This window comes from Polaribacter sp. SA4-12 (assembly GCF_002163675.1).
Taxonomy (GTDB): Bacteria; Bacteroidota; Bacteroidia; order Flavobacteriales; family Flavobacteriaceae; genus Polaribacter.
Genome location: NZ_CP019334.1, coordinates 3,353,941 through 3,411,611, shown reverse-complemented (window position 1 = coordinate 3,411,611; position 57,671 = coordinate 3,353,941). Strand labels below are relative to the sequence as shown.

General features: G+C 30.2%; 40 protein-coding genes and 1 riboswitch (1 of these 41 running past the window's edge). Of the genes, 21 read left to right on the top strand and 19 right to left on the bottom strand.

The features are described 5' to 3' along the window. From cysM to BTO07_RS14745, 15 genes are all read right to left on the bottom strand, one after another. On the bottom strand, positions 1-830 hold the 5' portion of the coding sequence (cysM, locus tag BTO07_RS14815; protein WP_087522671.1) for a cysteine synthase CysM. 64 nt of this gene lie to the left of the window's left edge; the window shows 830 of its 894 coding nt (coding positions 1-830); its start codon is at positions 828-830; the stop codon falls past the left edge of the window. 4 nt (positions 831-834) lie between these two features. Then, on the bottom strand, positions 835-1,593 hold the full coding sequence (gene epsC / locus BTO07_RS14810; RefSeq protein ID WP_087521967.1) for a serine O-acetyltransferase EpsC: 759 nt from the start codon (positions 1,591-1,593) through the stop codon (positions 835-837). Positions 1,594-1,601: 8 nt separating this feature from the next. Continuing rightward, on the bottom strand, positions 1,602-1,931 hold the full coding sequence (locus BTO07_RS14805) for a 2Fe-2S iron-sulfur cluster-binding protein (RefSeq protein ID WP_087521966.1): 330 nt from the start codon (positions 1,929-1,931) through the stop codon (positions 1,602-1,604). Between the two features lie 57 nt (positions 1,932-1,988). Beyond that, the gene (locus tag BTO07_RS14800) at positions 1,989-3,044 is read right to left on the bottom strand and encodes an NAD(P)/FAD-dependent oxidoreductase (protein ID WP_087522670.1); all 1,056 of its coding nucleotides are present in this window, start codon (positions 3,042-3,044) and stop codon (positions 1,989-1,991) included. A 160-nt stretch (positions 3,045-3,204) separates the two neighbouring features. Continuing rightward, complete coding sequence (locus BTO07_RS14795) at positions 3,205-3,783, bottom strand: precorrin-2 dehydrogenase/sirohydrochlorin ferrochelatase family protein (protein ID WP_087521965.1); 579 nt, start codon at positions 3,781-3,783, stop codon at positions 3,205-3,207. A 4-nt stretch (positions 3,784-3,787) separates the two neighbouring features. Next, positions 3,788-4,558 (bottom strand): uroporphyrinogen-III C-methyltransferase, encoded by a 771-nt coding sequence (cobA, locus tag BTO07_RS14790; protein ID WP_087521964.1) that lies wholly within the window; start codon positions 4,556-4,558, stop codon positions 3,788-3,790. Between the two features lie 15 nt (positions 4,559-4,573). Beyond that, positions 4,574-6,667 carry a HEPN domain-containing protein gene (locus BTO07_RS14785; protein WP_087521963.1) on the bottom strand — a complete coding sequence of 698 codons (2,094 nt, stop codon included), beginning with the start codon at positions 6,665-6,667 and terminating at the stop codon, positions 4,574-4,576. Positions 6,668-6,713: 46 nt separating this feature from the next. Then, positions 6,714-7,961: a sulfate adenylyltransferase subunit 1 gene (locus BTO07_RS14780; protein ID WP_087521962.1), complete on the bottom strand. Its 1,248-nt coding sequence runs from the start codon at positions 7,959-7,961 to the stop codon at positions 6,714-6,716. Between the two features lie 188 nt (positions 7,962-8,149). Beyond that, on the bottom strand, positions 8,150-9,055 hold the full coding sequence (cysD, locus tag BTO07_RS14775; protein ID WP_087521961.1) for a sulfate adenylyltransferase subunit CysD: 906 nt from the start codon (positions 9,053-9,055) through the stop codon (positions 8,150-8,152). 13 nt (positions 9,056-9,068) lie between these two features. After that, on the bottom strand, positions 9,069-9,683 hold the full coding sequence (locus BTO07_RS14770; RefSeq protein ID WP_087521960.1) for a phosphoadenosine phosphosulfate reductase domain-containing protein: 615 nt from the start codon (positions 9,681-9,683) through the stop codon (positions 9,069-9,071). Then, on the bottom strand, positions 9,683-9,946 hold the full coding sequence (locus BTO07_RS14765) for a DUF2061 domain-containing protein (protein WP_087521959.1): 264 nt from the start codon (positions 9,944-9,946) through the stop codon (positions 9,683-9,685). The genes BTO07_RS14770 and BTO07_RS14765 overlap by 1 nt, the downstream gene beginning before the upstream one ends. Positions 9,947-10,159: 213 nt before the next feature. Further along, positions 10,160-10,573: an RrF2 family transcriptional regulator gene (locus BTO07_RS14760; RefSeq protein WP_087521958.1), complete on the bottom strand. Its 414-nt coding sequence runs from the start codon at positions 10,571-10,573 to the stop codon at positions 10,160-10,162. A gap of 130 nt (positions 10,574-10,703) precedes the next feature. Then, on the bottom strand, positions 10,704-11,870 hold the full coding sequence (locus BTO07_RS14755; protein WP_087522669.1) for a trans-sulfuration enzyme family protein: 1,167 nt from the start codon (positions 11,868-11,870) through the stop codon (positions 10,704-10,706). Positions 11,871-12,040: 170 nt separating this feature from the next. Then, positions 12,041-15,442 (bottom strand): bifunctional aspartate kinase/homoserine dehydrogenase I, encoded by a 3,402-nt coding sequence (thrA, locus tag BTO07_RS14750; protein ID WP_087521957.1) that lies wholly within the window; start codon positions 15,440-15,442, stop codon positions 12,041-12,043. An 89-nt stretch (positions 15,443-15,531) separates the two neighbouring features. Then, the gene (locus BTO07_RS14745) at positions 15,532-16,806 is read right to left on the bottom strand and encodes an O-acetylhomoserine aminocarboxypropyltransferase/cysteine synthase family protein (RefSeq protein ID WP_087521956.1); all 1,275 of its coding nucleotides are present in this window, start codon (positions 16,804-16,806) and stop codon (positions 15,532-15,534) included. Between the two features lie 191 nt (positions 16,807-16,997). Then, positions 16,998-17,122: riboswitch (SAM riboswitch) on the bottom strand. Positions 17,123-17,568: 446 nt separating this feature from the next. Between BTO07_RS14745 and metK the strand changes: the two genes are divergently transcribed. The 9 genes from metK (at position 17,569) to BTO07_RS14700 (ending at position 29,229) form a co-directional block, all read left to right on the top strand. Then, the gene (gene metK, locus BTO07_RS14740; RefSeq protein ID WP_087521955.1) at positions 17,569-18,825 is read left to right on the top strand and encodes a methionine adenosyltransferase; all 1,257 of its coding nucleotides are present in this window, start codon (positions 17,569-17,571) and stop codon (positions 18,823-18,825) included. A 229-nt stretch (positions 18,826-19,054) separates the two neighbouring features. After that, the gene (locus tag BTO07_RS14735; RefSeq protein ID WP_087521954.1) at positions 19,055-21,436 is read left to right on the top strand and encodes a polysaccharide lyase 6 family protein; all 2,382 of its coding nucleotides are present in this window, start codon (positions 19,055-19,057) and stop codon (positions 21,434-21,436) included. Positions 21,437-21,748: 312 nt separating this feature from the next. Next, positions 21,749-23,611: an NADP-dependent phosphogluconate dehydrogenase gene (gene gndA, locus BTO07_RS14730; protein ID WP_087521953.1), complete on the top strand. Its 1,863-nt coding sequence runs from the start codon at positions 21,749-21,751 to the stop codon at positions 23,609-23,611. Positions 23,612-23,642: 31 nt separating this feature from the next. Beyond that, the gene (locus BTO07_RS14725; protein ID WP_087521952.1) at positions 23,643-24,917 is read left to right on the top strand and encodes an Nramp family divalent metal transporter; all 1,275 of its coding nucleotides are present in this window, start codon (positions 23,643-23,645) and stop codon (positions 24,915-24,917) included. Between the two features lie 49 nt (positions 24,918-24,966). After that, entirely contained in the window at positions 24,967-25,665 is a 699-nt protein-coding gene (locus BTO07_RS14720; RefSeq protein ID WP_087521951.1) for a FadR/GntR family transcriptional regulator, read from the top strand. A 17-nt stretch (positions 25,666-25,682) separates the two neighbouring features. After that, positions 25,683-26,777, top strand: a complete 1,095-nt coding sequence (locus BTO07_RS14715; protein ID WP_087521950.1) for a polysaccharide lyase family 7 protein — start codon at positions 25,683-25,685, stop codon at positions 26,775-26,777. Positions 26,778-26,786: 9 nt separating this feature from the next. After that, positions 26,787-27,554: an SDR family NAD(P)-dependent oxidoreductase gene (locus BTO07_RS14710; RefSeq protein ID WP_087521949.1), complete on the top strand. Its 768-nt coding sequence runs from the start codon at positions 26,787-26,789 to the stop codon at positions 27,552-27,554. A gap of 121 nt (positions 27,555-27,675) precedes the next feature. Continuing rightward, positions 27,676-28,110: an RbsD/FucU domain-containing protein gene (locus BTO07_RS14705; protein WP_087521948.1), complete on the top strand. Its 435-nt coding sequence runs from the start codon at positions 27,676-27,678 to the stop codon at positions 28,108-28,110. A 51-nt stretch (positions 28,111-28,161) separates the two neighbouring features. Continuing rightward, positions 28,162-29,229, top strand: coding sequence for a polysaccharide lyase family 7 protein (locus BTO07_RS14700; RefSeq protein WP_087521947.1), 1,068 nt, complete (start codon positions 28,162-28,164; stop codon positions 29,227-29,229). A 573-nt stretch (positions 29,230-29,802) separates the two neighbouring features. On the opposite strand, the gene BTO07_RS14695 is transcribed toward BTO07_RS14700, so the two are convergent. Next, a complete protein-coding gene (locus BTO07_RS14695) occupies positions 29,803-31,131 on the bottom strand; it encodes a RagB/SusD family nutrient uptake outer membrane protein (protein ID WP_087521946.1) in 1,329 nt (442 codons plus the stop codon). 11 nt (positions 31,132-31,142) lie between these two features. Continuing rightward, the gene (locus BTO07_RS14690; RefSeq protein WP_087521945.1) at positions 31,143-34,343 is read right to left on the bottom strand and encodes a SusC/RagA family TonB-linked outer membrane protein; all 3,201 of its coding nucleotides are present in this window, start codon (positions 34,341-34,343) and stop codon (positions 31,143-31,145) included. An 886-nt stretch (positions 34,344-35,229) separates the two neighbouring features. Between BTO07_RS14690 and BTO07_RS14685 the strand changes: the two genes are divergently transcribed. After that, positions 35,230-36,303 (top strand): T9SS type A sorting domain-containing protein, encoded by a 1,074-nt coding sequence (locus BTO07_RS14685; RefSeq protein WP_087522668.1) that lies wholly within the window; start codon positions 35,230-35,232, stop codon positions 36,301-36,303. A gap of 7 nt (positions 36,304-36,310) precedes the next feature. Here BTO07_RS14685 and BTO07_RS14680 read toward each other — a convergent pair whose 3' ends face one another. After that, entirely contained in the window at positions 36,311-37,276 is a 966-nt protein-coding gene (locus BTO07_RS14680; RefSeq protein ID WP_087521944.1) for a Gfo/Idh/MocA family protein, read from the bottom strand. An 11-nt stretch (positions 37,277-37,287) separates the two neighbouring features. Further along, on the bottom strand, positions 37,288-38,691 hold the full coding sequence (gene uxaC / locus BTO07_RS14675) for a glucuronate isomerase (protein WP_087521943.1): 1,404 nt from the start codon (positions 38,689-38,691) through the stop codon (positions 37,288-37,290). A gap of 261 nt (positions 38,692-38,952) precedes the next feature. Between uxaC and BTO07_RS14670 the strand changes: the two genes are divergently transcribed. The 11 genes from BTO07_RS14670 to BTO07_RS14620 all read left to right on the top strand — a co-directional run bounded on the left by BTO07_RS14670 (position 38,953) and on the right by BTO07_RS14620 (position 57,222). Beyond that, positions 38,953-41,262 carry a chondroitinase-B domain-containing protein gene (locus tag BTO07_RS14670; protein ID WP_087521942.1) on the top strand — a complete coding sequence of 770 codons (2,310 nt, stop codon included), beginning with the start codon at positions 38,953-38,955 and terminating at the stop codon, positions 41,260-41,262. 108 nt (positions 41,263-41,370) lie between these two features. Then, positions 41,371-43,584, top strand: coding sequence for a heparinase II/III family protein (locus BTO07_RS14665; RefSeq protein ID WP_087521941.1), 2,214 nt, complete (start codon positions 41,371-41,373; stop codon positions 43,582-43,584). Between the two features lie 144 nt (positions 43,585-43,728). Continuing rightward, positions 43,729-44,652, top strand: coding sequence for a T9SS type A sorting domain-containing protein (locus BTO07_RS14660; RefSeq protein ID WP_087521940.1), 924 nt, complete (start codon positions 43,729-43,731; stop codon positions 44,650-44,652). Between the two features lie 240 nt (positions 44,653-44,892). Continuing rightward, the gene (locus tag BTO07_RS14655; RefSeq protein WP_087521939.1) at positions 44,893-47,169 is read left to right on the top strand and encodes a heparinase II/III domain-containing protein; all 2,277 of its coding nucleotides are present in this window, start codon (positions 44,893-44,895) and stop codon (positions 47,167-47,169) included. 24 nt (positions 47,170-47,193) lie between these two features. Next, positions 47,194-47,568, top strand: coding sequence for a cupin domain-containing protein (locus tag BTO07_RS14650; RefSeq protein ID WP_087521938.1), 375 nt, complete (start codon positions 47,194-47,196; stop codon positions 47,566-47,568). 260 nt (positions 47,569-47,828) lie between these two features. Beyond that, positions 47,829-51,059 (top strand): SusC/RagA family TonB-linked outer membrane protein, encoded by a 3,231-nt coding sequence (locus tag BTO07_RS14645; RefSeq protein WP_232457045.1) that lies wholly within the window; start codon positions 47,829-47,831, stop codon positions 51,057-51,059. A gap of 6 nt (positions 51,060-51,065) precedes the next feature. Then, positions 51,066-52,661 carry a RagB/SusD family nutrient uptake outer membrane protein gene (locus BTO07_RS14640; protein ID WP_087521937.1) on the top strand — a complete coding sequence of 532 codons (1,596 nt, stop codon included), beginning with the start codon at positions 51,066-51,068 and terminating at the stop codon, positions 52,659-52,661. A gap of 12 nt (positions 52,662-52,673) precedes the next feature. Continuing rightward, entirely contained in the window at positions 52,674-53,846 is a 1,173-nt protein-coding gene (locus tag BTO07_RS14635) for a PKD domain-containing protein (RefSeq protein WP_087521936.1), read from the top strand. 22 nt (positions 53,847-53,868) lie between these two features. Further along, on the top strand, positions 53,869-55,314 hold the full coding sequence (locus tag BTO07_RS14630; protein WP_087521935.1) for a PKD domain-containing protein: 1,446 nt from the start codon (positions 53,869-53,871) through the stop codon (positions 55,312-55,314). A gap of 102 nt (positions 55,315-55,416) precedes the next feature. Then, positions 55,417-56,298 carry an NAD(P)-dependent oxidoreductase gene (locus BTO07_RS14625; RefSeq protein WP_087521934.1) on the top strand — a complete coding sequence of 294 codons (882 nt, stop codon included), beginning with the start codon at positions 55,417-55,419 and terminating at the stop codon, positions 56,296-56,298. 222 nt (positions 56,299-56,520) lie between these two features. Beyond that, positions 56,521-57,222, top strand: coding sequence for a FadR/GntR family transcriptional regulator (locus BTO07_RS14620; RefSeq protein WP_087521933.1), 702 nt, complete (start codon positions 56,521-56,523; stop codon positions 57,220-57,222). Positions 57,223-57,671 lie beyond the last annotated feature (449 nt).

Here is a 57,671-nt window from a genome sequence, read left to right as displayed (position 1 = left end):
ACTACTCCTTTATCTATAGAATTTGCTACTTTTAATGCAGTTGCTACAGAACCTCCACTACTCATTCCTGCAAAGATACCTTCTTCAGCAGCCAACCTTTGTGTCATAGCTTTAGCTTCTTCTTCACTAACTTCTAATACTTCATCAACTTTATTTCTATTAAAAATTGCTGGTAAATATTCTTCTGGCCATTTTCTAATACCCGGTATTTTAGCACCATCTTTAGGTTGAGCTCCAACAATTTTAATGTCTTTATTTTGTTCTTTTAAATAATCTGAAACTCCCATTATAGTTCCTGTTGTTCCCATTGCCGAAACAAAATGAGTAACAGTTCCTTCAGTATCTCTCCAAATTTCTGGTCCAGTCGTTTTATAATGTGCTTTAGAATTATCTGTATTATCAAATTGATTCAATCTAAAATATCCTTTCTTATATTTTAATTTTAAAGCATAATCGATAGAACCTTCTATACCTTTATCTGCAGGAGTTAAAATTACTTCAGCACCATAAGCACGCATTGTTTTTACTCTTTCAATCGTTGAGTTTTCTGGCATTGTAAGTACCATATTCACACCCAACACTTTTGCCATTAAAGCTAATGCAATACCAGTGTTTCCACTAGTTGCTTCAACTAAAGTATCTCCTTTTCTAATATTTTTTCTTTTTAAAGCTTCAGAAATCATATTATAAGCTGCTCTATCTTTAACACTTCCTCCAGGATTATTCCCTTCTAGTTTTAACAATAAGGTAACTCCTTCTTTTTGAAAAATATTTTGAGCTTCCACCAAAGGTGTGTTTCCTACAAAATCTATGATACTTTTAGTTTTCATATTTCTAATTTCTTTTTTGAAAAATATTATTTTCTGATTGAACTGTAACAATCGAATTTTCTGGAACCGATTCAGTAATACAGACATTAGCTCCTATTACAGAGTTTTTTCCTATAACAACATCACCTCCTAAAATGGTTGCATTTGCATAAATAACAACACCACTTTCAATTGTTGGATGTCTTTTTGTTGATGCTAAACTCTTTTTTACTTGAATACCTCCTAAAGTTACTCCTTGAAAAATTTGCACATTATATTTTATAATGGCAGATTCTCCAATAACAATTCCTGTTGCGTGATCTATATGAAATGAATCTCCTATTTCTGCTCCAGGATGAATGTCTGTACCTGTAGAACTGTGAGCAAATTCACTCATCATTCTGGGTAAAACAGGAACTTCTAATTGTAATAATTGATGACTTAAACGATGTACAGCAATTGCATAAAAACCAGGATACGCTAAATAAACTTCTTCCAAACTTTTTGCAGCAGGATCATTTTTTTCAGCAGCAGCTGCATCTAAATCTAATTTTGTTCTAATAGTAACAAAAGAATCTTCAAAATCATTCCACAAACCTTCTCCGTTTTCAACAGATAATCTTTCTAAAATTCTTAAAAATTTAAGTCTTGTTTCTGGGCCACTTTCAGACAAATGATTTACATCAAACAAATTATTAATTAATTGTTTGGTAAAATTACCTACAGCATCCCTTAAACACATACTGTAGTTTTTAAACGCTACTATTTGTTCTGTTTCTTTCATTCTAGCCCTTACGATTCTGGTGCTAATATTACTTCTAATCCTTCCATTGCAGGTGTCATTTGTATTTGACAACCTAATCTACTATTATCTTCTACATTGAAAGCTTCTGCTAACATTGCATCTTCATCATCAGACATTTCTGGTAATTCAGTTTCTGAAGTCACATAACATTGACAAGAAGCACACATTGCCATTCCTCCACAAACACCAATTGTTCCTTCTTCTGCTAATTCGTATGAACGAACAACTTCCATAAGATTCATTGCCATATCTGTAGGCGCTACAACTTCGTGAGTTTCACCGTTTCTGTCTGTGATTTTAATATTTATGTCTTGCACTATTCCTTCTTTTATTAATATTGTCTGCAAAGTTACGTAAACCTAACAAAAAACTTACTATTGAATTGCTTTTACAACTGCTTTTGGTGCTTCCTTCTTTGTACCATCAAAACCCTCTACACCACCAACTGTAGTATATTTCATTACATATTTTTTATCCGGGAAGATTCTTTTATATGCACTTTGACACATTAAAGTAGCTTCGTGGAAACCACAAAGAATCAATTTTAATTTCCCTGGATATGTATTAACATCACCAATAGCGTAAATTCCTGGAATATTTGTTTGATAATCTAAAGCGTTATTTACCTTAATCGCATTTTTCTCAATTTCTAATCCCCAATTTGCAATTGGACCTAATTTTGGAGATAATCCAAACAAAGGAATAAAGTGATCTGTATCAACAACAAAAGCATCTTCGCCTTTTTTCTCAACAGAAACACCTGTTACTTTATCAGTACCAATAATTCCTTTTACTTCTGCTGGAGTAATCATTCTGATTTTTCCTAAATCCTTTAACTCTTGTACTTTTTCAACTGAATCTAAAGCTCCTCTAAATTCGTTTCTTCTGTGAATTAAAGTTACTTCAGAAGCAACATTAGATAAAAATACAGCCCAATCTAAAGCAGAATCTCCACCTCCAGAAATTACAACTCTTTTATTTCTATAAAATTCTGGCTCTTTAATAATATACTCAACACCTTTATCTTCAAAATCTAAAATATTTGGAATTACTGGTTTTCTTGGTTCAAAAGAACCTAAACCTCCAGCAATCGCAACAATTTTAGCATGGTGTTTTGTTCCTTTATTAGTTGTAACAATAAAAGTACCATCTTCTTGTTTATCTATCGTTTCAGCTCTTTCTCCTAATGTAAAACCAGGTTCAAATTGCTTTGTTTGCTCTATTAATTTATGCGTTAAATCTCCTGCTAAAATTTCTGGATATGCAGGAATATCATAAATAGGTTTCTTTGGATAAATTTCAGAACATTGCCCTCCAGGTTGTGGTAATGCATCAATTAAATGACATTTTAATTTTAATAAACCAGCTTCAAAAATTGTAAATAATCCTGTTGGTCCTGCTCCAATAATTAGTATATCTGTTGTAATCATCTTGTTTGTAATTCTTATTTTCTTAAATTTTTGCTGAGATTTCTCAACTACGCTAAAGCTTCGTTCGAAATGACAGTTTGGTGTCATTTTGAGCGAAATAAAATGAAGTCGAAAGATCTAAATTAAAATTATAGATTGCTTCACTCTATTTGCAATGACATTATTTTTTCTCTATTAATCCTTTGGTGAATTCGTTTAATGTTTCTACTTTTTGTTCGAAATCTCCTTTTATTGTTTTTCTAAACTCGTTTAAATTCTTTACCAAATCATCTACATTTTCAGGAATAACATCCTCAAAAAATTGACGTAATCTTTTAGCTGTTGTTGGCGATTTTCCGTTTGTAGAAATTGCCACTTTTACGTTTCCTTTGGTTACAATACCTCCCATATAAAAATCGCAATAAGGTGGATTATCAGCAACATTTACCAATTTTGCTTCTGCTCTACAATCTTTCCAAACTTGTACATTTACTTCTGGAATATCTGTAGTTGCAACCACAATATGTCTTCCTTGTAAATATTTTTTCTGATATACATCTTCAACTAAAGTAACACACCCTTTTTTTGCCAATTCAATAGTTCCTTCTCTAAACAAAGGTGAAACCATTAAAACTTTAGCATCTGGACTTGATTTTAATAAGAAAGTTAATTTTTCTTCAGCAACAAAACCTCCTCCAACTATTAAAACATTTAGATTTTTGGTTTTTAAAAAAATAGGATATAAATTATTTCTTTCCATAAAATTATCCGTTTAACTCGTTTGCATATTGCAGCTTAATATCTAAAATTGCTTGACGATGTTTTACAACTTCTCCCAACACAATAATTGCAGGATTTTTCAATTCCTTTTCAGCAACAATACTCTCTATAGTATCTACAGTTCCGATTCCTAGTTTTTCTCTAGAAGTTGTTCCTCTTTGAATAATTGCTACAGGTAAATTATTTTTTCCTTCAGCCTGAAACAATTTTACAATTTGTGGCAACTTACTCATTCCCATTAAAACAACTACAGTCGCATTTGACTTTGCAGCCAATTCAATATCATTCGATATTTTATGATCTTTAGTAGTTCCTGTAATTACCCAAAAACTCTCTGCACTTCCACGTTTTGTTAATGGTATATTTTGATAAGCAGCTACTGCTAATGATGATGAAATTCCTGGAACAACATCAACCTCTAAACCAAAACTTGCGGCATACTCCATTTCTTCAGCACCTCTACCAAAAATAAATGGATCTCCACCTTTTAAACGAACTACATGTCCACTCGATTTTGCTCGAGCAACAATCAATTCGTTTATTTGTTCTTGTTGATATTTATAACACCCTCTTCGTTTTCCTACAAAAACTTGTTCGGCTTCTGGATTGATATACTCTAATAACTCTTCATTTACCAAAGCATCATACAAAACTACATCTGCAGTTTTTAAAACTTTAATAGCTTTTACAGTGATTAAATCTATATCTCCAGGTCCAGCTCCTACAACTGTTAACTTTGGTGTTTTAATACTCATCTTTTTCTTTTATTACTATTGTGCAACAGAAGTTTCTGCTTCTCTATAAGCTCTTACTTCTTGTAAAAACCTACCTGCATCTTTAATATATTTCTCAGCAAATTCTGCAGTTGGCGCAAATTTATTGATTTGATAAATTAAATCAGCAAAAGAAGTGCCTAAATCTATTTTTCCTGATGAAATAAATTCTTCATCGAATTGAGAAATAATACTTGCGTGTGTATTTGTTTTCTTTTCTGCTGCTAATAAAGATGCTTTTGCAGAATTAACAATAGATTGATATGCATAATAAATAGCGCCAGAATACACTCCGTTACCGAAAGCTTCATTTGCATTTTCAATCTTTTCATCACTTTCTAAAAACAAAGTGGCAATTAAATCGATAACAACACCTGCACATTCTCCAATTCCTATTTCTTTTAAATACTTTTCTTCTTCTCCCCAATCGATAAAATCTTCTTGAGTTAAATTAGTAACATCTTGTAAATCATTTAAGAAATCGTAAAAATATTTTTCACCTTTTTCTTTATAGTATTCAACAAATTGCTGTCCGTTTCCATTCGCTTCAAAATCATTAAAAATTCTTCGCAAAGCTTCAGGACCTCTTTTACTTGGTACTTTTACTACTTTATCCGCAAAAGCTCCGTTTCCGTTTCCTAAATTACCTCCGCCTAACAAAACTTGTAATGCTGGTGCAACTAATTTATCTGGAGTTCTAACAGTCATTCCTTGAAAACCAATGTTTGCCATATTGTGTTGTCCACAAGCATTCATACAACCACTGATTTTTATAACTAAATCTTCATTTTTCAAATACTGAGGATATTCTGCAGCAATCACTTTTTCTAATTCTTCTGCAATTCCTGTACTACTTGAAATTCCTAAATTACAAGTATCAGTACCTGGACAAGCTGTAATATCTACCGCTTTATTGTAACCTGCTTCTACAAATTCTAATTTCTTTAATTCTTGATAGAAAAGTGGCACTAAATCTTCCTTCACAAAAGGAATTACAATATTTTGACGTAATGTTAAACGGATTTCTCCTGCTGCATACTTATCAACTAAACCTGCTAATAAACGTGCCTTATCAGTATAAAAATCTCCTAATAAAACTTTAATTCCGATTGCAACATATCCTTCTTGCTTTTGAGGAATCAAGTTTGTTGATTTCCACAAATCGAAAGCTGCTTGGTCTTTAATTTCTACTTCTGGAGCTTCAATTGAAACTGGTGTTGATGCTACATAAGATTCAGCATCAATAGCAACCGTTTTAAATTCAATTGCATTTTGTTCTTCTTCAATTAAGTTTCTAAAAGCCTCTAAACCGATATCTTTTAACAAGAATTTCATTCTTGCTTTGGCTCTACTTTTACGTTCTCCAAAACGATCAAAAACTCTTAAAACCCCTTCCATTACAGGAATAATTTTATCCGAAGGTAAAAACTCATACAACGTTTCAGCATGTCTTGGCTGAGAACCTAATCCTCCTGCAACCATCACTTTAAAACCTCTAACTCCGTTTTCAATTTTAGCAATAAATCCTAAATCATGTAAATAAGATAAACCAGTATCTTCATCCGTAGAAGAAAAAGAAACCTTGAATTTACGTCCCATTTCTTGACAAATTGGGTTACGTAAAAAGAACTTAAATAATGCGTCTGCATAAGGAGAAACATCAAAAGGTTCATCAACATCAATTCCAGCAGTTTCAGATGCAGTAACATTTCTTACAACGTTTCCACAAGCTTCTCTTAACGTAACATCATCACGTTCTAATTCTGCCCACAATTCTGGAGTTCTATTTAAATCCACATAATGAATCTGAATATCTTGACGTGTAGTAATATGTAATCTTCCTCTTGAATATTCGTCTGAAACTTCAGATATTCTTCGTAATTGATTACTCATTACTTTACCATAAGGAAGTTTAATACGAATCATTTGTACGCCTTCTTGACGCTGACCGTAAACTCCTCTTGCTAAACGTAAACTTCTAAATTTTTCTTCATCTATTTGTAGATTATTAAATGCAGCAATTTTATCTGCCAATTCAATAATATCTCTCTCCACAATTGGATTTTCTATTTCTGTTCTAAAGGTTTGCATGGTTTAATATTGGTGGTTGGTTGTGGTGGCTAGTTTGTTAGTTGATTTATTTTATAAAACCGACTCCTACTGTATTGTTCGTTTTTGGATTGATTAAAATAAAAGATCCATTAGATTTATTGTCTTTATAAGAATCTACTAATAGTGGTTTACTTAATTTTAATTGTATATCTCCTATTTGATTTAATACTAATTCTGATGGATTTTCTTCTATTCCAGAAAAATCAGTTTTAATGATACTTGATAATTGCGTAATTTTTGCCTGTGCATCATTTACCCCATGTTTGATGTAATATTTTTGTGATGCTTGTAAAGGTTCTTTATCCATCCAACAGATAGTTGCTTCTAATTGTTTTGCAATTGTTGGCTCTTCATTCACTTTCACTAACATATCTCCTCTACTTACATTTACATTATCTTCTAAAGTAATTGTAACAGAACTTCCTCTTTTTGCAGTTTCAAACTCTTTATCGAAGAAATTAATCGTCTTAATTTTCGATTTTGTTTGAGAAGGTAAAACAGCAATTTCATCTCCTACGGATAAATCTCCTCCATAAATTTTACCTGCATACCCTCTAAAATCGTGGTATTCTTCGGTTTTTGGTCTGATAACTGTTTGCACAGGAAAACGAGTTTGAGAAGCATCATTAATATCTTCTACATCTAATTTCTCTAAGTGATCCATTAATGTATCACCGTTATACCAAGGAGTATTTTCTGATTTATTTACAACATTATCTCCTTGTAAAGCAGACATTGGAATAAATGTTAAATTCTGACCTTTATATTCACTTTTACTTGCTATGTATTCAATTTCTGCTTTAATCGCATTGTATTTTTCCTCAGAAAAATCAACTAAATCCATTTTATTTATGGCAATTACAACATCTTTAATTCTCAATAAATTATTGATAAAAAAGTGTCTGTAAGTTTGTTCTATAACCCCGTTTCTTGCATCAATTAAAACAATAGAAGCTTGTGCAGTTGAAGCACCAGTTACCATATTTCTTGTATACTCAATATGACCTGGAGTATCTGCAATAATGAAACTTTTTGATGGAGTTGAAAAATAAATATGTGCTACATCAATTGTAATTCCTTGTTCACGCTCTGCAACTAAACCATCAGTTGCTAAAGAAAAATCTAGATAATCGAAACCACGTTGTCTACTTTTTTCTTCAATTGCTTCTAATTTATCGTCAGTCAATGATTTTGTATCATATAAAATACGACCAATCAAGGTACTTTTACCATCATCTACACTTCCTGCTGTTGCTATTTTTAGTACTTTCATTTTTTATCAGCTGTTCGCTATTGGCCTTTGGCTTTTAGCTTAATTTGTATTCTTTTTTAATACTTACAAAAGCGTTTAAATTCTGTAAGGTGTTTGCAAATAGTTGCGTTAGGGATTGAAACGACATCCTTTTTTTGTTTTTTCAAAAAAAGATATAGTGGAAAGCCCGTTAAAACGCCCAAAGTATTTTAGAAATAACCTTGTTGTTTTCTTTTTTCCATTGCAGCTTCAGAACGCTTATCATCAATTCTTGCTCCTCTTTCTGAAATTGAAGAATCTCTAATTTCTTCAACAACTTTTGCAATGTCAACTGCCTCAGATAAAACTGCTGCTGTACAACTCATATCTCCTACAGTTCTAAAACGAACCATTCTTTCTTCTACTTCTTCTTCTTTATCTCTAAAAACAACGGCATCATCTGCAGACCAAATCATTCCATCACGAACAAATATTTTTCTTTTGTGTGCAAAATAGATTGAAGGGATTTCGATATTTTCTTGTTCGATATAAGACCAAACATCTAATTCTGTCCAATTTGAAATTGGAAAAACACGTACATTCTGACCTAAATCAATACGTCCGTTTAACATATCAAATACTTCTGGACGTTGGTTTTTCTCATCCCATTGTCCGAAATCATCTCTTACAGAAAAAATTCTTTCTTTAGCTCTCGCTTTTTCTTCATCTCTTCTTGCTCCTCCAATACACGCATCAAAACCAAACTCTTCAATAGCATCTAATAAAGTTTCTGTTTGCAACATATTTCTACTTGCATATCTACCAGTTTCTTCTTTTACACGACCACTATCAATATTGTCTTGTACATCTCTTACAATTAACTCAACACCTAATTCCTTTGCTAAACGATCTCTAAATTCAATCGTTTCAGGAAAATTATGTCCAGTATCAATATGCATTAATGGAAAAGGAATTTTTGCAGGATAAAATGCTTTTTGTGCTAAACGCACTAAAGTTATACTGTCTTTTCCTCCAGAAAACAACAACACAGGTTTTTCAAACTGCGCTACTACTTCTCTAAAAATATAAATTGCTTCACTTTCTAAAGCATCTACTTGTATTATTTTTTGACTCATAATTATATGTCTTTTAGATATGTAAACCACATTCGCGGTTACTTTCTACTTTTGTTGGATCGAAATATGTAAACTCATTTGGTAAATCTTTTTCGACTAAATAAGTATCTAACTCTTCATCTGTCCAATTATAAAATGGACTTACTTTTACTATTCCGTCTTTACTTTGAGAAACAATATCGATACTGTTTCTAAATGCAGTTTGACCTTTTCTTAGATTAGTAAACCAAACATCTGGTTGATGCTCTTTCATTGCTCTTGAAAAAGGTTCTAACTTTACTTGCTCTGTAAAAAGGACGTGTTTTGGGTCCTCTACCGACGGAACTCCTAAAACAACATTTCTATGAGAAGCTGTTTGTTTAGGTGTATATAAATGAATGTTTAAATTCAGTTTTTTAATAATTTCTTCTGCGTGCTTATAAGTTTGTACAGTATTATAACCTGTATCGCACCAAATCACTTTTATATCTTTTTGCACATCAGTAACTGCTTTTAAAATAGCAACTTCATAAGGTCTGAAGTTTGTTGTAATTACTGGATTTTTTGCAAAAGAAACTGCCCAAGCAATAATTTCTGCCGGACTTTTACCTTTTAATTCTTCGTTAATTTGCTCTAAGTTTAAGCTCATTACTTACCCCATTTTATTTTATTCCATATTCTTTCGTGAAAGAAATACAAAACTAATTTTGTTAAAAAATCTACCGATGCTATAGATGTCGCTAAGGCAATTTCACCTGTTAAAAGATAAGACACTATTAAAGTATCTATCGTTCCTACTACTCTCCAGCTTAAAGCTTTCAATACACTTCGTAAAGGTTTTTCAGAAGTTTTATCGTCTTCAAAACCTTTACTAGATGCTTTTTTGCTAAAAATGATTTGGTCTAAAATCATAAAAAAAATTAATTCAAATAATTATCCTACTGCTTTAGTAGGGTAAGCAAAAATACATTATTTATAGAAAAGTAGACGAAATAAAAACTTAAAAATTACTTAATTCCTATAGAATTAGTAGATTAATAAAAAAAAGGCGAAAAAATTAGGAATACGCAATTACTACAAGGATTTAGTATTGAATACAATTTAATAAGATAAGAAGATCGGTTTTTAGCAATTACACAAATCTGAAAGCGTAGTGTTTCTAAAGATTTTTAATGAACTATCTCGTAATTGAGCCATTAATTTATGAACAGCACAAGCGTTTTCATCTGGGCAATCATCACATTTTTCATAAAAATTTAAACTCACACAAGGAATCATAGAAATTGGACCTTCTAGGATTCTCATTACTGCAGTCATTTGAATGTCACTAGGTTCTTTTAAAAGATAGTAACCACCACCTTTTCCTTTTTTTGATCCTAATAAACCATTTTTACGAAGTGTTAATAGAATACTTTCTAAAAATTTTAAAGAAATATTTTCACTTTTAGATATAGTAGCAATAGAAACAGGAGTTCTGTTCTCTTGTCTTGCTAAATATGTAAGCGCTTTAATACCGTATTTTGTTTTCTTTGAAAGCATGAAACAAAATTACATAATTAAAAGTAATTACCATAGTAAAATAGTAGGATAAACTTTTATAATTAAAAAAGCATGAATCACAGATATTTAAAAATCTATAATTCACGCTTTTATATTTTTGAAGTATTTATTACAACTCTAAAGCTTGCTGAATATCTGCTATAATATCATCTGCATGTTCTAATCCTACAGAAACTCTTACTAAACCATCTGTAATACCAACCTCTAAACGATCTTCTACAGATAATCGACCATGTGTTGTAGATGAAGGATGCGTTACAATTGTTCTTGTATCTCCTAAATTAGCAGATAATGAACACATTTTTATTTTATCTAAAAATTTTCTTCCAGCTTCAATTCCTCCTTTAATCTCGAAAGCAACAATGTTCCCTCCTAATTTCATTTGGTTTTTAGCTACTTTATATTGAGGATGTGATTTTAAAAACGGGTATTTTACAAATTCTACATTTTTATTCTCTTCTAAGAAAGTGGCAACTTTTAAAGCATTTTCACAATGTTTTTCAACTCTAATTGATAAAGTTTCTAAACTTTTAGACAATACCCAAGCGTTAAATGGTGACATTGCAGGACCAGTATTTCTTGCAAAAAGATAAATTTCTCTCAATAAATCTGCTCTACCAACTGTTACTCCTCCTAAAACTCTTCCTTGTCCATCAATTAATTTTGTTGCAGAATGAATTACTAAATCTGCTCCGAATTTAATTGGCTGCTGAATGTATGGTGTTGCAAAGCAATTATCGACAATAAATATAAGATTGTGTTTTTTGGCGATTTTTCCAATCAACTCTAAATCTAAAATATCTACAGCAGGATTCGTTGGAGTTTCTATATAAAGAACCTTTGTATTTTCTTGGATTAAACTTTCAATTAAATCTACCTCATCAACCTTAAAATAAGAAGTCTCAATATTCCACTTTGGTAAATAATTTGTAAACATTCCATGCGTTGATCCAAATACAGATCTACAAGAAACAATATGATCTCCAGCACTCAATAAAGCTGCAAAAGATGAAAAAATAGCTGCCATTCCTGTTGCAAAAGCATAACCTGCCTCTGCTCCTTCCATAGCTACAATTTTATCTACAAATTCAGTTGTATTTGGGTTTGTAAATCGGCTATATAAATTACGCTCTTTTTCTTCTGCGAAGGATGAACGCATGTCTTCTGCATCATCAAAAACAAAACTCGATGTTAAATATAATGGTGTAGAATGTTCTGAAAACTGACTTCTTTCTGTTTGACTTCTTATTGCTTCTGTTTCGAAATGTTTTTTCATTATTTTGTTATTTAGAATCAAGACCGCTATCGCTTTTAGAAACAGGAATCAAGACTAAAACCTTATTCTTTTCTCTTGATTCTTGCCTCTTTTCTCTTGTTTCTTTATCTTTTATCAATCAGTTTTTTTTCTTGACTGAATTACTGCCAACTAAAAACTGCATACTTTGTTTAATTGTTATGTTTTGCTAATCTTAAAATATCTCCAAAAACTCCTCTTGCGGTTACACTTGCTCCTGCTCCTGCTCCTTGAATTACAATTGGTTGTTCTCCATAAGATTCTGTATAAATTTCAAATATTGCATCAGAACCTTTTAAAGATCCTAATGGCGTACTTTCTGGTGTGGAAACTAATTTTACTTCTAACTTCCCTTTATTTTGTGATAAATCTCCACTTAATTCGCCAATATAACGTAAAACGTGATTTGGCTTTTGATTGTCTTTTAAAGTTTGATATTCATCATTTAACAATTCTAATCTACCTAGAAATTCATCCGCAGAACCATTTCTTAGGTTTTCCGGAATTAGATTTTTAATCTCAACTTCTGATAATTCATTTTCTAAATCTAATTCTCTTGCTAAAATTAGTAATTTTCTAGCAACATCATTTCCACCTAAATCCTCTCTCGGATCTGGTTCTGTAAAACCTTTATCAATTGCTTCTTGTAATGTTTTAGAAAAAGGAACATTCTCAGCAGAAAATGTATTAAAAAGGTAACTTAAACTCCCTGAAAAAACACCTCTAATTTTAGTGATATTTTCTCCAGATTCATGTAATAAACGAATGGTATCAATTAAAGGTAAACCTGCACCAACATTCGTTTCATACAGATATTGCTTTTTGTATTCTTTTAATTTTGATCTTACTTCTTTGTAAAAATCAAAAGATAACGTATTTGCAATTTTATTACAAGAAACCAAATCGAAACCAGCTTCTATAAAAGGAATATAATTACTGACAAATTTGACACTTGCAGTATTATCTACCACAATTAAATTTTCAAAATGATGTTCTTTTGCAAATGATATTATATCATTAACAGTAGTAGTTGAATCTCCATTTTCTAAAAGATTTTCTTTCCAGTCTTTAGAAACTCCGTTTTTATTTAGTAATACTTTTTTAGAATTTGCAACTGCAAAAACATTTAATTGAAGCTTTCTTCTCTCTAAAACAGATTGTGTGTTTTCAATAATCTGATCAATTAACGTTCCGCCAACTAAACCTTTTCCAAAAATGGCAATATTAATTTTTTTAGTAACACCAAAAACCTGACCGTGAATTACATTCACAGCTTTGTGTAATTGGTCTTTCTTGACCACCAAACTCACGTTTTTTCCAGTAACCGTATTATTGAATAAAACAGGTACAATTTGGTTTTTAATCAATGCATTATAAGGATGATGAAACTCACTTAAATCTTGACCAATGATAGAAATTACTGCAACATTATTTACAATTGAGATCTGATTAACATCTTGTGAATAAAAATCATTTTCAAACTCTTTTTCAAGAGCAGCTACTGCTTCTTGTGCTTTATCTGCATCAATAATTAACCCAATTCCTCTTTCTGAAGAACCCTGAGCAATAATACTTATACTAATATTTCGATCACTTAAGGTTTTAAAAATACGAGCATCAACACCAACTTTGCCTAACAAACCTCTACCTTCAAAATTCAGTAAAGCAACATTATCAATCGTAGAAATAGATTTAATTCCTTTTGTTGATGATTCTGCGGTTATTAAAGTTCCTCTATCTTCTTTATTAAACGTGTTTAAAATTCGAAGATTTATATTCTTTTCTAATAAAGGAATAATTGTTTTTGCGTGTAAAATAGTTGCTCCAAAATTTGCCAATTCATTCGCTTCTGAAAATGATAATTGTTCAATTTTTTTTGCATCTGCAACTAAATCTGGGTTTGCAGTAAAAATGCCACTTACATGTGTATAATTTTGCAACTCATCAGCATCTAAATAATTCGCCAATAAAGCTGCTGTATAATTACTACCATTTCTACCTAAAGTAGTTGTTTCTCCTTTTTTGTTTGATGCAATAAAACCAGAAACAATATGTATAGTATTCTTATTTTTCTTAAAATAACTAATTACATTTTCTTTAGAAACTGCAGTAATAGGTTGTGCATTTCCAAAATTTTCATCAGTAATAATTAAAGATCTTGAATCTACAGAATTTGCAGAAATATGTTGCTTTTCTAGTAAACTAGCTATTAACTTTACAGATAGTAATTCGCCTTGAGCTAAAACTTTATCTTTAATCTTCTGACTATAATCTCCTAATAAAGAAACACCTTCAAAAATAGTTTCTAGTTTTGAAAATTCTTTAGAGAAATCAACTGAATTATTAGGTTCTAGTTGATATTCTTTAAATTTTTCAAATTCTGATTTATATTCTTTTTTTGATGCTGCCTTTTCTAAAATTGCTTCTAGTTCGTTTGTAGAATTCCCTCTTGCAGAGGCAACAACCGTAATTTCTATTCCGTCTTTATATTTACTTGCAATAATTTCTATTGCATTTTCCAATCCTTTACCATTGGCCAAAGATTTTCCTCCAAATTTTAAAACTTTCATCTTCTTTTCTCTGTAATCTTTATTAAAAATAGGTTCAATAATTTTCTGCAATTGATCATATTCCATCAAAAAAGCATCATGTCCATGAACCGAATTTATCTCATTATAAGTAACGTTATCTTTTGTTAACGCTAACTTTTTATGCGTTTCTCTATTTTCTTCCGCAGTAAAAAACAAATCAGAATCAACACCAATAATGTGAATATTAGCATCAATCTTATCTAAGTTTTCAATATCTTTTTTTCCACCTATAGTAACATCAATCGTTTTTAACAATTGATTCATTAATTTATAAGAAGATAATTGATACCGTTCTTGCAAAGATTTACCATGATGCAACAACCAACTTTCTACGTCAAAAATATCTGAATCGTCTTTTTTAGATCGATGAAAACGTTCTTTAAAAGATTCTGGAGTTCTGTAACACAACATGGCATGCATACGTGCATCATGCACTGGATTACTAGAATTTACCAAAAACTGTTCTTGAATTTGACAATTAGCAATTAACCAATCTGTAGATTTCCAATCGGTTGCAATTGGTAAAAAATGCTTTGTCAATTTATTATTTAAAACAACCATTTCCCAAGCAATTCCTCCACCTAAAGAACCTCCAATTAATGCAAATAATTTATCAATATTTAATGTTGATAATCCTTCTAAAAAAATTCTTGCAACGTCTCTTGCAATAAAATCTTTATAATTATCAATTAGAAAACCATCAAAACCATTACCTGGAATATTAAAAGATAAAATGGTGTAAACTTCCGTATTTATTGCTTTTTTATCACCAACAATATCTTGCCACCAACCTTCTTTACCAGCAACATTACTGTGACCAGTTAGAGCATGATTGATTAATACCACAGGAGCTGTACCTAATTTTTTTCCAAAAACATGATAACTCAAATTCATTTCAGAAATTAAAGCACCAGCTTCTGTCGTAAAATCATTTATCTTAATATGTTGTAATAAATCTTTCAATTTCTATTTATTTCGTAAATGTCTCCTTGAGCGCAGTCGAAAGGTTTTTAGTTCTCGACTGCGCTCGAACTGACATTATCATTCTATTTTTATATTTCTGAAAAAGCCGCTTTTAAATCTGCTTTTAAATCTTCTAAATCTTCAATACCAACAGATAAACGAATTAAATCTTGGCTCACACCCGCACTTGCTTGTTGTGCTTCATCTAATTGTTGGTGCGTTGTACTTGCTGGGTGAATAATCAATGATTTTGTATCTCCAATATTTGCTAATAAAGAAAATACTTTTGTTTTATCTGCAATTGTTTTTGCAGCTTCAAAACCACCTTTTGCTCCAAAAGTTACAATTCCACTTTGTCCTTTAGGTAAATATTTTTTTGCTAATGCATTGTATTTACTACTTTCTAAACCAGGATAATTTACCCAAGTTACTTCTTCTTGCGCTTCTAACCAAGTTGCTAATGCCAAAGCATTTTCTGAATGTTGTTTAATTCTAACTGGTAAAGTCTCTAATCCTTGAATAATATTAAATGCATTTGTTGGACTTAAAGCGCCACCAAAATCACGTAATCCTTCTAAAATCAATTTAAAAGTAAATGCTGCTGCACCTAAGGCATCATGATATTTTAAACCATGGTAACCTGCAGAAGGCTCTGTAAATTCAGGGAATTTTCCATTTGCCCAATTAAAAGTACCAGCATCAACAATTGCGCCTCCTAAAGAAGTTCCTTGTCCACCAATATATTTTGTTAATGAATGAATTACAATATCCGCTCCATGTTTTATAGGATTCAATAAAACGGGTGTTGCAACCGTATTATCAACAATAAAAGGAACTTCTGCCGCTTTAGAATGTACAGAAATTGCTTCTAAATCTAAAACATCTAATTTAGGATTTCCTAAAGATTCTACAAAAAATGCTCTTGTATTGTCTTGAACTGCAGCTGCAAAATTATCAGGATTTGAAGCATCTACAAACGTAGTTGTAATTCCGAATCTTGGTAAAGTAACACTTAACAAATTGTAAGTACCACCATATAAACTACTAGAAGCTACAATATGATCTCCTGCTTTTAATAACGTTAATAAACCTGTTGAAATTGCTGCTGTACCAGAAGCAAAAACTACAGCTCCAATTCCGCCTTCTACAGATGCTAAACGATCTTGTAAAATTTGGTTTGTTGGGTTGTTTAAACGTGTGTAAATAAAACCTAATTCTTTTAATGAAAAAAGATTTGCTGCATGTTCTGAATTGTTAAAAACATACGATGATGTTTGGTAAATAGGAACTGCTCTTGTTCCTCCATTTTTTGTTACATCATGCCCTGCATGTAATGCGTTTGTTGCTAATTTTAATGTACTCATTTTTCTATTTTTTTTGAGTTAATTTAGATTCCTGTTTTCACATGAATGACATTTTCAAAAGAAACACAATATTGCATATTGTGAATCAATTTGCGATTAAACCAAAAGTCGAATGCATCAAGTTTATTGATGTACTTACTAGAAAAATGTTATTAAGAATTATACAAGTACACGGATGTGTAATTGCTTTTGGGTTATCTATCCAATTTCTGATAAATGAATCTGAAATTAAGTAGAATTTAGCACCTTCTTTTCCTCACGAAAAGGGTTGCTAAGGCTTCAACGGGTCTAATCCCTCCACCTTTCTTGATAACATTTCAATAAGTTATTGAACTTTGTGAGTGCAAATATATGTTCATAAAAACTTAATATCCAAACAAAAGTAAAATTATTTTTTAAGAAATAGTAATATCACATTAAAAGCATATCTTTTATAATTATCACTTAATTTACAAACAGTCAACATTGTTTTATTGATGATACCATAATTAAATATTATTACGAAAAGTTATGATATTTAGATTTATAGTGTAACTTTGCACAGAATTTTAGAGGAAAAATTTGAACTGATTGCAACCTCTGACGCTGATTTATCAGCCGAAACAAAAAATGCTAAAGCAGTAATTATCTACTACTTTTAGCGACCAATGCAATCTCTTTTCATTTTTCTCGATTCCTGTTTACACAGGAAAGACAAATTTTAAGGAAACCTTTATGTATTTCATAAAGGAATCATTTTTAATATTATAAAAGAAGATTTATATGTCATATTTATTTACCTCAGAAAGTGTTTCTGAAGGACACCCAGACAAAGTTGCAGATCAAATTTCTGATGCTTTAATCGATAATTTTTTAGCTTTCGATAAAACAAGTAAAGTTGCTTGTGAAACTTTAGTTACCACTGGTCAAGTATTTTTAGCCGGAGAAGTAAAGTCTAAAACATATTTAGATGTTCAAAAAATTGCTAGAGATGTAATTAACAAAATTGGTTACACAAAAGGAGAATACATGTTTGATGGAAACTCTTGTGGAGTTTTATCAGCAATTCATGAACAATCTCCAGATATTAATCAAGGAGTTGATAGAGCAAACCCAGAAGATCAAGGTGCAGGAGATCAAGGAATGATGTTTGGTTATGCAACAGATGAAACTGAGAACTATATGCCTTTGGCTTTAGAATTATCTCACAGATTGTTAATTGAATTAGCAGCTTTAAGAAGAGAGAATACTGATATTCCTTACTTAAGACCAGATGCAAAAAGTCAAGTTACAATTGAATATTCTGATGATAATGTGCCACAAAGAATTGATGCGATTGTTATTTCTACTCAGCATGATGATTTTGACAAGTCTGACGAAGTAATGTTAGCGAAGATTAAAAAAGACATTGTAGAAATTTTGATTCCAAGAGTTGTAGCAAAATTACCCGCTCACATTCAAAAATTATTTACAAACGACATTACATATCATATTAATCCAACAGGAGTTTTTGTAATTGGAGGACCTCATGGAGACACAGGTTTAACAGGAAGAAAAATTATTGTTGATACTTATGGTGGAAAAGGTGCTCATGGTGGAGGAGCTTTTTCTGGAAAAGATCCTTCTAAAGTAGATAGATCTGGCGCATATGCAACAAGACATATTGCGAAGAATTTAGTTGCTGCAGGACTTTGTAAAGAAGTTTTAGTTCAGGTTTCTTATGCAATTGGTGTTGCAAAACCAACAAGTATTAATGTTGAAACGTACAATACTTCTAAAGTAGATTTATCTGATGGAGAAATTAGTAAAATAGTAGAATCTATTTTTGATATGCGTCCTTACTTTATTGAAAAACGCTTAAAATTAAGAACTCCTATTTATTCTGAAACTGCTGCTTATGGTCACATGGGAAGAACTCCAGAAATAAAAACAGTTACATTTACAAACCCTATGGGAGAAACTGTTTCTGAAGAAGTAGAAACTTTTACTTGGGAAAAATTAGATTATGTAAACACAATAAAAGAAGCTTTTAAATTGTAAAAGAATCTTTTTTATACTTTCAAAAAACCTTTAGAAATTTAATTCTAAAGGTTTTTTTTTGCATCAAATATTCTCAAAAAAATAAAGGCTTTTTCACCTTCAAAATACTCCACTATTTTTTTATTAAATAAATATCCGTACATTTGGTTAACCAAATTGGTTAACCAATTAAATTTTGGTTTTCTTTTTGATTAAGTATTAAATAAAAAACAATATTACATTCTCTTTTATGAAAAAAATAGTATTAACACTTGTAGCAATTTTAGCTTTTACAATATCTAAAACAAATGCTCAAGAGATTTTAGTCTCAAACATTACAGAGTATAATAACGCAATTAAATCTGCAAAAGCTGGTGCTGTTATTGTACTAAAAAATGGCGTTTGGAAAGATGTTAAATTAAACGCTTATGGAAAAGGAGAAGAAGGAAATCCTATTTTAATTAAGGCAGAAACTGCTGGTAAAGTAATTATTTCGGGTAATTCTACTTTAAATATTTATGGAGAGTATATAATTGTAGGAGGTCTTTGGTTTAAAGACGGAAATACAGAATATAAATCTGTTGTACAATTTAGAAAAGACTCAAAAACATTTGCAAACAATTGTCGTTTTACCAATTCAACTATATCCTATTATAATACAGAAACAGAATTAAAAGACCATTGGGTAGATCTTTGGGGTAAAAACAACAGAGTAGATCACAATAATTTCACAGGTAAAATAAGCGAAGGAACAACTTTAGTCGTTTGGTTAAAAGGAGAAGAACATTTAGAAAACAATCATAGAATAGACAATAACCTTTTTGGGCCAAGACCAGATTTAGGTAAAAATGGTGGAGAAACAATTAGAATTGGTACAAGTGCCAACTCAAAGAAATCATCTAAAACATTAGTAGAAAGAAATGTTTTTGCAAATTGTGATGGAGAAATAGAAATTGTATCAAACAAATCTTGTGATAATATTTTTAGAGACAATTTATTTGTTGAAAGTAAAGGGACTTTAACACTTAGACATGGAAATAATGCATTAGTAGAACGAAATGTTTTTATAGGAAATGGAGTTTCTAAAACAGGAGGAATTAGAGTTATAAACCAAGGTCATATTGTAAGAAATAACTTTTTAATAGGATTAACTGGAGATGGTTACAGAGGATCAATTGTTGTTATGAATGGAGTGCCAAATTCACCTTTAAACAGATACGACCAAGTAAAAAACGTAGACATTCAAAATAATACAATTATTAATTCTGGACCAATTTCTTTTGGAGAAGGAAAAGATGATGAAAAAACATTAGCACCTAAAAATGTTAATTTTTCTAATAACTTAATCTATAACAACAAGAATTCAAAAAATATTATTTTTGTTGATGATACTTCTGGAATTACTTTTAATAATAATTATATAGATACTCCTATTCCTGAAGCTTTAAAAGGTTTTTCACCTACAAAAATAGATTTTAAAGAAATAGCTTCATTCCTTATTCCTACAGCAAATAATAGCGATTTATTAGCTGTTACCAAGAATGATAAGAGTTACGAGAAAGACATTACTAATACAGCAAGACAAGTATTTAATGCTGGGGCTTTTAACTTAGATTCGAAAAAACTACCAAAAGCATTAAAACTAAGAGCTGGTCCAGGTTGGAAAGTAGATATTATTGCTCCTATCATAAAACCAGCAAATATTACTGTAGAACCAGGTTTAGAAACTTTAAGAAAAGCAATCGATAAAGCTTCTCCAGGATCTGTATTAAATTTAAAAACTGGAGAATATCTTTTAGAAAAGAAAATTAAAGTCGGTAAAAACATTACTATTATTGGAGACAAAGGTGGTGCAACAATAATAATGGCTAAGAAAGGTTTAGAGAAGCCAATTGATTATCTGTTTAGAGTAAATGAAGGAATCACATTAAATATTAGTAATGCTATTTTAGATGGGGTTAATTCTAATTTAAAGTATGCAATTGTATCTCCAGACAAAAAAGAAGCTGGACTTTATAACTTATTTGTAGACAATATTACTTTTCAAAACTTTACAAATAAAAATGGTGGTAGTGTTTTTAAAGCCTATAACGGTACAAAGGCAGATACATTAAGTTTCATAAACTCTAGATTTGAAGACAATTACAGAGGTTTAAATTTATCTTATGATAAAGATTTAATGGGGGAATATAATGCTAATACTATTATTTTAGAAAACACCGTTTTTAAGAATATTGAAGAAGCTGCTGTAAATTATTTTAGAAAAGTAATTACCCCAGAAATACCAGGAGGAAATTTAATTGTAAAGAATTGTGTTTTTAGTAATGTCTATAATCAAGAAAAAGGAAAAATTATTAGAACAGAAGGAATTCATAATGTTGAGATAACAAATACAGTTTTTGAAAATAGTTATAAAGTAAAAGCTCCTGTAGATTTAAAAGGTAAAAATAACTTTATCTCAAATTGCTTAATATATAACAATGGTTTTGTTAAAATTAGCAAAAACGCCAAAAAAGAAAACATCTTCTACAAGAATCCAAAATGGGAAGATAAAACACTTTTTATTCCAAGTAAGAAATCAATCTTATTAAAAGAAAATAATGAAATTGAAAATATTGGCTTGAATCAATAAAACGAAATTTTAAAAAAAATAAAAACCCATTACTTTAAAAGTAATGGGTTTTTTCTTTTAGTTATTTTAAATCATCAATCAGGCTATTTACTAAAGATCTCATTGTTAAAACCTTATCCTTTTTAAACGAAAATTATTTAAAACCTCTCGTTTTTCAAGAGTAAACTTAAATTTATTAACATTTTTTATAAAATTAAAATATTCTCTAGTAATATTTTAATTTAAAAAACCTATATTTGGGTACCCAATCTGGTTACCCAATTTGGGTACCCAATAAAATCAAACAAAATCGAAGCACAAGTTATATATATTATGGGAGTTTCTGGTTGTGGAAAAAGCACTATCGGAAAACTACTTGCACAAGAATTGAACATTCCTTTTTTTGACGGAGACGATTTTCATCCTGAAGAAAATATTGCAAAAATGTCTAGCGGACAAGCATTAAATGATGATGATAGATTAGGGTGGTTACAAACATTAAATAAATTAGCTATAATACAATTATCTAATAAAGGTTGTGTAATCGTTTGTTCGGCATTAAAGGAAAGTTATCGTGGTATTTTAAACACGAATATAAAATGTAGTTCAAAATGGGTTTTCCTTAATGGTTCTTTTGAACAAATTAAAGAAAGAATTAATGCTCGTAAAGGGCATTTTATGAGTTCTGAATTATTAAAATCTCAATTTGATATTCTGGAAGAACCTAAAAAATGTATTGAAATTGATATTAGTTTATCACCTAAAAAAATTATAAAAATTATAAAAAAAGAAGTAATGAATACCTCAGAATTTGGATTATTTGGACTAGGAGTTATGGGAAAAAGTTTATGTAGAAATTTAGCCAATAATGGGTTTAAAATTTCTATGTTTAATAGACATGTTGATGGTGTAGAAGAAAATATAGCCAAAAACTTTAAAGCAGAACACAAAGAGTTATCAAATTCAGAAGCTTTTGATGATATTTCATCTTTTGTAAACTCATTGCAACAACCAAGAAGAATTATGCTTATGGTTAACGCAGGAAAAACCATAGATTATGTTATTGAAGACTTGCTGCCTCATTTATCTGAAAACGATATCTTAATAGATGGAGGAAATTCTAACTATAAGAAAACCAAAGAACGTTTCGAATATTTAAAAACAAAAAACATTCATTTTATAGGAACAGGAGTTTCTGGTGGTGAAGAAGGCGCATTAAAAGGACCGTCTATAATGCCAAGTGGAGATATTGAAGCTTATAAAAGTGTACAACCATTTCTTGAAACTATTTCAGCTAAAGACAAAAATGGTTTGCCTTGTTGCACTTATGTTGGTCCTGAAGGAAGTGGTCAATTTATAAAAATGGTACACAATGGTGTTGAGTATGTAGAAATGCAATTATTAGCAGAAGTAGCAACTATTTTAGAAAACTTAGGACAAAACCCAGATGAAATTGCAAACACTTTAGAATCTTGGAAAGAATCTGCAAACAGTTATTTGTTAGAAATAACAACTTCTATTTTTAGAAAGAAAGAAGGTAACGATTGGTTGGTAAATAAAATATTAGATAAAGCTGGTAATAAAGGTACAGGAAATTGGACAGCAATTGCTTCTGCGGAATTAGGTGTACCAAGTACATTAATTACTTCTGCATTATTTTCACGTTATATTTCTTTTTACAAGGAAGAACGTATTCTATTAAATAAAAGTTTTAAAGAAGTAAATAATTCGAAAGCAAACATAACTACAAATGACGTTTTAGAGGCTTATCAGTTTGCTAGAATTATAAATCATTATCAAGGATTTAAATTAATTTCTGAAGCTTCTATTAAGTCTTCATGGAATTTGAATTTAAGTAAAATTGCTAGAATTTGGACAAACGGCTGTATTATTAGATCTACTTTAATGGAAGATTTAGTAGAAGTATTTAAAAATACAACCAACATTTTAACGAATCCAAAATTAATCGCTATTGTTAATCAATACAAACCATCAGCAAAAAAGGTGATCTCAGAATGTGTTCTTAATGATATAACGACACCTGCTTTGGCAGAAGCACTTCAATTTTTAAACGGAATTACAACTGCATATGCTTCCGCAAATATCATACAAGCACAACGAGATTATTTTGGAGCTCACACCTATCAAAGACTAGATGATACTTCTGGAAAAAGTCATCATACCAACTGGAACTAAAAATTAACTAAACCATCAACTAACTGATATTATGGATACATCAACACAGAAAAAATCATTTCTCAAAAAAATCATTGCCTTAATTTTAGGCTTTGGGCCAGGTATTTTTGCTATTGGTTATACCATAGGTACAGGTAGTGTAACGTCTATGATTGTTGCAGGAAGCAAATTTAATATGCAACTATTATGGGTGCTATTATTAAGTTGCACTTTCTCTGGAATTTTAATGTTTGCTTACGGAAATTATGCCCTATTAACAGGTGAAACTGCGCTTTACGGATTTAAAAAACATTTAAAATACGGTAAAATTTTAGCAATTTTAATTATTGTTGGAATCACGTTTGGACAATGGAATTCACTAATGGGTATTTTAGGAATTTCATCAAATATAATTTTTGAAATACTAGCAGTAAATTTTGAAGGATTAAGTGCATATAAATATGAAACCGTTTTAATAACGGCAATAATAATAATTGTTACTTTTTACTTATTAATGTTGGTAGGTAAATATACTTTCTTCGAAAAAATACTAGTTATTTTTGTAACCTTAATGGGGTTTTCATTTTTATTATCATTATGCTTTGTACAACCATTGCCATTAGATGTAGTGAAAGGATTAATACCAACTATTCCAGATATTCCTGGTGGTAAAATGTTGGTTGCTGCTTTCGTTGGTACAACCATGGCATCTGCTACATTCTTGTCAAGACCATTATTTGTAAAAGGAAAAGGATGGACGATTAAAAATTTAGATCAACAGAAAAAAGATTCTATTACAGCTGCAGTTTTAATTTTTGTAATTAGTGGAGTTATAATGGCAGTAGCTGCTGGTGCTTTGTTTTATGACGGTAAAGAAGTTACGCAAGTATTAGATATGGCAAATACTTTAGAACCAGTTGCAGGAAAATGGGCCGTTTCTATTTTCTTTTTTGGAGCATTAAGTGCTGGTTTATCCTCTATATTCCCTTGTTTATTAATTGCTCCTTTATTGATTGCAGATTATCAATCTGGTGAGTTAGACACTAATTCGCGTCAGTTTAGAGTCATAACCGCTATTGCTTGTTTGGTTGCTTTAATTGGACCTGCATTTGGCGCAAATCCTATTGAAATTCAGATTTTATCACAAGTATTTAATGTATTTGTATTACCAATAGTAATCCTTGGAATTATATTAATGTTAAGCAGTAAAAAAGTAATGAAAGATTTCAAAACAAGTCTTGGTGTTTATATTGGTCTGTATGCTGCTTTGTTCTTTTCTTTAGTGATTTCGTATAATGGCATCATAGCACTTTTAGAATATTTTTAAACAAAACTTAGACACACAAATTCTGTAATAACATAGAATAATCAATTGCATGAAAATAAGCTTAATAGATACAAATTCAAATAAAATAGTACAGAATGATGTAATTTGTAAGATTCGTGATTTAATTAACGCTAAAAACTTAGAGCGTGGAGATAAATTACCATCTGAGAGAATTATGTCAGAAAAATTTGATGTAAAAAGGAACCATATTAGAGAAGCCATCAGAAAGCTAGAATTTTATGGTGTTGTAAAATCAATGTCTCAAAGTGGAACTTTATTAGCAATAGGATTGACTGGATTTAATGGTATGGTTGATGAAATTATTTCTCTTGACACTCCATCTTTTGATGAATTGGTGGAAACAAGAATATCATTAGAATTAAAAACAGTTTGTCTTGCTTCAGAAAGAAGATCAGAAGAAGATTTAAAACGAATAAAAGAAGCTTTAAATGCCTTTAAAGATAGAATTACTGATGGTAAAGATTATTTAGAAGAAGATCTGTTATTTCATTTAGCCATCGCTAAGGCAAGTAAGAATACCACTCTGATAACATTAATGCTTTTAATTACACCACCAATTCTAGCCAATTACGATAGAGATAAAGTTTGTGAAGGTGATGGAGTTAATTCTGAAATAAAAAAGCACGAAGATATTTATTTTGCAATAGCCTCTAAAGACCCTGAACTTGCAACAAAAATGATGCATGAACACTTCTTTAAATTATCAAAACATATAGAAAAACAATAAAATAAATCAAAAATAAAATGAATAAAAAAATAATAAAATCGGCATCAACACTCTTAATCATCTGTATTTTTCTGATCATTAATAGCTGTAACAAAACTGTAAAAAAATCGGATAAAACAGAAACAAAAAAGACAGTTTACGCAAGTGATGTTATTCCGTTTTTTGATCACTGGAAATTAGTTTTAGGAAACGGTGAAAATGCAGGAATTGCTAATAATTTTGAAAATAAAGATTTCTTTTATACCGAAAGTGATACCAATGGAGAATGGGTTGTTTTTAAAGCACCAAATGCAGGTAGTACACATGGAACTTCAAACAATACAAGAACAGAATTAGGGCAAATTAAAAAATGGTATCCTGAAACTGCAAATGATAAATTAACCGCAACACTTAAAGTAATGAATGTTTCTTCAACTGGTGATAAAACTGTTGCAGCGTCTCATGCTGTGGTTGTAGGTCAGATTCATAGTGCGGATAAACACGAAAACGAACCACTAAAAATATTCTACAAAATATATCCTGGTCATACCAAAGGATCTGTTTTTTGGCATTACGAAATTAATACTGCCGGCGATGATAATTCTGGTAGATGGGATTATTCTTTGGCCGTTTGGGGTAATGATTTTTCTGTAGTTGGACCTGATGCAAATACACCTCCGAGCGAACCAAAAGACGGAATTGAATTAGGCGAAGAATTTAGTTATGAAATTGAGGTGAAAGATGGTATTATGAACTTAAAGTTTACAAGTAAAGGTCATGAAACCAAAACATTCACAAAAAACTTAATCGAATCAGAATTTTCTACAAAAGCAGATATTCCTGAACAAACCCAAAAGTTATTTGTGCCAATTGGTCAAGATGGTGTAGAACGAAAAGAAGCATATACTGGCGAAGGTTGTTTCTTTAAATTGGGTTGTTACAACCAAACAAATGGAAAATCTCCTGAAGTAAATAAAAATTGGTGTTCTGGTGCTGAAATGCATGGCGGAGATATTCAAAAACAATATGCAGACGGAAATTATGCAGAAGTTTGGTTTAAAAAAGCTAGTATTTCGATAAGTAAAGCTGCAGTTTCTAATCAAGGTTATTTCAATAAAAACGATCATAAATAACATACTAATATGAATCATAATAAATTAAAAGGTAAAAACGTACTTATAACGGCAGGAGCTCAAGGAATTGGTGAATCTATCACGAAACATTTTATAGACAACGGAGCTAATGTTGCCATCCACTATTTTTCAAGTGCAGATACCGCAAAGCAATTGGTTGAATACGCAATTACCAAAGGACAAAAAGCAGTTGCTATTAGTGGAGATTTAACAAAAGAAGCTGATGCAAATGCAATGGTAGAGAAAACTATAGCAGAACTTGGTGGCATAGACATACTAATCAACAACGCAGGTTCACTTGTAGCTCGTAGAATGTTAAACGAAATGGAAGCAGAATTCTGGCATAAAGTAATGGATATCAATATGACTTCTATGATGTTTGTGACAAAAGCTGCTGCTCCTTATTTAGCAAAAAATGAAAACAGTAGTATTGTTAATTTAGCATCACTTGCAGGGCGTAAAGGAGGTCATCCAGGATCTCTAGTTTATGCTACTAGTAAAGGAGCTATTTTAACATTTACACGTGCATTATCTACAGAACTAGGACCTCAAGGAACAAGAGTTAATGCTGTTGCTCCAGGTCTAATACTTGGTACTTCTTTTCACAATACACATACAACAAAAGAATCAGCGAATGAAACAATAGCAGGTATTCCAATTCAACGAGCTGGTAATGCTGCTGATGTAGCACGTGCTGTATTATACTTAGCATCAGAATATGATGGTTTTATAACTGGTGCTACTTTAGACATCAATGGTGGCGTTTACAATATGTAATAAATTCCATTTGAATTTACATTGAGCTAAATAAAATTAACCCCTAGTAAGTTAAGAAACACTAGAAGATAAATAACTTCTAGTGTTTTATTTTAAATCAACTATTTTAAAGGACATTCTTATGTTAAAAACTAAAGTAATACACCCAACAATTATGGAAGCTCTTGGCCGTTCTGGTCATTTTGCACAAGTTGTTATTGCTGACGGAAATTTACCCGTTGGCGCAATGAATGGCCCTAACTCAACAACAGTCCACCTCAACTTTAGACCAGGACTTTTAGATGCTCTCACAGTATTAGAAGGCATACTAGAAGTTTGCCCCATTCAAGGTGCTATTGTTATGGAAAAGCCCGCTGAAGCAAACGCAGAAATACACGATGCTTATAAAAAATTACTGGGAGACGTAACATGGGATACTATGGAACGTTGGTCTTTTTACGATAAAATAAGAAACCCCAATACAACATTAATTATTCAAACAGGTGAACAGCGTCGATTCGCTAATTTAATATTAACTGTCGGTGTAGTAAAAATGGCTGAAGAAAGTGCCTTTTAAAAAATTAAATACAACTTTTTAATAATAAGTAATTTAAATATAAAAAACAAAATGAAGCTAAAAATCACAAAATCATTATTGCTGCATGTTTTATTTGCTAGTATTGTTTTATTACTATCCGGTTGTTCAAACTCAACTAAAAAGGCTACTAGTAAAGAATCAAAATCTACTATAACGTACCCAAGTCAAGTTATTCCATTTATGAACGAATGGAGTATCCTGTGTGGAGATGGAACTAGTTATAAAGAATTAGCCAACACAGAACATAAAGATTTCTTTTATACTACAAATGATGGTAAAACAGATTGGGTAGTATACAAAACGCCTAATTCTGGTATTACATCTAGAACTTCTAGTAACACAAGAACTGAGTTAGGACAAAAAAAACATTGGATACCTGAAGTTGGTGGTAAATTAACGGGTACACTAAAAGTAATGCAAGTTTCAACTTCTGGTGATGCAAGAGTTGCAGCTTCCTATTCTGTTGTTGTTGGACAAATCCATAGTGATGAAGGACATGAAAACGAACCTATAAAAATATTTTATAAAAAGTTTCCTGGACATAAAAAAGGATCCATTTTTTGGAATTATGAAATTAATACAGCAAGTGATGACAACTCTGGAAGATGGGATTATTCAACAGCAGTTTGGGGAAATGATATGTCAGTTGTTGGGTCTAGTCCAACTACATTCCCTAAAGAACCAGAAAACGGTATTGAATTAGGTGAGGAATTTAGTTATGAAATTAACGTATTTAAAGGAATAATGTACCTAACCTTCACAAGTAAAGGTCATGAGACTATTAAATTCACAAAAGACTTATTGAAATCTGAATTTGCAAAAAAATCAGATATTCCTCAACAAATATTAACATTATATGCTGCAATAGGTCGTGATGGTGTAGAAAGAGAAAATGGGTATGCTGGGGAAATGAATTATTTTAAACAAGGAGCATACAATCAAACTAATGGAAAAAAACCAGAAGATAATATCGTTTGGTATACTGGGGCTGAAACATATAATGGAGATATCAAAAAACAATATGCAAATGGATGTTATGCGGAAGTTTGGTTTAAAGAAGCTAAAGTAAGCTCTGGTTCATTGCCTGTTAAAGATTGATTTATAAAGTTAGATTGAACAAAAACCTCATGTAAATAAAAGCTCCATCAATATTTGGAGCTTTTTGTTTTTAAAAAATGTTACAGATTAAACCTGTTTCTTTATTAACGATCTATAACATCTTTTCTACTATTAATTCTAACAGAATTGATAAACTTTATAAATAGTTAAAGAAAATTTACAGGTATTTAAAACTTGTAAATGTAATTGTTGAAGATTCTACATTCGAGAATACGTTAGTTTAAGATTCCGTGATTCCTAACTTAGTATATTGTGTTCTAATTTGAAAGAAACAGTTATAAGTAAAATAGAGTTACTGATATAATAAATCAAATAAACCTGTTGTTAACTTGATGATAGATTTATTAAAAAACCTATGCTAATAAGTAACATAACAATCATCAATGCTTTACTTATTTTATTTCCATACTTAAACCAATATTCGGTTTTACTTAAGATAGATTGTCTTATTCTATAATTTGAATTGCCTTTTTCATTACAAAAAAAAGGCTTACAACTTTTTAAAGTTGTAAGCCCAATAATTAACTTAATTCAAGTTATTATAATAATTATTTAGTAACCTGCATTTTGAGTTATAACTCCCTCACTAGCAAATATCTCTGAAGTTGGAATTGGAAACACATAATAATTACTATTAATGGTTTTTCCCATTTCTGCATCAACAGAACCTGTTCTAACTAAATCAAACCATCTTTGACCTTCTAAAGCTAACTCTAATCTTCTTTCATTAGCAATAGCTGTTCTAACATCGGCTTGTGAACTTACAGTACCTGTTAAACTAGTTAAACCAGCTCTCGTTCTAATATCATCCAATAAAGGTAAAACTGTACTAGCTGCAGTACCATTTTCATTTAATGCTTCAGCATATAATAAAATAACATCTGCTAATCTAATTTCTATAAAATCTTGTTCAGCAGCTGCAGCCCCATATTTAACACCTAAACGATAAGCGCTTAAAGGAGGAACAGACATAGTTACGTTTTTTCTAACAACATCACCAGCAGCATCAAAAGCATCAGCTAGGTCAGAAGTAATTGGATCTTCATCAGATTTTGTATCACCTCCATTACTCCATAATGCAAATGTAGAACCACTATAGTCACTAATTGCTATAGAACCAGATATCTGAGTTGCGTATATAATTTCTGAATTCAAGTCAGAACCTGGACCAAAAACATCTGCAAAATTAGCTTTTAATGCAACACCTGCTCCTGCAGCTCCGCTTACAACTGTAGCTAATTGAGTTTCTGCATTTACATAATCGCCCATTTGCATATACACTTTACCTAACAATGCTTGTGCAGCAATTTTAGATGCTCTACCTGTAGGTATACCATCATTGTTTAATGCACCTTTTGCATCATTTAAATCAGAAATAATCTGAGTATATACATCAGCAGCTGGTTGTCTTTTTAAAATTGAAGTATCAATTAAACTTGGTGCAGCTGATAAATTAACAGCAACATCTCCAAATACTTTTACCAATTTAAAATAAGCCAAGGCTCTTAAAAATTTAGCTTCACCAATATGTCTTGCATTTGATGATTTTTCAATCACTGTATTTGCACTTAAAATAGACTTATATAAAGCTGCATACATCGGTTGGAAAAAATCACCTTCCATAGACGCTACATCACCATTAAATGCTGCAAATGAGTTATGTGGAGATTCGTCAAACTGAGCGTTATCTGCTCTAAAATCTCCCATTACACTCATTGGTGTAGCAGAACCAGTTTGATAATTATACGCTGAATTTAAAACCCCTTCAAAATCTGTTAAAGAATCTGGACTTGTAATATTTGATGGAGATTGATCTAAATCTGTTGAACATGCTGATACGACCAACATTAATCCTAATACTATTATATTTATTTTTTTCATTTTTTCTTTATTTAAAAGTTAAGATTTAAACCTAAAGTAAAGCTTCTAACAACTGGACTTGCACCAATTTGAAAACCAGATGTTGTAGGTCCGTTATAATCTCCTGTTGTTTCTATACCTTCTGGATTATAAGAAGTATAGTCATCTGCCATTATGTATAATAAATTAGTAGCAGCACCATATATTCTAACAGAGCTTAAGCCTATTTTCTCAACTATATCTTGTTTAAAAGTATAACCAATTGTTATATTTCTTAAAGCTAAATAAGAAGCGTCTTGAATATTTGCATCTATGTTGTCTTTTGCTCCTTTAACAAACATACCATTATGTACAGCACGACCATCAGCATCTTTAAAACCATCTACTAATCTAGCACCCCACTGAGAACCATAATAATAAGGATCTACATTGAAAACTTCTGCTCCAACTGCTCCTTGAAATTGTAATGACATATCAAACTCTTTGTAATTCATAGAACTATTCAATCCCCAGTAAAAATCTGGTGTATTTTGTCCTACTTTCACTAAATCTCCACCCTCTTCTACAGTTCTTGTTTTATCAATTTCACCATAACCTGCTTCACCAGGTGATTGTTGATCTACTACATAATATTCACCAGTAGTATTGTTAGGGTTTCTTGTTGCATCCTCTAGGTATTTCATTTCAACTTGTCCTGCAGTTTCTAATGCCCACATTTCACCAATTTGACCTCCTACATAATTTCTATATACAACATCTCTACCAGATTGACCTACAGCTTGTCTTGGTAATTCATCTAAACCATCTAAATCTGTAATTTCTGTATTAACAGTAGATAGGTTACCAGTTAAATTCCATGAAAAATCATCTTTTTGAATGATACCTGCAGAAAACTCAAATTCTACACCTGAACTTTTTATATTTCCGGCATTTATTGTTACAGCACTTGTACCAAGAACTTCAGAAACATTTCTACTTAGTAAGAAATTTTCGATATTTGACGTGTAGTAGTCTACACCTAAAGTAAATCTATTATTTACAAAACCTAAATCAGCACCAAAATTAGTTTCTGTATTTGTTTGCCAAGTTAAATCTGGGTTTGCTACATCAGTAGGAATATTTAATCCTGTACCGAAACCTGTTGGAGTAGGGTTTAATAAACTCAATGAATCGTATGATCCTAAAAAAGAAGTAGTACCTAATGAACCTGTACTAAATCTTAATTTTAATTTACTTAATACTTCACTATCTTGTAAAAAAGATTCTTTATGGACATTCCATCCTAAAGAAACTGCTGGAAAAACACCATATTGTTCGTTAGCTCCAAAACGAGAATCACCATCTCTTCTAATAGAAACAGACGCTAAGTATTTATCATCAAATGCATAGTTAACTCTTCCGAAAACACTTTTTCTTACCCTTGTCTCATCTCTTTCTGTTACAACAATATCAGCAGGTGCTAACAAATTAAAATTTGTAACAGCTGTATTTGGCACATTTGTACCATCTAACGAATTTCCTCTAAAAGTAGTAGATTGAAATTCAATCCCAGCTACTGCAGAAAAGTTATGTTTACCAATCTCTTTTGTATAATTTAAAGTAGTTTCACTTAATATAGAAGAAACTTTCACATCAGTTTGATCTAAATTAGTTGCACTACCACGTGCCTTAGCATCAGATTGAACTCCTCTCCAATAATAGTCTTGAGTATCTCTTAAATCTCCACCTAAAACAGTTTTAATATCCAATCCTTCTAAAATATTGTATGATAAATAAGAATTAATGTTTACAAAAAATGTTCTTTGTATTCTTTCAGAATTATCAAGCTTCGCAGCAGGACCTTGATCACCAGATCCTCCAATACCATTATTTGATCTTCCATAGTGCCAATCGTTCACATAATCTCCAGGTTCTAAAGTGTATATACTTGAATTATAACCTGCAGCAACTGCATCACCATTAACTCCATTATCAAATGCAGAAAGACCTAAAGCTTGCGCTTTTTTATCTAATGCTTGCACAAAAGCAATAGATGCTTCAGTATGATAAATAGGATGAACACTATATGCTCTAGAAAGGTCTCTTACATCCCATCCAACAATTTCTCTTTTAGAAGTAAACCCATTAAAACTTATACCTGTCTTAATTTTATCACCTAATTTAGCATCTATATTTAAACGCGCATTTAATCTTTCGAAACCTTGAGTTCTCACAATACCTGTTGCATCTTGGTAACCAACAGATCCAAAATATTTTACATCATCTGTACCACCACTCATACTAAAATCATGGCTAGTAGTATTACCAGTTTGATAAAGATAATCTTCTACACTTTGTTCATCTGGAGATTCTTCATAAGCAGTTAATCTGTACTCTAAAAAAGCGGGGTCTATTTGAGAAACATCCCAGTTTCCAGCAGCAATTTCTGATCTTGAGTGTGCAGCCCATTCTGAACCTGTCTTATTTATGTTATCACGATACTTGTTTGAGATACTAGTATACGTATTATAACTAAATTTAGGTTTTCCTGTTTTTCCTTTTTTAGTAGTAACTAAAATAACACCATTTGCACCTCTTGAACCATAAATTGCAGCAGAAGCAGCATCTTTCAAGATTTCTATACTTTGAATATCGTTTGGATTAACTGTAGCTAAATTTCCATTAATAGGAAAACCATCTACAACAATTAGTGGGCTTGAGTTACCTGAAATAGAAGAAGCAGCTCTAATTTGAATCTTTGGATCTGCACCTGGCTCTCCACTTGCATTTTGAATTAAAACACCTGCTAATTTACCAGCTAATGCTTCATCTACACGAGAAGTTTGTACAGCAGCAACATCTTTACCACCAATTTTTGATATCGCCCCTGTTAAATGACTCTTTTTACGAGTACCATAACCTACTACTACAATCTCATCTAATGCACTTGCATCTTCTGACATAGCAACATCTAATATAGACTTACCATTTACTGAAACATTTTCTGTTTTGTAACCTAAATAACTAAATACTAAGGCATCACTTTCTGTTTTAGTAGTAATTGTATAATTACCATCAAAATCTGTTGTTGTTCCAGAAGAAGTACCTTTTATTTGAATTGTTACTGAAGGTAAAGCATCACCTGTTACTGCATCCGTAACTTTCCCCGATACTTTTTGCTGAGAAAAAGCAAAAAGCGATGCTAGAAGAAAAAAGCACGTACTCATTTTTTTTAAAAAGTTGTTTTTTGACATGAATTTGAGTTTTAATTAATTATTTTACTGGTTTCCCGAACTGGTTTCCCAAACTGGTTTACCAAACTGGAAAACCAAATATACATATATATATATATTATATTACCATATAAATATATTATTTTAACTATTATAGATATTTATTATTAACAAAAAATTAACTATCACAAAAAACAATATTACTATTACTAGTATTAACCCCTATAAACAAAGGGCTTTTACGTAACTCCCCCTTTAATTATTAGATTTTATAAATATTAACACTACCAACGTTTACATAAAAAATGGCTTTAAAAGATTGAAATAAAAAACGAATGCTAAGAAAACCCTATTCCTATATTCTTTAAAAGAACTATTACCTTAAATAAGAATATTACCTCTTATATTTTACACTCTCCTTTATATGTATACCTATATAGATGGCAAAAAATATAATTCGTTATAATTTTATGTAATTACTACTATGCAAACAACCTTAAAATTTCATAACATTGATGAAATGATTTCTCTGATATTAAAAGTAAAATAATCTTTATCCTCTTTAACTCTATTTAATATATTATTATATGTAGCAATAATTAGCTCTCATAAATTTGGATGAATTAAGAATGGATCAAATTCATTTAAGAATGATTATGAAATTATGTATTAGTATATATAATTCCTATTTTGTTCTGTACTATTTGTAAAATGTAGTATAGCAGATTTATAATAATAATACTGGTACTTCCATTATTTTTATAATAATTAAAACCCTCTTATTAATAACATATTTTACTAAACTTACAATTAGGTTTCAAAAACCGTTTGATTTAATATAATTCATAATAGCTTTTCCGTTTTTATTGTATATTTGGGAAACCAAATTGGTTTACCAATTTTAATTATGAAAAGAAACATTTATTTAGCATCCATTTTTATCTTTATAATTCAAGGTATTTCGAGTCAAGTTGTGTTAAATGCTGATACATCGAAAGACACTTATGATTTAATTAATTCAGTATTTGCGAATCCTAATAGAAATGTTATTGAAGCTCCTGATTGTAATCATGATGAGTTTGGAAATCATATTACACAAGAATTTGATACAGAATTAAACAAAGATGTTTTCTTATTCCATATTCATGTAACTCCAGATAATGATCGTTGCAAGAAATTTGATAGACAACGTAATGAAATTAAAACATATTCTGATTCACCAGAAAACGTAAAAGCTACTATTGGTGAAACCATAGAGTATAAATGGAAATTTAAAATAAGTTCAGATTTTAAACCTTCATCTAGTTTTACACACATTCATCAAATAAAATCTGTTGGTGGTTCTTATGCTTCAATTCCGATGATTTCTTTTACATTAAGAAAATCGAATCCAGATAGATTAGAATTAAGATATACATCTACAAAAGATCAAAATACTTTAAAAAATGCAAACTTAGATTTATTTAGAGGTAATTGGGTGGAAGTAACTGAAGTTATTAAATTTGGTGATGTTGGTAGTTATTCTGTTGAAATTAAAAAAATATCGAATAATGAAGTGATTTTTAATTACTCAAATAGTCCAATAGATATGTGGCAAGATGGCGCTGAATTCTCTAGACCAAAATGGGGAATTTATAGAAGTCTAAATAAAAAAAAAGATCTAAAAGATGAAATTGTAAAATATGCAGATTTTAGCATTGAAGAAGTTACTGACATACTTTCTGTAGAAACTTTAAAAGAAAAAGCAGAGAACATTTTATTATTTCCAAACCCTTCATCTAATGAAGTAGAATTTAAAAATGCGAATTTAGAGAATTATGATACTATTGAAATGTATGATTATTCTGGAAGAAAAATTTATATTGATAAAAAAATAAACAAGAATAAATTAGACGTTTCTGGTTTTTCTAAAGGTTTGTATTTTATTGTTTTTAAGAAGAAAACAGTTATTACAAAGGTTTTAAAATGTTATGTAAAATAGATTTTTTTTAAGTTGTAAAAGTTTCTAAAATTCTCATAACAGTTACTCCTTTTTCTATATCACAAGGATTCGAAGCTTTACCTAAAAAATAGTTTACTGTACTTTCTATCATTGGTTGTTGCACATGAATCGGGTTCGTAAAATGAAAAACTTTGGCATCATAATTAGTAGTTAAAGTTATCTTATCACCATAAAAAGAAAATGTAATTGTACCATTTTCTCCATATATTTTACACTCATCTTTTACTTCATTATCAGAAGTATTAAAATTCCAGATTCCTCTAAATTGAATTCCGTTTTTAAATTCTATAATTCCATTTACAATATCATCAACATTGTTATTTAAAGTTGATGTAGAAAAACCTTTAGCGTTTTTAATTTCACCAAAATAATAATACATTAAATCGATTTGATGTGGCGCAATATCATGAAAATAACCACCTCCAGAAATTTCTGGTTTCAAACGCCAATTGTCATCTGTTTTAGTAATAATATTATTTTCTTTCGATTGTAAAATTTGAATATCTACAAACCTGATATCTCCTATTCTATTTTCTTTAATTAACGCTTTTACTTTTAAGAAAACAGGTAGTTTTCTTCTATAATGAGCAACAACGACTTTATCATTATTTGTAACAATTTCATTTAATTCTTCAGCTTCATAAAAATTTAAAGTTATCGGCTTTTCGAGATAAATAAACTTTTTTGATTTTAAACATTTTTTCACTATTTCTAAATGGGTCGAAGGAGGTGTTGCAATATAAACTGCATTAATTTCTGGGTTTTCTAATAATGCATCAACAGAATTATACCAAAAAGGAACCTGATGTCTTTCTGCAAAATCTTTTGCTTTTGCAGCATTTCTTCTCATCACTGCTATTAATTCTGAGTTTTCTACTTTTTGAAAAGCAGGTCCACTTTTTATTTCAGCAACATCACCACAACCAATTATTCCCCATTTAATTGTTTTCATATTAGATAGATTTATTTAAAATTGAAATAGTTTTTAGCATTATAATAACAAATATCACTTACTATTTTTCCTAAAAACGCTTCATCATTTGGTAATTCACCATTTGCTACATCTGTACCAATAATGTTACATAAAATTCTTCTAAAATATTCGTGCCTTGGAAAAGACAAAAAACTTCTAGAATCTGTTAACATACCTACAAAACAACTTAATAAACCCTGATTAGAAAGTGTGTTAATTTGTTTTTCCATTCCATCTTTTTGGTCTAAAAACCACCAAGCTGCACCAAACTGAACTTTACCTTTTATGGTACCATCATTAAAATTACCAACCATTGTTGCAAATACTTCGTTATCTGCAGGGTTTAAATTGTAAACAATTGTTTTTGAAAGTTGATTCGTATTATCTAAAGCATTAAAAAATCCTTTTAGATTTTTAATTTGAGAAGTATCACTCATCGAATCAAAGCCAGTATCTACACCTAACTCTTTCAATAATCTATTATTATTATTCCGAATTACACCCAAATGAAACTGTTGTGTCCAACCTTTTTGATGATACATTCTCCCTAGAAATACCAGTGTCTTTGCCTTAAAAAACAACACTTCATCTTCTGTTAAATTTATTCCAGAAGTTGCTTTATTGAATAGCAAGGAAAGATCATATTTTGCACCATCATAAAAAGGCATTTGCTCAAAACCATGATCAGATAATCTACAACCATTTTCATGAAAGAAATCGACTCTTTCTTCTAAAATTTTTATATATTTTTGGTAAGAATTAATCGTTACTTTACAGAGGCTACCTAAAATTGAAATGTAATTTTTAAATGTTTTAACATTAGAAACATCAATAGATTTATCTGGTCTAAAAGTTGGAAAAGTTTTTACTTTAGAAGGATCTTTTTGAATTGCATTATGATATTCTAATGTATCTATAGGATCATCTGTTGTACATAAAGATTCTACATTCATCAATTTTAATAAACCGTTTGCAGAATGTGTTTTTTTTTGCAATATTTTGGATGTTATATCATATATTTCTTCAGCATTTTTTACTGATAAAATTTCATCAATTCCAAAATAAGCTTTCAATTCTAAATGCGTCCAATGAAAAAGCGGATTTCTAATTGTAAAAGGAACAACTTCTGCCCATTTTAAAAACTTTTCTTTGTCTGAAGCATCACCTGTAATATATTTTTCATTAATACCAAAAGCACGCATTGCACGCCATTTATAATGATCTCCATACAACCAAGCTTGTGTAATATTATCAAATTGTTTGTCTGCTGCAATTTCATTTGAAGGTAAATGATTGTGATAATCTATAATTGGTAATTTTTTAGCAAATTTGTGATATAAGTTTTTTGCAAAATCTGTTTGGAGTAAAAAATCTTCAGTTAAAAAAGTCTTCATAATATTATTTTATTGCAGTTCAATTTTAAAAATAAAGATAAAATACCTCTAATTCTTTAAAGTTAAGAATTACTGTAAAAATAGTGTTAAATTCACGTTTTTAAAAACTTAAGATCAAATATTTAACCCTATTTACAAGGATTAAATTGTGTTTCAGTAAGAAAATTTTCTCAATCCAAAATTAGTAACTATATTTGGTAAACCAAATTGGTAAACCAATTTAAGTTTATTAAAAATAACACCTTAATTATAAAACGTTTTATGAAAAATTTATTATTAATCTTCAGTTTATTTTTATCACTAATTTCTTGTAATGAAAAAGTTACAAATGAAATTTCAGTAAGCGATACATCAGAATTAATAGAAGCTACAAAAAATGCGAAAGCAGGTGATATTATTGTCATTAAAAACGGAACCTATGAAAATGTAGAAATTATTTTTCAAGGAAAAGGAACTGAAAAAGAACCAATAATTTTAAAAGCAGAAACTGCTGGTAAAGTTTTTATTGAAGGCGTTTCTAGCTTAGAAATAAGTGGTAATTATTTACAAGTAAGTGGGTTATTTTTTAGAAAAGGACATTCTCCTAAAAAAAATGTAATTGCATTTAGAACTGATGCAGATAAAGTTGCAAACTATAGTAGCGTTACCAATTGTGTTATTTTAGACTTCAACAACTTACAAAGAGATAATGACAATCTTTGGGTTCAATTATATGGTACACATAATAAATTAGCTAATTGTTATATTGCTGGTAAAACAAATGGTGGACCAACTGTTAGAGTAGATTTAAAAGGAAACCAAAGCATTAGAAATTACCACGAAATTGTAAACAATCATTTTGGACCAAGACCGAGAAAAGGTGGAGCAAGAGGAGAAACTATTCAATTAGGAAGTAGTTTTACTTCTATGTCGCCAAGTAATACAACGATTGCAAACAACTTATTTGAAGAGTGTAATGGTGAAGTTGAAATTATATCTAGTAAAACAAATTTCAATTTAATTAAAAACAATGTTTTTTATAAAAGTGAAGGTTCTGTGGTAACTCGTCATGGAAATTATGCCACAATTGATGGTAATTATTTTATTGGTGATGGTGTAAATAAACAATTTGGAGGAATTAGAATTGTAAATACAGGGCACTGGATTATCAACAATTATTTCTACAAAATTATTGGTGAAAATTTTAGAAGTCCATTAGCTGTTATGAATGGAATTCCTAAATCTCCATTAAATAGATATAACCAAGTTACTGATATTGTAGTTGCATATAATACGTATGTTGATTGTAAATCTCCTTGGCAATTTGGGGTAGGAACAAACATTGCACAAGCAGCTGTTTTACCTAAATCTGAAATTCGTTCTGCAAGAGCTTTAAGATCTGTTGTAGCAAACAATATAATTTACAATAAAGAAGGAGATAAAAACCCAATTATTGAACATGATAAAGCTGATGGTGTAAAGTTTAAAAACAACATTATCAACAACCAAGGAGTTGAATTTGGTGATATTAAAAGAATGAAAGCTACTGAATTTGAATTAACAAAAGTAGGTGAGAATATCTTTATTCCTAACCTAACTAGTGATTTAGATATTTATGATGGTTTTGGTTTTAATACGATAACAGAAGATCTTTTTGGAAATTCTAGAGCAAAATCAAATTCTATTGGAGCAACTGTTAAAGGAGATTTAAAAGATCCATCAATTTTAGATAAAACTAAATATGGTGCAGATTGGTATTCTGACGTAGCAGAAGTTAAAGATGTAAAAACTATAGAAGTTTCATCAACAAAGGGAGAATTAGAAACCAAAATTGCTGCAGCTAAATCTGGAGATATTATTGCTTTAAATCCTGGTAAATACACTGTTTCTAAATCTATCGTAATTAATAAAACAATTACAATTCAATCTAAAGGAACTGAAAAAGCTGAAATTATTTTTGCTGGATCAGACAACACTCCTGTTTTTGAATTAAATCCTTATGGAATTTTAAACCTAAACAACATCGTTCTTACAGGAAACGGAAAGCAACAAGCTTTTGCCAACTTAAAAGAAAACATGTCTAACCATTTTGGATTAACAGTTTCTGGTTCTGAAATAAACAATTTCAATTATGTATTAAAAGCATACAAACAAACATTTGCAGAAAGTGTAACATTCACAAACACGGCAATTTCAAACTGTAAAAATGGTATCGAATTGTCTGAAGAAACAAATGATAGAGGTGATTATAATACTGAATATTTAACTATTGAAAACTGTCAATTTACTAACGTTAAACAAAACGTGATTGATTATTACAGAGGTGGTTATGATGAGTCTACAATTGGTGGAAATCTATTAGTTGAAAATAGCACTTTTACAAACTGTGGAAGTAAAGAAAAAAACAAAATGTTATTAAATCACAGAGGTATTGTTAATGTAAACATTACTAAAAATGTATTTAAAAACAATAAAGTTGATTTTGTTTCTATTTTATGGGGAGCAAAAAACAACGTTGAATCTGAAAATACTTTAATCAATTCTGGAAAAATCAAAACTCAAGAAAACTTAGTAATGAAATTAATGTATTAATTTTTCAAGGAAATAAAAAGTCAAATTTAAGCACTGATTTCAAAGGTTATAACATGTATTACGCCACATGTAAATCTTTAAATCAGTGTTTTTTTTTATATAAAAAAGATGAAAACAATTTACACTACCCTCCTACTTTTAGTCTCAATTTCTATATTCGGACAAAAAACACCGAGTAAAAAAGTTATCGAGGTTTCTAATTTAGTCAACTATTTAAATGATGATGTAAAAAGTCAACTATCAGAAAACGGAAAAATATCAACTGAAAAATTAGCTAGTTATTTTAGAGATAAATTCTCTGAACGCTATTTCTACGATTATAAAACAGTAGATAATCGCTTTAAAGAATACGCAAATTTATATCCAAAAGCAGTAGAAAGTCATACAACAAGAGCTTTAGATCATTTGGCAAAATTCTCATCAACCCCACAATGGAAACTTCCTTTTAATTATCAAAACGGAAAACCCTTAAATGCATACGCATTAAGACATTTGGCACGTCAACATAAAATGGTAGACATTGCATTCTATTATTTTTATCAGCAAAAAGACAGCAAATACATTAATTATTTTACAGAACAAATGCAATCTTTAAACACTGCATTGCATCAAAATAAATTCGAAGTTCTTGAAGATGGAAACGGAGTTTACGAATCTTTTAGATCGGGTTATAGAATATTAAATTGGTTACAAATTCATAATCTTTTTTTAGGTGAAAAAGCATATTCAGATAAAGATCAACTAAAAACGATTGCTACATTATTACAACATGCTTCTTATTTGTTCGAAATCAATCAGAACTTTAAATCTGGTAATCACCAAACAAGAGGTTTATCCGCTTTAGCGATGGTTTCTATTTTATTAAGAGATTTTGTAGATACAGATGTTTGGTACAACCATTCTATGAAATTATTGGCAGAACATTTAAGTAAAGAAATTAATGAAGATGGTTTTCAGTTCGAAAGAACAGTGCATTATCATAAAAGCGATATTGGTAATTATTTTTACGTGTATCAATTAGTAAAAAACAGCAATTTAAAGGTTGATGATTTCTGGAAAAATAAATTAGAATCTTTATTTACAACCTTAACTAAAATATCTTTTCCAGATAAATCTGCTCCTGTTTTTTCTGATGATACTGATACTCCTTGGGCAGAAAAAAATGATATTTCAGATGCCTTAACTTTAGGATATTTATTATTTGAGAATCCTACTTTTGGCTATTTCGCAAACAATAAGGTAAGCGGAAAAATGTATTGGTACACCAGTAAAAATCAACTAGAAAACTTGCAAAGCATTCAACAAGAAAAGCCTGATTTTAAATCATATTCTTTTCCTGAAACAGGATATTACATAATGCGTGAAGGATGGAATAGTAAAGATAAAATGCTAGTTATTTCTGCTGGATTAGATGCTGAAAAACCAGATCATCAACACGGAGATATTTTAGGAATACAAGCAATGGCTAATGAAAATGTAATTCTACCAAATTACCAAGTTCGATATTCTTTAAAAGATTTAGAATTATTTAAAAACTCGATGACCAAGAATGTTGCTTTGGTTGATGATGAATTGCAAGGAAAAAAATACGCTTCTAATAAAGGAGGAAGTGGTTTTGGGAAATTTAAAGAATTACCGAAACCTAAAGTTATTATTTTTCAAAAAAATGAAGATTTAGAAGTTTTTATAGGATCGCATGATGGTTTTAAAAACTTGGGAGTTGAATATTCGAGACAAGTTATTAATGTAGAAAATGATTTTTGGATTGTAAAAGATAATTTTTCTTCGGATAAAAAACACAATTACAAACAAGTTTGGCAAGGTCATTATAGTTTAGAAAATTCGCCTAATTTACTAAGATCTAGTTTTTCTAATGGTTCTGGTTTAGATATTTATCAACTTAATAAAATTGACAAAATAAAAACTGATGGAGCAAGAGGAAAACAATGGATTGTAACTTCTAAAACAGATACAAAAGATTTCAATTTTATTACTATTTTATTCCCTTTTTCTAAATATGATAATAGAATTGATGAGGAAAAAGAGAACCCTGATTTTAAAGGTTGGTCTAAAAATTCATCAATAATATCAGACGCTACACAAACACTTTCTAAAAACGATAAGCACTTGTTTTTCGGAGTAAAAGATATTAGAATTCAAGAAAAAACGATTCAATTTTCAGAAAAAGTGGATATTTTTATTAAGGTTACAAAAAATGATTTTTCTATTCAATCTTTATTTCACAAACCTTTTGTCCTCAAAAAAACGGAAGATTATAAAGAAGTAACAATAAATCCTTTAGAAATTTTTAAAAATCTGTAACATTTATAATATACTAACAACCAAACCCTTAAAATAATTCAAATATAGTTTTGATTATTCAAATTAATTCGTATTTTTGGTAAACCAATTTGGTCAACCACATTGGTGAGCCAATTTATTATTAACCTTTTAAAATTTACTAATATGAAAAAAACATTACTTTTTATTGCCCTTGTTGGAAGCTGTTCATTATTTGCTCAAACACAACCAACAGTTCACAACGCTACATTTGATAAAATTGCTAAAAACAAAGATAGTGATTGTACCTGTGCAGGATGGATTAATAAGGATATCGCTGATCAAGGCGAATCTTCAACTAAAAACAGTAGTGATGTTGTAAAGTTAGACGCAATGGAATCTGATGGAGTATATCAAGAAGTAGCTGTTGAAGCAAACAGTACTTATACTTTAGATTTAGAATATACTTACGCAGAAGACCCTACTACAACTACTCATTTTGAAATTGTTATTTTAAAAGGTAGCGCATATGTTGCTGATTATACTCCTTTATATGCTGGTCCAGCTACTGCTGAACAAAGTGGTTTTGGATATACTACAGTTGCTTCTGTTGAAGACGCAAATAATCAAATTTCTTATACTACATATGCTCCAGCTGATGGTACACTAGATATATCTCAAATTTCTTTCGATACTGGATCTGAAACTAGTATCGCTATATTTATTAGAGCAGTTGGTCCTTTTGATGACGCAACTCATAACGAAGGTACACAAGTAGCTACTTCAAAAAATAAAGGTTGGATGAATGGTGATTCAGCAGTTAGAATTGATAACTTAAATTTAGTTAATTTAGGAGCTACAGCATCTGTTAACGATCTTTTTTCTTCAAAAATTAGTATTTACCCTAACCCTGCAAATGAGTTTGTACAAATTTCTACAAACGAAACAATTACAGGAGTTGAAGTTTACAATTTAATTGGTAAGAAAGTTATTTCTTCATCAAAATTAACAAATAACAAAATAGATATTTCTAATTTGTCTAAAGGTGTTTATGTTCTAAAAGTTATGAGTAATGACTTAGTAGGATCTAGAAAGATAATTATTGAGTAAAATTTGAATTATTTACTTTAAAAGAAGAGTCCATTTTTTATTAAATGGACTTTTTTTTGTCTTAAAAATAAAATAAAAAGTTCTTAATATGCTCTTTCTAATAAAAACATATTTATTTTTTAAATGTTAAAAAAACTAATATGCATCTTATTATTTTGTTAAAATATCAAATAACCCTATATTTGGTCTACCAATCTGGTTAACCAATTTTAAATTCAATTTATAATCAAAGGATTAAGTATGAAATTAAAAAACAGCATATCAAAAAGCATCATATTACTATTATTAATAGTGATTTCAGTTTCCTGCAACAAGACAAAAGAGAAAACTTCTAATAATGCTAAAATTGAAGGCTCTCACCCTAACTTAATTCTTACTTCTCAAGGTGTTAAAGACATTAGAGCACAATTAGGCAATATTCCAATTTTTGACAATACATTAAAAGCAGTTCAAAAAGAAATAGATGCAGAAATTGCTTTAGGAATCGAAACTCCAATACCTTTAGATTATTCTGGTGGTTACACACATGTTCGTCATAAACGCAACATGATCGTATTACAAAAAGCAGGTGTTTTATACCAAATTTTAAATGATGAAAAATATGCGAAATATGTAAAAGACATGTTAATGCAATATGAGGAAATGTATAAAACATTGCCATTACACCCAAAAACAAGATCTTATGCAAGAGGAAAATTATTTTGGCAATGTTTAAATGACGCAAATTGGCTGGTTTATGTGAGTCAAGCTTATGATTGCATCTATAATTATTTATCAGAAGAAGAACGTAACAAACTAGAAACAAACTTATTTAAACCATTTGCAGATCATATTTCTGTTGATAGTCCACAATTTTACCAAAGAGTTCACAACCATAGTACATGGGGAAATGCTGCTGTTGGTATGATTGGTTTGGTTATGAATGATCAAGAATTGATTGATCGTGCTTTATATGGTATTAAAGATTTAAAATTAGATACTAAGAAAAAAGATGATGATGGTGGTTTTTTAAATAAAAACGGTAAAGCAGGATTTTTAGCAAATATAGAAGAACCTTTTTCTCCTGACGGATATTATAATGAAGGACCATATTACCAACGTTATGCAATGTATCCTTTTTTAGTTTTTGCTGAAGGTTTAGATAACGTAAAACCAGAATTAAAGATTTTTGAATACAAAGAAGGTGTACTTTTAAAATCGATAAATGCTCTTTTAAATTTATCTGATGCAGATGGCGACTTTTTCCCTCTTAACGATGGACAAAAAGGAATGTCTTATTATAACGATGCATTGGTTACTGCAGTAGATATTTCTTATCATTTTGGAAAACAAGATGCAGGTTTATTATCAATTGCTACTGAACAAAATAAAGTATTATTAGACGATTCTGGTTTAGCAGTTGCACTTGGTATAAAAGAAGGAAAAGCAAAGCCATTTGAAAAAAAATCAATTAATTTATCTGATGGTCCAGAAGGTAAACAAGGTGGTGTTGGTATTTTAAGAAATGAAGGTATTGAGCTTGTGTTTAAATATGCATCTCAAGGTTCTAGTCACGGTCATTATGATAAATTATCATATTCATTATACGAAAAAGGAACTGAGGTACTTCAAGATTATGGTTTAGCTCGTTTTGTAAATATTGAACAAAAAGGTGGTGGAAACTATCTAAAAGAAAATAAGACTTGGGCAAAACAAACAATTGCACACAATACAGTAACTCAAAATGAAACTTCTCATTATAATGGTAAATACGAAATAGGAAGTCAAAACCACCCAGACTTACATTATTTTTCTTCTGATAACAAAAACGTACAAGCTTCTAGTGCAAAAGTAACCAAGACATATCCTGGAACTGATATGCAAAGAACTTTAGCAATTATTAAAGATGAAAATTTCGAAAAACCTTTTGTATTAGACATTATGAAAGTAGTTTCTATCTCTAATCAAGCAAATCAATATGATTTTCCTTATTACTTTTTAGGTCAGGTTTTGAATACTAATTTTGAGTATACAATACCAAAAACATTAAAACCTTTAGGAAGCAAAAACGGATATCAACATTTATATGTAGAAGGTAATGGAAAATCGAAAGAAAGCAACGCTAAATTCTCTTGGTTAAATAAAGGAAAGTTTTATACTTTATCAACTATTTCTGATACTAATGACGAAATACTTTTTACTAGAATTGGAGCAAATGACCCAGAATTTAATTTACGTAGAGAAGCTGCAATAATGCTAAGAAGAAAAAATACTAAAAACACACTTTTTGTTTCAGCAATAGAAGCACATGGAAGCTATAGTCCTGTTTCTGAATCTGCTGTTAATTCTAAAAGTAGTATTAAAGAATTAAAAGTTGTTTTAGATTCAGTAGACTATACAGCTATTTCAATAACAACTTTAAGTGGAAAAACTAAACTTTTTATTACTGCAAATACAAACGCTTTAAAAGAGATAAAACATACATTAAAAATTAACAGCAAGAATTATAATTGGGTAGGTTCTTATTATTACAAATAAATTAGTCATCTAAAAAATATAAAAATGAATAGAGTAAGTGAAAAGTACGTTATCACAAAAGATATTAAATGGGAAGAACTTGGAGGAGGAGTATCAAGAAAGTTCTTAGGTTACGATAATCAAATCATGATGGTAAGCGTGAAATTTGAAGAAGGAGCATTAGGTGCTCCACATCAACATTTTCACACACAAGCTACCTATTGTGTTTCCGGTAAGTTTGAATTTGACATTGATGGAGTTAAGCAAATTGTAGAAGCAGGAGATGGAGTTTATATAGAACCTAATTTAATGCATAGTGCAGTTTGTTTAGAAGAAGGACAACTAATTGATACATTTAGCCCTGTAAGAGAAGATTTCTTAACTGGTGATGGACCCTCTTATTTTGGAGATAAAAAGTAATAAAATTAAAAGATAACTTTAACCCAATAAGGGGAGATTTTATGAATTAATTAACATATCTTTTTTTTATACCAAAAAAATATATACTTTTGGTAAACCAATTTGGTAAACCAATTAAATTAACCAATAGAGTTCTATTTCTAGAATTCTATTGGCTAATATATTTTTTTAAACTTGAATAAAGTGATATTTAATCTTAAAGATAAAATTCAAAATACTTAAGATTAAGTATTTAAACAGAAAACAATTCAAAACAATTAATGATGAACTTAAAAATTAAGTTAGTGTTTATTGGAATGCTTCTTTTTAGTGCAATTAATTATGCACAAGAAAGTGTTACAGTAAATGGAAATGTTATGTCTAAAACTGATAATGAGCCAATATTAGGTGCAAATGTTATCATTGAAGGGACAACAAAAGGAACAAGTACAGATTTTGATGGTAATTACAAAATTAAAGTTAAACAAGGAGACGTATTACAATTCTCTTACTTAGGTTTTAAACCTAAAAGTGTAACTGTTACAAATCAAAAAACAATTAACGTAGCTTTAGAAGAAGATTCTAATGTATTAGACGAAATTGTAGTAGTAGGTTATGGAAATCAAAAACAAAAAAACGTAACGAGTGCTTTAACCAAAGTTTCTGGTTCTGATCTTCAGAATCAAGCAGTATCTCGTGTAGAGGATGCTCTTAAAGGAAGAGTAGCTGGTTTAAGAATTCAGGTAGTATCATCAGAAGCTGGTGGTGATCCAAAAATTACATTAAGAGGACCTGGCTCTGTTACTGGTTCATCTTCACCTTTAATTGTGGTAGATGGAGTTGTTTTAGGTACAGATGCTGATATTTTATCATCTATTGATAACAATAACATTGAATCTTTAAGTGTTTTAAAGGATGCTTCTTCAGTTGCTATTTATGGTTCTCGTGGTGCAAATGGTGTTATTTTAGTTACACTTAAGAAAGGTTTTGCTGGAAAAACACAATTTTCTTACAACACATTTACAGGATATAGATATGCTGATAACAACGACAACTTTAATACAACTATCGCTCAAGAAAGAGCAAGGTTAAATGGTTTACAAAGTACTGTTGATGGTATATCTCCTTCTAGTTCAAACTATAGTAGAATTACTGGTGATTACAACACAGCATACGCTGAACTTGAAGCAATGGATTTTATTGCTTCTTTAGGTGGTGGTGAAAGAAATTTACAAGATGAAGTTTTTGACGGAGGTTTTATAAAAAGTCACTCTTTTGCAGTAAGAGGTGGATCTGAATTAACAAGTTATTCTGCTTCTTTAGGTTATCTTGAAGATGAAGGTATTGCTCTTACAGATAACTTTAAAAAATACAATGCTAGAATAAAAATTGACAGTAAATCTAAAAACGAAAAAATTAAATACGGAGCAAGTATACGTGTTAATTATAATGACCAAGATAAATTGCCAGCAAGATTTACTGATCCATTAAGACAAATGGGGCATGTACCATTATATTTAAACGAAGAGCATTTAAAATATGTAACTCAATTTTCTACTGCAGTAGGTACTTCTACAGATGCAGGAAAATTATTTGAAAACCTTGGTATTGGTAGTTATGGATTTTCAAGAGCTTTTGACCATACATTTACTCCAGACCCAAATAACCCAAGAGATATTCTTAGAGATGCAAATGGTCTTCCAATTGCTAGTGGTTTAACATCTGGTGGTTTAACATTATCAACTACTAAAAATGTACATCCTTTAGTACACTTCTTAGAAAGATCTAGAACAAAAAAGAAATTGAGCCTAAACGCATCATCTTATATCGATTTTAAATTAGCAAAAGGTCTTAACTTTAGACAAACAGTTTCTGGTGTTTTTAGACACAATAAAAGTAATGAAGCTGATTATTTATATGGACAAGAAAATAGAGATCAAGAATCTTATAGATTAGAAAGAAGAGATGAATTAAATCAATATGCATTTGAATCAATTGTTAAATATAAGAAAGAAATTGGAAAACATAACTTTAACACAGTTCTTGGTTTTGAATTTACACAGAGAGATTTTTACAGACAAGAAACAGAAGCTGTAGGTTATAGTAATGATTTCAATAATAACATTGCATTAGCAGACGGAGGTACAACTTATACTGATAATGGAACTGATAAATTAGTTTCTTATTTTGGTAGATTAGATTATAACTATGATGAAAAATACTTATTACAAGTATCAGCTCGTAGCGATGGTAGTACAAGATTTGGTACTGAATCTAGATTTGGATTCTTCCCTGCAGTTTCTGTTGGTTGGGTAATGTCAAATGAAAAATTCTTATCAGAAAGTAATTTCGTTACATTCTTAAAATTAAGAGCGAGTTATGGTATTTCTGGTTCTAATCAAATTTCTAATAATGTATTTGAATCATTATATCGTTTTGAAGAATCTTTTAGCTCTATTAGCTACAATGGTACTACAGGAGTTAAAGGAATTACTTTAGCGAATCAATCTTTAGGTTGGGAAAAATTAAAAGAATTTAACCCTGGTGTGGATGTTACATTTGGTGGTGGTTTATTAAGTTTAACTGCAGATTACTATACAAGAACGAGTGAAGATTTATTGCTGTTTGCTCCTACTTCTGCTACTTATGGTACAGATAACTGGTTACAGAATCTTGGTGAAGTAAAAAATGAAGGTGTAGAACTTGAGTTAACTTCTAGACTTATGAATAAAGAAAACTTTCAATGGAGTGCATCTGGACAATTTTCTTTAAATAGAAATACAGTTCAAAGTTTAGGTAATAATGAACAAATTATTTCTAGAATTGATCAAGATACAAGGCCAACAGAATTTATAGCTAGAGTAGGTCAGCCTATTACATCTTTTTATGGATGGGTATATGATAAAGAAATTCCTTTAGAATGGGTTGATAATCCTTTTAATAGATTTAATAATGATTATGCAGATGTATATGTAAAAGATTTAAATAATGATGGAGTTATTGATGATGATGATAGAACTGAATTAGGTAGTCCTTATCCTGACTTTGAATGGGGATTCAATTCTGACTTTACATTATATGATTTTGATTTCTCTTTTCAATTACAAGGATCTCATGGTGCAGAAGTAAGAGTTGCAGATTTAGATCAATTGTATTATGCAAGTGAATCGGCTGTAAATGAAATGTCTAATTTCCCAGATAAAGATTTAACTGTTCATAGAAGATTTACAGATGATCATATTCAAGATGCTTCTTTTGTAGCTTTAAGAAACTTAACTGTAGGGTATACTTTACCAGAATCTATAACATCAAAATATAGTTTTGATAAATTAAGAATCTATTTAACTGGTGAAAACTTATTATTCTTTACAGCTGATGGTTATGAAGGATTTAATCCAGAAGCAGCTGGTCAAACATCTAGTAATGCTAACACGCCTTTAACAGCAGGTTACCAAAGAGGAGATGGTCCAGTCGTTAAAACAATTTCAGCAGGAATTAACTTTCAATTTTAATTAATTATGAAAAATATATACAAAAATATAATAGTTTGTTTTTCTTTCATGGCTTTATTGACAAGTTGTGAAACAGAACTTGACCTTAGTAATCCTACGGCACTTTCCTTAGAAGAATTACTACAAACTGATGATGGTTTTATAGCATTATCAAACGGAGTGTTAGATGCATATCAAAAGATTCCAGCAAATGAATTCTTATTAACTGAATTAAGATCAGATAATGTAAGAGCAAATTCAGAAAACGGAAACTTTCCTGCAATAAGTGCTTATAACGTAGATCCTAATAATGGTGATGTAGCTACATATTATTCTAATAATATGCACGCAATTAAACATGCAAATACTATTATTGATAATCGTTTTTTAGCTCCAGAAAGCCAACAATATACAGTTGGAGAAGCTTATTTTATGAGAGCTTTATGTCATTTCAATTTAGTAAGAGCATATCAAAATGTACCTTTCGTTGATAAAGTATTAGATATCACTAAAGGTGAAGCAAAAGATTATCCTCAATTAGCAGAAGATGTAGTTTATGAAAAAATAATTAATGATTTTAAAACATCAATTGCTTATTTAAATGATGCTGCACAAAATAAATACCGACCTTCTAAAGGAGCTGCTATTTGTTTAGCTGCAAAAGCATATTTAAGTCAACCTACTCCTAATTATGGTGAAGCAGAACTTTTATTAGCATCTGTTGTTGAAAATAACGCTTCATATAATTATGATTTAATCTTTACAGAAAGAGATAATGCTAAACAATTTGAGTTTAACCCAGATCCTTTAGATAATTCAATTGATGTTTTAACTGATGCAGAATACTATGCTAACTTGGTAATGGATTATGGTCATGTATTAGGAAATGAAATTTCTGATGGATATACAGACGGAGTTCTTGATGGTTCTTGGTCAAATAATTCAGGACTTGAAATTAATGATGAAGTAATATTCTCTATAGCTTACGATTTAGTAAGTAGTGATAATTATGTAACGAGTGATAGTGGTTTAGATGACCAAGTTGAAACAGATTCAGAATCTCATAGTTTTGCGATGACTTTACAAGGACCTTCAAATGGTGTAAATATTGCTACACTTGATTTCTTAGAAGTAATGAATCCAGAATTACAACCTGTAAGGTTTTATGCAAGTATAGATGCTTTATCATATAATCCAGCAGAAATTACAAACGATACATTTAATGCTAAATTTCCTACTGATGGTGAGATTGGAGATAATGACTGGGTTGTTTTAAGATATGCTGATGTATTATTATTATACTCTGAAGCAATTTTAGCTGGTGGAGAATCTACTACAGATACAAGAGCTACTGCAGCTTTTAATCAAGTTAGAGTTAGAGCTGGTTTAGAAGAAGTTGTTGTATTAACTAAACAAGCTTTATTAGCAGAGAGAAGAGTTGAGTTTGTTTATGAAAACCAACGTTTATATGATTTAGTAAGATTTGGTGAAGCAGATACTGTTTTAAGACAGTTTTCTACTGACAACAGTTTAAATTATACAAGCGAAAAGAAATACCTTCCTTTTCCTCAAAGAGAGATTGACAATTTACCTAATTTCTATTCACAAAATAGTGGATACTAAAAACGCATAATTATGAAAAAACATTTGTTTAATTTAAAATATATTGTGTTAGGGACAATCATATCTCTAACCTCTTGTGTCAGTAATAGCTTGCCAGAAGTTGGTGATTTGGAAGATTTCACAAGTCCAACACCTTTTTTCAACCTAACTGACGTAACATCTTCAGAATTTGATTGTGATGATGTAGAGTTATGGGCTAAATATGAATATAATTTTCAAGCAGGTTCAAATTTAGCTGTAAATGGTACAAATTATGAATGGACAGTAACTCCTTCTGATGGAGTAACGTTTGTAAATAAAGACTTACCTATTCTTCATCAGTCAATTAAAGCTGAAAGAGCTACAGCGACAGCATTTGAAGAGCAAATTGCTAAATTAGAATTTAAATTACCTTGTGAATCTAATCCAGATAAAGTTGTAGTAATACAAGCTGAAATAGATGCTTTAAAAGTTGAATTAGCAGCAGCTGAAGCAGCAATTACAGATGAAGTTTTAGAAAACATTGCTAATTTAGAAACTAGTATTACTGAATTAGATGACGCAACATTACAAGATCAAGAATTAATCTTTTCTTTTCCAAGTCCAGGTGTTTATACGGTTTCTTTAACAGTAACAGATAACCTTGGTAAATCAGAATCTACAGAAAAATTAATTACAGTGAATCAAGCAGTACCAACAATTGCAGTTCCTGAAATTGGAGAACCTGGTTTTGAAGACAATAGTTTATTCGATGGTTCAGGTGATGGTAGAGATTCTTGGAGAGCTCCTAGTTCTTCTAAATGGGGATCTGTTTTTCAGATAAACACAAAAACGATAGGTACTTTACCAGAAGGTACACAAGCAGCGAAATTTCCTGCTGATGGTAGTAGAGCTTTATATCAAGAAATTGAGGTTACTCCAGGTGCAACTTATGTATTAACATATTTCAGTGCTTTTAACATGAATAATCTTGGAGAAATTACAATATCTATACTAAAACCTACTACTGATTCTCATGAAGAAGCGCAGTTAACAGAAAATATTGTAGCATCAAGAACAGATAATAGTATTGGTAGAGTTGTTAATGTTTTTAAGAAACATGCTATAACATTTGAAGCTGGAGATAACGAATCAGTAATCATTTATGGTCGTAATTCTGGTGATGAATCTAGATTAGATTCATTTGATATAATTGTTAAACAATAAATAGATTTTAAAATTTAATATTATGATTTATAAATTAATTAAGAAATTTCATAAAAGTATTTTTACTTTACTTTTTATGTTTTTAGGTATTATATCATGTGTTGATAATGGATACGAAGAGTTTGTACCACCAACTGGTAATGTAAATGATATACAACCTACTACCCTATTTACTACAAGTACAAGCGCAGAAGATAATATGTCTATCATTTTTAGAAGTTATTCTACAGATGCAGCAACATATTTATGGGATTTTGGAGATGGAAGTACTTCAACTGAAGAAAACCCAGACTACACATATACTACAGGTGGTTTATACAAAGTTAAACTTACAACAAAAAGTTCTGATGGATTAGTAGCGGTAGACTCATCAAATGTAGCTCCTATTTTTGTTGATTTCAATTTAATTACTGTAGACTCAGAAGTAACTTTTGAAAATTTATCTTCTGGAGTTAAATCATTAGTTTGGGATTTTGGAGATGATGAAACTTTAGAGTGGAGTTCTGATGATACTGCTCTAGATCCTGCTTTTAATCCTAAACATGTATATAAAACTGCAGATACTTTTGTAGCAACTCTTACAGCTACAAATTTCTTAGGTGTAAAAACTTCAGTTTCTAAAAACATAGAAGGATTAATATTATCTACAGTTCCTGATTTTACTTCTGATGTAAATGGTCTTAAAGTTGATTTTACAGATAAATCTTTTTTAGCAGTTACACATGAATGGGATTTTGGTGACGGTAGTGCTGTATCAACAGAGTTAAACCCTTCACATACTTATGCTTCTATTAAAACATATAATGTAACATTAACAACAACAAATACTGCTGGTGTTTCAAAAAGTATTACTAAGGGAGTTGCTGTAGGAGCTGTAAAAGCTACAAAAGCTGCAATCATTTTTATTGGAACAATAGAAGAATTAGATGAAAAAAATGATAATGCAGATGCTTGGGACATGACACCAAGTTCTACATATGTTGCAAATGGTTCTAAAGATAAAGTACCTAGTCCTTATTATGCATTATGGAATAACAAAACTTTGAATACCTGGATAGAAGATAATATTAGTAAAAGTAATGAAGGTCCAGGTATAAGCACAACTAATAATAGTGCTCCTTATTCATTAAAACTTCACGAAGAACAAAGAAGAATGTATCAGCGTATTGAAGTAGAAATCGGTGTATCATACACTATTAAACTTTGGGCAAAACTTGAAGGTACTTCAGAACTATCAGTATATATTATGGATAATAATATAGAGGATGAATTAACTTTAGAAAGCGGTAACCTTGGTAAATTAGTAGCAAATGCTACTGAAAACGGAAATTCATTTAAAGAGTATTCTTTTACATTTAAAGCCTCTACAACTGAAGCAATCTTTTATGCAAAAAATAGTGGATCTACATTTAATAGTAGTAATGAAGTATTTGTTGATGATATTTCAATTGAAACTCCAGGATTTTAATATAAAAAAAACCAATATAAAAATTGAATGCACACATTGATAAAGCAATGTAGTTTTAGTAATGTGTGCTATTCTTATAACATTAAATAAAATATTTTAAATATGAAAAAACCTACTATCGGATTTATCGGACTTGGCCTTATGGGTGGTAACATGGTTGAAAATCTTCAAAAAAGAGGTTTTGAGCTAACAGTAATGGATCTTAATAAAGATGAAGTTGCAAAAGTAATAGCACGTGGTAATGCTACTGAAGCTAGCTCTCCAAAAGAATTAGCTGCAAAGAGTGATATTATTATGTTCTGTCTTACAACTTCTGCTGTTGTTGAAAAGATTGTTTATGGTGAAAATGGTATCCTTGAAGGAATTAAAGAAGGTGCTGTTTTAATTGATTTCGGAACTTCTATCCCTGCTTCTACTATAAAAATAGGTAAAGCACTTGCAGAAAAAGGTGCTGGTATGATTGATGCTCCATTAGGACGTACACCAGCCCACGCAAAAGATGGACTGCTTAATATTATGGCAGCAGGTAATAAAGCTACTTTCGAAAAAGTAAAACCAGTTCTTGATGAGCAAGGTGAAAATGTATTTTATCTTGGTGCTCTTGGTGCTGGTCATACAACGAAGCTTATCAATAACTTTATGGGGATGACTACTGTAGTTGCTATGTCGCAAGCTTTTGCTGCAGCAAAATTAGCAGGTGTAGATACTCAGCAGTTATTTGATATTATGTCTTCTGGTCCTTCGAACTCTCCGTTTATGAAGTTCTGTAAACATTATGCTGTAGACAACGTAAGTGATTTAGGTTTCTCTATCGCGAATGCAAACAAAGATCTAGGATATTTTGTACAAATGATGAATGATCTTGGTACAACTTCTCTAATTGCCGAAGCTACTTCTACAAACCTTAAAGCAGCAGTAAGTGCTGATATGGGGAGTGGAAATGTTCCAGAAATCTTTGATTATTTCATGAAGTTAGAGAAATAAATGGTCTGTTCATTTTTATTAAAAAAAATAAAAACTCACAGGTATAAATTTTAGTAATGTTCTTTTTACCATTTTTAACTGATTGAGATAATACATATACCTCCTTAATAAAAGGAAAAATATATTGCACACATTATTAATTTAGATTACATTATTAATAATGTGTGCATAATTATTAAATAAATTTTTATATTCGCAGTTGATTAAATAACATTATAAACAATGAAAATAGAGGTACTTACAAAATCTGATAATTCTAGTATTCAAAAAAATATTATTTCTAAAATTAAAGATCTAATAAATTTGAAGAATCTAGAACCCGGAGATAAGCTTCCTTCAGAAAGAATGCTTTCTGAAAAGTTTGAAGTATCTAGAAGTAATGTTAGAGAAGCAATTCAAAGATTAGAATTTTACGGTCTATTAAAATCTATTCCACAGAGTGGAACTTTTGTTGCAAACATTGGTGTTATTGCACTGAATGGTATGATTAAAGATATTTTAAGATTAGATGACCCTGATTTTAAGTCTTTAGTAGAAACAAGAATTTTATTAGAATTAAAGACAGCTAGTTTAGCTGCAACAAGAAGAACTGATGAAGATATAGTTATAATGCAAGAAGCTCTCTCAGCCTATAAAGATAAAGTAGATAATGGAGAAGATGCAATACAAGAGGATTTACTTTTTCATTTAGCAATAGCAAAAGCAAGTGGTAATAGTACAATGAATAATTTCATGCTAATTATTACCCCAGAAATAATCACTAATTTTCAGAAGCACCATGTTTGTGATGCAGGTTTAACTAAAAGAGGAATAACAGATCATCAAGCTATCTTCGATGCAATTAAAGAAAGAAACCCCAAATTAGCAAAACAAAAAATGAAAGAGCATTTTAAAGAGCTCTACAGTTATTGCTATAATATTTAAAACCACTTTTTTTATATCAAATTAAATACCCCATAAAGTAACTTTATCAAAACGAGGTTGCATATTTTATGGATCCATTTAATAAATACAGCAAATTAAAACGCTTTTTAGAAAATTAAAAAGCAAGATTAGGAACTCTTATTCCTATTAATATGTATTTATTTAAATCAATCATCGATTTCATAAATAATCTCATCGAACTATAAAAAGTTGGTGTATTTCCACATCTTACATTTAACAATATTATATAAAACTAGAGATTAAATAGTGCTATTTAATCTATTATAGAGCGTTTTATGAAATAATAAACAAACTACCTTTTTATTTCAGAAAAAAACATATCTTTGGTAAACCAATTTGGTAAACCAATTATGTGTCCAAAAAATATTTTTTTACAAACCAAGTAGAATATTGATATCTTTAGGAATACCGTATAATAGTATCTAGAT

What these genes read in the sequence shown, in the direction of transcription:
- epsC (WP_087521967.1), bottom strand. Translation starts at nt 1,593, where the DNA reads ATGAAAGAAACAGAACAAATAGTAGCGTTTAAAAACTACAGTATGTGT.
- BTO07_RS14800 (WP_087522670.1), bottom strand. Translation starts at nt 3,044, where the DNA reads ATGATTACAACAGATATACTAATTATTGGAGCAGGACCAACAGGATTA.
- BTO07_RS14795 (WP_087521965.1), bottom strand. Translation starts at nt 3,783, where the DNA reads ATGGAAAGAAATAATTTATATCCTATTTTTTTAAAAACCAAAAATCTA.
- cobA (WP_087521964.1), bottom strand. Translation starts at nt 4,558, where the DNA reads ATGAGTATTAAAACACCAAAGTTAACAGTTGTAGGAGCTGGACCTGGA.
- BTO07_RS14785 (WP_087521963.1), bottom strand. Translation starts at nt 6,667, where the DNA reads ATGCAAACCTTTAGAACAGAAATAGAAAATCCAATTGTGGAGAGAGAT.
- BTO07_RS14780 (WP_087521962.1), bottom strand. Translation starts at nt 7,961, where the DNA reads ATGAAAGTACTAAAAATAGCAACAGCAGGAAGTGTAGATGATGGTAAA.
- cysD (WP_087521961.1), bottom strand. Translation starts at nt 9,055, where the DNA reads ATGAGTCAAAAAATAATACAAGTAGATGCTTTAGAAAGTGAAGCAATT.
- BTO07_RS14770 (WP_087521960.1), bottom strand. Translation starts at nt 9,683, where the DNA reads ATGAGCTTAAACTTAGAGCAAATTAACGAAGAATTAAAAGGTAAAAGT.
- BTO07_RS14765 (WP_087521959.1), bottom strand. Translation starts at nt 9,946, where the DNA reads ATGATTTTAGACCAAATCATTTTTAGCAAAAAAGCATCTAGTAAAGGT.
- BTO07_RS14760 (WP_087521958.1), bottom strand. Translation starts at nt 10,573, where the DNA reads ATGCTTTCAAAGAAAACAAAATACGGTATTAAAGCGCTTACATATTTA.
- BTO07_RS14755 (WP_087522669.1), bottom strand. Translation starts at nt 11,870, where the DNA reads ATGAAAAAACATTTCGAAACAGAAGCAATAAGAAGTCAAACAGAAAGA.
- BTO07_RS14745 (WP_087521956.1), bottom strand. Translation starts at nt 16,806, where the DNA reads ATGAGTACATTAAAATTAGCAACAAACGCATTACATGCAGGGCATGAT.
- metK (WP_087521955.1), top strand. Translation starts at nt 17,569, where the DNA reads ATGTCATATTTATTTACCTCAGAAAGTGTTTCTGAAGGACACCCAGAC.
- BTO07_RS14735 (WP_087521954.1), top strand. Translation starts at nt 19,055, where the DNA reads ATGAAAAAAATAGTATTAACACTTGTAGCAATTTTAGCTTTTACAATA.
- gndA (WP_087521953.1), top strand. Translation starts at nt 21,749, where the DNA reads ATGGGAGTTTCTGGTTGTGGAAAAAGCACTATCGGAAAACTACTTGCA.
- BTO07_RS14725 (WP_087521952.1), top strand. Translation starts at nt 23,643, where the DNA reads ATGGATACATCAACACAGAAAAAATCATTTCTCAAAAAAATCATTGCC.
- BTO07_RS14720 (WP_087521951.1), top strand. Translation starts at nt 24,967, where the DNA reads ATGAAAATAAGCTTAATAGATACAAATTCAAATAAAATAGTACAGAAT.
- BTO07_RS14715 (WP_087521950.1), top strand. Translation starts at nt 25,683, where the DNA reads ATGAATAAAAAAATAATAAAATCGGCATCAACACTCTTAATCATCTGT.
- BTO07_RS14710 (WP_087521949.1), top strand. Translation starts at nt 26,787, where the DNA reads ATGAATCATAATAAATTAAAAGGTAAAAACGTACTTATAACGGCAGGA.
- BTO07_RS14705 (WP_087521948.1), top strand. Translation starts at nt 27,676, where the DNA reads ATGTTAAAAACTAAAGTAATACACCCAACAATTATGGAAGCTCTTGGC.
- BTO07_RS14700 (WP_087521947.1), top strand. Translation starts at nt 28,162, where the DNA reads ATGAAGCTAAAAATCACAAAATCATTATTGCTGCATGTTTTATTTGCT.
- BTO07_RS14695 (WP_087521946.1), bottom strand. Translation starts at nt 31,131, where the DNA reads ATGAAAAAAATAAATATAATAGTATTAGGATTAATGTTGGTCGTATCA.
- BTO07_RS14690 (WP_087521945.1), bottom strand. Translation starts at nt 34,343, where the DNA reads ATGTCAAAAAACAACTTTTTAAAAAAAATGAGTACGTGCTTTTTTCTT.
- BTO07_RS14685 (WP_087522668.1), top strand. Translation starts at nt 35,230, where the DNA reads ATGAAAAGAAACATTTATTTAGCATCCATTTTTATCTTTATAATTCAA.
- BTO07_RS14680 (WP_087521944.1), bottom strand. Translation starts at nt 37,276, where the DNA reads ATGAAAACAATTAAATGGGGAATAATTGGTTGTGGTGATGTTGCTGAA.
- uxaC (WP_087521943.1), bottom strand. Translation starts at nt 38,691, where the DNA reads ATGAAGACTTTTTTAACTGAAGATTTTTTACTCCAAACAGATTTTGCA.
- BTO07_RS14670 (WP_087521942.1), top strand. Translation starts at nt 38,953, where the DNA reads ATGAAAAATTTATTATTAATCTTCAGTTTATTTTTATCACTAATTTCT.
- BTO07_RS14665 (WP_087521941.1), top strand. Translation starts at nt 41,371, where the DNA reads ATGAAAACAATTTACACTACCCTCCTACTTTTAGTCTCAATTTCTATA.
- BTO07_RS14660 (WP_087521940.1), top strand. Translation starts at nt 43,729, where the DNA reads ATGAAAAAAACATTACTTTTTATTGCCCTTGTTGGAAGCTGTTCATTA.
- BTO07_RS14655 (WP_087521939.1), top strand. Translation starts at nt 44,893, where the DNA reads ATGAAATTAAAAAACAGCATATCAAAAAGCATCATATTACTATTATTA.
- BTO07_RS14650 (WP_087521938.1), top strand. Translation starts at nt 47,194, where the DNA reads ATGAATAGAGTAAGTGAAAAGTACGTTATCACAAAAGATATTAAATGG.
- BTO07_RS14645 (WP_232457045.1), top strand. Translation starts at nt 47,829, where the DNA reads ATGATGAACTTAAAAATTAAGTTAGTGTTTATTGGAATGCTTCTTTTT.
- BTO07_RS14640 (WP_087521937.1), top strand. Translation starts at nt 51,066, where the DNA reads ATGAAAAATATATACAAAAATATAATAGTTTGTTTTTCTTTCATGGCT.
- BTO07_RS14635 (WP_087521936.1), top strand. Translation starts at nt 52,674, where the DNA reads ATGAAAAAACATTTGTTTAATTTAAAATATATTGTGTTAGGGACAATC.
- BTO07_RS14630 (WP_087521935.1), top strand. Translation starts at nt 53,869, where the DNA reads ATGATTTATAAATTAATTAAGAAATTTCATAAAAGTATTTTTACTTTA.
- BTO07_RS14625 (WP_087521934.1), top strand. Translation starts at nt 55,417, where the DNA reads ATGAAAAAACCTACTATCGGATTTATCGGACTTGGCCTTATGGGTGGT.
- BTO07_RS14620 (WP_087521933.1), top strand. Translation starts at nt 56,521, where the DNA reads ATGAAAATAGAGGTACTTACAAAATCTGATAATTCTAGTATTCAAAAA.